The sequence below is a fragment of the Nitrosomonas sp. Nm166 genome, from assembly GCF_900112825.1.
GTDB lineage: Bacteria > Pseudomonadota > Gammaproteobacteria > Burkholderiales > Nitrosomonadaceae > Nitrosomonas.
Window position 1 is genome coordinate 1 of record NZ_FONE01000010.1, and the last position, 57,671, is coordinate 57,671.

At 47.3% G+C, this 57,671-nt stretch carries 46 protein-coding genes and 1 pseudogene (1 of these 47 running past the window's edge); 29 read left to right on the top strand and 18 right to left on the bottom strand.

What is annotated here, in order from left to right; translation table 11 throughout:
* Positions 1-458 precede the first annotated feature (458 nt).
* Positions 459-1,940 carry a DEAD/DEAH box helicase gene (locus BM021_RS04405; protein ID WP_090719277.1) on the top strand — a complete coding sequence of 494 codons (1,482 nt, stop codon included), beginning with the start codon at positions 459-461 and terminating at the stop codon, positions 1,938-1,940.
* 216 nt (positions 1,941-2,156) lie between these two features.
* Here the strand turns inward: BM021_RS04405 and BM021_RS04410 are convergent, their stop codons facing one another.
* From BM021_RS04410 to BM021_RS04430, 6 genes are all read right to left on the bottom strand, one after another.
* Entirely contained in the window at positions 2,157-3,521 is a 1,365-nt protein-coding gene (locus tag BM021_RS04410; RefSeq protein ID WP_090719278.1) for a hypothetical protein, read from the bottom strand.
* 380 nt (positions 3,522-3,901) lie between these two features.
* Positions 3,902-6,019 carry a polyphosphate kinase 1 gene (ppk1, locus tag BM021_RS04415; RefSeq protein ID WP_256207770.1) on the bottom strand — a complete coding sequence of 706 codons (2,118 nt, stop codon included), beginning with the start codon at positions 6,017-6,019 and terminating at the stop codon, positions 3,902-3,904.
* Positions 6,020-6,133: 114 nt separating this feature from the next.
* The gene (locus BM021_RS04420) at positions 6,134-7,285 is read right to left on the bottom strand and encodes a PQQ-dependent sugar dehydrogenase (protein WP_090719282.1); all 1,152 of its coding nucleotides are present in this window, start codon (positions 7,283-7,285) and stop codon (positions 6,134-6,136) included.
* Positions 7,286-7,412: 127 nt separating this feature from the next.
* The gene (locus BM021_RS15985; RefSeq protein WP_256207765.1) at positions 7,413-7,547 is read right to left on the bottom strand and encodes a hypothetical protein; all 135 of its coding nucleotides are present in this window, start codon (positions 7,545-7,547) and stop codon (positions 7,413-7,415) included.
* A 200-nt stretch (positions 7,548-7,747) separates the two neighbouring features.
* The gene (locus BM021_RS04425) at positions 7,748-8,146 is read right to left on the bottom strand and encodes a hypothetical protein (RefSeq protein WP_090719284.1); all 399 of its coding nucleotides are present in this window, start codon (positions 8,144-8,146) and stop codon (positions 7,748-7,750) included.
* A gap of 80 nt (positions 8,147-8,226) precedes the next feature.
* Positions 8,227-10,350, bottom strand: coding sequence for a TonB-dependent receptor family protein (locus BM021_RS04430; protein ID WP_090719286.1), 2,124 nt, complete (start codon positions 10,348-10,350; stop codon positions 8,227-8,229).
* A gap of 131 nt (positions 10,351-10,481) precedes the next feature.
* On the opposite strand from BM021_RS04430, the gene BM021_RS04435 reads away from it, so the two are divergent.
* The 9 genes from BM021_RS04435 to BM021_RS04475 all read left to right on the top strand — a co-directional run bounded on the left by BM021_RS04435 (position 10,482) and on the right by BM021_RS04475 (position 18,291).
* Complete coding sequence (locus tag BM021_RS04435) at positions 10,482-11,291, top strand: SGNH/GDSL hydrolase family protein (RefSeq protein WP_090719288.1); 810 nt, start codon at positions 10,482-10,484, stop codon at positions 11,289-11,291.
* On the top strand, positions 11,266-12,624 hold the full coding sequence (gene fabF, locus BM021_RS04440) for a beta-ketoacyl-ACP synthase II (RefSeq protein WP_256207766.1): 1,359 nt from the start codon (positions 11,266-11,268) through the stop codon (positions 12,622-12,624). The genes BM021_RS04435 and fabF overlap by 26 nt, the downstream gene beginning before the upstream one ends.
* Positions 12,625-12,647: 23 nt before the next feature.
* Complete coding sequence (locus tag BM021_RS04445) at positions 12,648-12,902, top strand: acyl carrier protein (protein WP_090719293.1); 255 nt, start codon at positions 12,648-12,650, stop codon at positions 12,900-12,902.
* Positions 12,903-13,072: 170 nt separating this feature from the next.
* Positions 13,073-13,681 carry a hypothetical protein gene (locus tag BM021_RS04450; RefSeq protein WP_143074291.1) on the top strand — a complete coding sequence of 203 codons (609 nt, stop codon included), beginning with the start codon at positions 13,073-13,075 and terminating at the stop codon, positions 13,679-13,681.
* Positions 13,682-13,861: 180 nt separating this feature from the next.
* Positions 13,862-14,080 (top strand): hypothetical protein, encoded by a 219-nt coding sequence (locus BM021_RS04455; protein WP_090719298.1) that lies wholly within the window; start codon positions 13,862-13,864, stop codon positions 14,078-14,080.
* A 193-nt stretch (positions 14,081-14,273) separates the two neighbouring features.
* Positions 14,274-14,936, top strand: coding sequence for a hypothetical protein (locus tag BM021_RS04460; RefSeq protein WP_090719300.1), 663 nt, complete (start codon positions 14,274-14,276; stop codon positions 14,934-14,936).
* 10 nt (positions 14,937-14,946) lie between these two features.
* Positions 14,947-15,231 carry a hypothetical protein gene (locus tag BM021_RS04465; protein ID WP_090719302.1) on the top strand — a complete coding sequence of 95 codons (285 nt, stop codon included), beginning with the start codon at positions 14,947-14,949 and terminating at the stop codon, positions 15,229-15,231.
* A gap of 301 nt (positions 15,232-15,532) precedes the next feature.
* Positions 15,533-16,252 carry a type 1 glutamine amidotransferase domain-containing protein gene (locus BM021_RS04470; RefSeq protein WP_090719304.1) on the top strand — a complete coding sequence of 240 codons (720 nt, stop codon included), beginning with the start codon at positions 15,533-15,535 and terminating at the stop codon, positions 16,250-16,252.
* A gap of 281 nt (positions 16,253-16,533) precedes the next feature.
* Positions 16,534-18,291 carry a hypothetical protein gene (locus BM021_RS04475; protein WP_090719306.1) on the top strand — a complete coding sequence of 586 codons (1,758 nt, stop codon included), beginning with the start codon at positions 16,534-16,536 and terminating at the stop codon, positions 18,289-18,291.
* Between the two features lie 83 nt (positions 18,292-18,374).
* Here BM021_RS04475 and arfB read toward each other — a convergent pair whose 3' ends face one another.
* Both arfB and BM021_RS15440 read right to left on the bottom strand, forming a co-directional pair.
* Positions 18,375-18,791, bottom strand: a complete 417-nt coding sequence (gene arfB, locus BM021_RS04480) for an alternative ribosome rescue aminoacyl-tRNA hydrolase ArfB (protein WP_090719308.1) — start codon at positions 18,789-18,791, stop codon at positions 18,375-18,377.
* A 14-nt stretch (positions 18,792-18,805) separates the two neighbouring features.
* The gene (locus BM021_RS15440; protein WP_177186297.1) at positions 18,806-18,982 is read right to left on the bottom strand and encodes a hypothetical protein; all 177 of its coding nucleotides are present in this window, start codon (positions 18,980-18,982) and stop codon (positions 18,806-18,808) included.
* A 108-nt stretch (positions 18,983-19,090) separates the two neighbouring features.
* On the opposite strand from BM021_RS15440, the gene BM021_RS04485 reads away from it, so the two are divergent.
* The 5 genes from BM021_RS04485 (at position 19,091) to BM021_RS04505 (ending at position 25,108) form a co-directional block, all read left to right on the top strand.
* Positions 19,091-20,275, top strand: coding sequence for an alpha/beta fold hydrolase (locus tag BM021_RS04485; RefSeq protein ID WP_256207767.1), 1,185 nt, complete (start codon positions 19,091-19,093; stop codon positions 20,273-20,275).
* Positions 20,276-20,441: 166 nt separating this feature from the next.
* Positions 20,442-20,780 (top strand): cupin domain-containing protein, encoded by a 339-nt coding sequence (locus tag BM021_RS04490; protein WP_090719312.1) that lies wholly within the window; start codon positions 20,442-20,444, stop codon positions 20,778-20,780.
* 37 nt (positions 20,781-20,817) lie between these two features.
* Positions 20,818-21,171 carry an arsenate reductase family protein gene (locus tag BM021_RS04495; RefSeq protein ID WP_090719314.1) on the top strand — a complete coding sequence of 118 codons (354 nt, stop codon included), beginning with the start codon at positions 20,818-20,820 and terminating at the stop codon, positions 21,169-21,171.
* 203 nt (positions 21,172-21,374) lie between these two features.
* Entirely contained in the window at positions 21,375-23,849 is a 2,475-nt protein-coding gene (locus tag BM021_RS04500) for a 3-hydroxyacyl-CoA dehydrogenase/enoyl-CoA hydratase family protein (protein WP_371116120.1), read from the top strand.
* A 59-nt stretch (positions 23,850-23,908) separates the two neighbouring features.
* Complete coding sequence (locus BM021_RS04505; RefSeq protein WP_090719317.1) at positions 23,909-25,108, top strand: acetyl-CoA C-acyltransferase; 1,200 nt, start codon at positions 23,909-23,911, stop codon at positions 25,106-25,108.
* 193 nt (positions 25,109-25,301) lie between these two features.
* Here BM021_RS04505 and BM021_RS04510 read toward each other — a convergent pair whose 3' ends face one another.
* The 4 genes from BM021_RS04510 to BM021_RS15990 form a co-directional block, all read right to left on the bottom strand.
* Positions 25,302-27,791 carry a hypothetical protein gene (locus tag BM021_RS04510; protein WP_090719320.1) on the bottom strand — a complete coding sequence of 830 codons (2,490 nt, stop codon included), beginning with the start codon at positions 27,789-27,791 and terminating at the stop codon, positions 25,302-25,304.
* A gap of 70 nt (positions 27,792-27,861) precedes the next feature.
* A complete protein-coding gene (locus BM021_RS04515; protein ID WP_143074292.1) occupies positions 27,862-29,265 on the bottom strand; it encodes a hypothetical protein in 1,404 nt (467 codons plus the stop codon).
* Between the two features lie 105 nt (positions 29,266-29,370).
* Complete coding sequence (locus BM021_RS04520) at positions 29,371-30,384, bottom strand: hypothetical protein (RefSeq protein WP_090719323.1); 1,014 nt, start codon at positions 30,382-30,384, stop codon at positions 29,371-29,373.
* Between the two features lie 142 nt (positions 30,385-30,526).
* On the bottom strand, positions 30,527-30,655 hold the full coding sequence (locus BM021_RS15990; protein ID WP_256207768.1) for a hypothetical protein: 129 nt from the start codon (positions 30,653-30,655) through the stop codon (positions 30,527-30,529).
* A 370-nt stretch (positions 30,656-31,025) separates the two neighbouring features.
* On the opposite strand from BM021_RS15990, the gene BM021_RS04525 reads away from it, so the two are divergent.
* The 8 genes from BM021_RS04525 (at position 31,026) to BM021_RS04560 (ending at position 39,061) form a co-directional block, all read left to right on the top strand.
* Positions 31,026-34,391: a galactose oxidase-like domain-containing protein gene (locus BM021_RS04525; protein ID WP_090719325.1), complete on the top strand. Its 3,366-nt coding sequence runs from the start codon at positions 31,026-31,028 to the stop codon at positions 34,389-34,391.
* A 186-nt stretch (positions 34,392-34,577) separates the two neighbouring features.
* Positions 34,578-35,453, top strand: a complete 876-nt coding sequence (locus tag BM021_RS04530) for a S8 family peptidase (RefSeq protein WP_090719327.1) — start codon at positions 34,578-34,580, stop codon at positions 35,451-35,453.
* A gap of 5 nt (positions 35,454-35,458) precedes the next feature.
* Positions 35,459-35,677 carry a hypothetical protein gene (locus BM021_RS04535; RefSeq protein ID WP_090719329.1) on the top strand — a complete coding sequence of 73 codons (219 nt, stop codon included), beginning with the start codon at positions 35,459-35,461 and terminating at the stop codon, positions 35,675-35,677.
* 67 nt (positions 35,678-35,744) lie between these two features.
* Positions 35,745-36,689 carry a cyanobactin maturation protease PatG family protein gene (locus BM021_RS04540; RefSeq protein WP_090719331.1) on the top strand — a complete coding sequence of 315 codons (945 nt, stop codon included), beginning with the start codon at positions 35,745-35,747 and terminating at the stop codon, positions 36,687-36,689.
* Between the two features lie 297 nt (positions 36,690-36,986).
* Positions 36,987-37,298 carry a hypothetical protein gene (locus tag BM021_RS04545; RefSeq protein WP_090719333.1) on the top strand — a complete coding sequence of 104 codons (312 nt, stop codon included), beginning with the start codon at positions 36,987-36,989 and terminating at the stop codon, positions 37,296-37,298.
* Between the two features lie 86 nt (positions 37,299-37,384).
* Entirely contained in the window at positions 37,385-37,648 is a 264-nt protein-coding gene (locus BM021_RS04550) for a hypothetical protein (RefSeq protein ID WP_090719335.1), read from the top strand.
* A gap of 178 nt (positions 37,649-37,826) precedes the next feature.
* A complete protein-coding gene (locus BM021_RS04555) occupies positions 37,827-38,165 on the top strand; it encodes a hypothetical protein (protein WP_090719337.1) in 339 nt (112 codons plus the stop codon).
* A gap of 422 nt (positions 38,166-38,587) precedes the next feature.
* Positions 38,588-39,061, top strand: coding sequence for a hotdog fold thioesterase (locus BM021_RS04560; RefSeq protein WP_090719339.1), 474 nt, complete (start codon positions 38,588-38,590; stop codon positions 39,059-39,061).
* Positions 39,062-39,163: 102 nt separating this feature from the next.
* Here BM021_RS04560 and BM021_RS04565 read toward each other — a convergent pair whose 3' ends face one another.
* Positions 39,164-39,574 carry a hypothetical protein gene (locus BM021_RS04565; RefSeq protein WP_090719341.1) on the bottom strand — a complete coding sequence of 137 codons (411 nt, stop codon included), beginning with the start codon at positions 39,572-39,574 and terminating at the stop codon, positions 39,164-39,166.
* Between the two features lie 318 nt (positions 39,575-39,892).
* Between BM021_RS04565 and BM021_RS04570 the strand changes: the two genes are divergently transcribed.
* Positions 39,893-41,248: a DUF3422 family protein gene (locus BM021_RS04570; protein WP_090719407.1), complete on the top strand. Its 1,356-nt coding sequence runs from the start codon at positions 39,893-39,895 to the stop codon at positions 41,246-41,248.
* A gap of 7 nt (positions 41,249-41,255) precedes the next feature.
* Here BM021_RS04570 and BM021_RS04575 read toward each other — a convergent pair whose 3' ends face one another.
* Entirely contained in the window at positions 41,256-42,632 is a 1,377-nt protein-coding gene (locus tag BM021_RS04575; RefSeq protein ID WP_090719345.1) for an L-serine ammonia-lyase, read from the bottom strand.
* 425 nt (positions 42,633-43,057) lie between these two features.
* Here BM021_RS04575 and BM021_RS04580 point away from each other — a divergent pair, with 425 nt between their 5' ends.
* The gene (locus BM021_RS04580; RefSeq protein ID WP_090719347.1) at positions 43,058-46,003 is read left to right on the top strand and encodes a sensor domain-containing protein; all 2,946 of its coding nucleotides are present in this window, start codon (positions 43,058-43,060) and stop codon (positions 46,001-46,003) included.
* A 38-nt stretch (positions 46,004-46,041) separates the two neighbouring features.
* Here the strand turns inward: BM021_RS04580 and BM021_RS04585 are convergent, their stop codons facing one another.
* On the bottom strand, positions 46,042-46,701 hold the full coding sequence (locus BM021_RS04585) for a thiopurine S-methyltransferase (protein ID WP_090719349.1): 660 nt from the start codon (positions 46,699-46,701) through the stop codon (positions 46,042-46,044).
* A 185-nt stretch (positions 46,702-46,886) separates the two neighbouring features.
* Between BM021_RS04585 and BM021_RS04590 the strand changes: the two genes are divergently transcribed.
* Entirely contained in the window at positions 46,887-49,820 is a 2,934-nt protein-coding gene (locus BM021_RS04590) for a sensor domain-containing protein (RefSeq protein ID WP_090719351.1), read from the top strand.
* A 144-nt stretch (positions 49,821-49,964) separates the two neighbouring features.
* A complete protein-coding gene (locus BM021_RS04595; protein WP_090719353.1) occupies positions 49,965-51,164 on the top strand; it encodes a hypothetical protein in 1,200 nt (399 codons plus the stop codon).
* A gap of 79 nt (positions 51,165-51,243) precedes the next feature.
* Here BM021_RS04595 and BM021_RS04600 read toward each other — a convergent pair whose 3' ends face one another.
* The 3 genes from BM021_RS04600 to BM021_RS04610 all read right to left on the bottom strand — a co-directional run bounded on the left by BM021_RS04600 (position 51,244) and on the right by BM021_RS04610 (position 55,280).
* The gene (locus tag BM021_RS04600) at positions 51,244-52,368 is read right to left on the bottom strand and encodes a HupE/UreJ family protein (protein ID WP_090719355.1); all 1,125 of its coding nucleotides are present in this window, start codon (positions 52,366-52,368) and stop codon (positions 51,244-51,246) included.
* Positions 52,365-53,561, bottom strand: a complete 1,197-nt coding sequence (locus BM021_RS04605; protein ID WP_090719357.1) for a tetratricopeptide repeat protein — start codon at positions 53,559-53,561, stop codon at positions 52,365-52,367. The genes BM021_RS04600 and BM021_RS04605 overlap by 4 nt, the downstream gene beginning before the upstream one ends.
* A gap of 204 nt (positions 53,562-53,765) precedes the next feature.
* On the bottom strand, positions 53,766-55,280 hold the full coding sequence (locus BM021_RS04610) for a DUF4331 domain-containing protein (RefSeq protein ID WP_090719359.1): 1,515 nt from the start codon (positions 55,278-55,280) through the stop codon (positions 53,766-53,768).
* A gap of 361 nt (positions 55,281-55,641) precedes the next feature.
* Between BM021_RS04610 and groL the strand changes: the two genes are divergently transcribed.
* Together groL and BM021_RS15995 are read left to right on the top strand one after the other, a co-directional pair.
* Positions 55,642-57,264, top strand: coding sequence for a chaperonin GroEL (gene groL, locus BM021_RS04615; RefSeq protein ID WP_090719361.1), 1,623 nt, complete (start codon positions 55,642-55,644; stop codon positions 57,262-57,264).
* A gap of 112 nt (positions 57,265-57,376) precedes the next feature.
* A pseudogene (locus tag BM021_RS15995) lies at positions 57,377-57,671 on the top strand (Hsp70 family protein) (it continues 1,526 nt past the right edge of the window).

Genomic DNA, 57,671 nt, shown 5'->3' on the forward strand with positions numbered 1-57,671 from the left:
GAAGAGGACGAAGAAGACGAGAGCGAAGGCGCTAGTCCAGCCGTAGAAAGTGAAGCTCAGGGTGAAGATGACGATGAGGAGGAAGATGAAGAGTAGCTTAATTACTTACTCTGAGTTATTTTTCCTGAGTTTTAGTATCATTTTGGAGATATTTAATCTCTGCGGGTTCAATTCCCCGCTCCTTAGGGCAAAAGCTGGTTGAAAACCAGCAGATTGAAAAGCGCAGTTAATACCCCGCTGCTTGCGGCGGGGTGCTTTATTTCCAAATAATGGAATTGATAACGTAATCGAAAGAACCCGTACAAGAAGAATATTTGTACGGGTTCTTTTATTTTATTCAATTCAAAGTAGTTATTAGTTAACAGAGCAAAGAGCCAGAAGATCTTCGAGATCCTTATGACTTTAGGAGGATATAGCAAATTGAGCAAATACTTAGCAGGAGTAGTGAAATAAAAGATATGTCATTTGAGCAACTCGGTTTATCAATCGATTTATTGCGCGCTGTCTCTGATCAGGGATATGCTAAACCAACACCAATTCAAGAACAAGCAATACCAGTAATTTTGCAAGGCCACGATGTCATGGGTGGCGCCCAGACAGGCACAGGTAAAACAGCAAGTTTTACTCTTCCAATGTTACGAAGACTGGAGACTTATGCCAATAATAGTATGTCACCAGCAAAGCATCCAATTCGTGCGTTAATCTTAGTTCCAACCAGAGAGCTTGCTGTTCAAATATATGAAAATGTAAGAATATATGGAAAATATTCATTTCTCAAATCCGCCGTTATATACGGTGGGGTGAATATCGATGCTCAAATCGACACTGTTCGTTCAGGTGTAGAAATTTTGGTAGCAACACCGGGTCGATTATTGGATCACCTTCAGCAAAAGACCATAACACTGACTAAAGTAGAAATGTTGATTCTAGATGAAGCTGATCGGATGTTGGATATGGGCTTTTTGCCTGATATCAAACAGATTATTCAGCAATTACCTGAGCACCGGCAGAATCTGATGTTTTCAGCTACCTTCTCTGAAGAGATCAAAAAGCTCGCAAGTAAGATATTGAGAAAACCGATATTGATCGAAGTTGCAAAGCAAAATTCAGTCAATGAATTAATAACTCATATTGTTTATCAGATTGAATCTATAAGAAAACAGGAATTCTTAGTTTTCTTAATTAAGCAGAAGGACCTGCAACAGGCATTGGTTTTTACACGAACTAAACAAGGTGCAGATCGTCTGGTGCAGCAATTGAGCCGCCATGAGATCTCAAGCGCAGCGATACATGGTGATAAAAATCAGCTACAGCGCACTCAAGCATTGAATAGCTTTAAGCAAGGCCTTATCCGGGTACTTGTGGCTACTGATGTAGCGGCACGGGGTCTTGATATCGAAGAATTAACATATGTGATTAATTTTGAGTTACCGAATAATCCTGAAGATTATGTGCATCGTATTGGCCGAACAGGTCGAGCAGGAGCGAAAGGATTTGCAATTTCTCTAGTAAGTAAGGAAGAAAATAAGTTATTACTAGGAGTAGAGAAATTGCTTAAAACCAAAATTAGAACAGAGGAAATAAAAGAATTTGAATTAAAAAGAGCATCATCGCAAATTTCAGATAAAGATTCCGCTGAGAAAAGAAAATCAAAATATAATGCTCTAACTGCTCAAAGTAAGAAAACAATCTCCTCTTCGATAAGGCAAGGGGAAATAAGAGATTCTTTCAATGATGAAATAACTTGTAAAAAAACGAAGCGTATTGAAAAAGTTGAAGACCCATTATTCACACAACCCTATGTACCTAGAATTTCTGAGGTAAAAGCTATAGAGCAGGATGAGTTAAGCCAAAAAGTGGCATACCATAAAAAATTAAGGCAACCAAATAGACCGTTACCTGCCTTATTTATTTCACCGGTAATTAACAAACAAAAATAAAATAGGGTTCCATATTGGCTTAAGTTTATAACTTAATCTGTATAGATTTTATTCAGTTTCTCAAATTCTTACATCTCTTTGCTTTGAGCGGTAGATATTGATTGTATGAGTTGTTAGTTATAGAAGCGCTATCAATCATCAGTATGGACAGGCGCTTACTCTCTAGTATTCATATGTATCAGAGTAATAAGCGCCGCCAGCCTTACCGGTTACTCATTAGTCTGCTACTCCTCGGGTATTGGTACCCCCTTTTGAAGATGTTACTGTAACTACTGCTGGTGGCACTGGAATATTTGCCAGCACCAACTCATACCGACCAGCAGCGCCAGACTGGGTCATTTGATGAGCTGCCGAACCTATTTTCAGGGTAAGCACGGGAATATCGCCTGCAACAATCTTGTCGCTGGAAACGGCTACTACTTTTAGCGTTTGTGCTGATCTGCTCCAAGTGGCTGTTGTGATATTTACTTGATCGATGACATTGACGAGCTTAGTCGTACTGTCACCGCTAGCATTGGTGGCAACAATCTCTACCTGAGCAGGCATTGGATCGCTATTGGCTGCATTTAATGTAGCGCGTTTAAAGAACGTACTTTCCCCATCAAATGTCATGAGTCCATTTTGGCTAGCTTGTGGACCATTAAACGTCACGGTTGAAGTGGGTGGTGCTTTTACCCATGAATTGATACGGGACGTCGTTACGCCAGATGCGTTAGTGGAACGCAAGTAGCTTGTGCGTACAGGCTCAATTCCCGGTGGGGCACTCGACGGATCAAAAATTTTACCTTGGACTGAAAATAGATTAGTTTCCACAACATTACTACCGTTACCATCCAAGTCCACCCCGACCGGACCTTCGATGCGGAAGGAGTTAACACCGCAACGGCCATTCTTCACTTGGTGAGGAATATTGGGATCGCCCACATAACCAGCCGGTGCAGTCGGAGCGATGGCTGGATCCCATACTAAGAAAGGGCCGACTTCACTGGTTAACGCGGCGTCAAATGGGGCGCCGCCGCCAACATCGCGCGTTACATTAATCGCGCGAGGACCGGTCGTTGTAACGTTAAAGACTTCGTCGTCGCAGCTGGCTCCTAGATAGGGGTGCCGGACTTTATAGATGCCTTCACCGCCTGCAGGCACATCGATTCGGATACGGACGCGCCCAAAGGCAATTTGTTCGTTCGGCGCTGGATCTCCCGAAGCATAGGCTGCCTCCAATGCCAGCACTAAAAGAGCACCTCCGCCGCCAGCCAAATCTATATCAGCTTCAGCCGACCACCAGAACGCCTCTTCACCAAAGCCGCTCGCTTCGGAAACAGCATTGCCTGCTATGACGGGGTCATAGAAACATGGGCCAGTAGCGCCATCGCCATCTAAACACATCTGCAAGGCAAGGCCATTAGCATCGGAAAACCAGCTAGGAAAATGATGATTAGGATCTGCTATGCCTTTGCCAACCAGCGCTGATTTTGCTGGTGGTGATATGCTCAAGCCAATCAGTAGCACCATAAATGCGACAGCAATACTAAATTTTTTGCTTATGTTAATAGCTAATATTTTATTTTCTGACGGTTTCATATGATTCACCTTATAATTTTTTCAGGAAATAACGCTCAGTTAAATATTTTTTGTAATGTATTGGGCAGAGTAACTGAATGCTGAACATCAATTCTCGGACGATACCCGTTCGATAGTAGAGTTGCTAATTTAATAAGTAAAGTAGGATATTACTCATTATTATCTAAGTATTTACTTAGATTCGATAGCTACAATTTATTCGATTATTAATTCGATGAGTTTATACGTCAGCGATGACAATCAATAGCTGAGTAACAATTTTTGCGCAATTAATCTTCACTGCAGGGTTTATTGCATGAGTTGTCAGAATTATTGAATAATGGAGGTTCGAGACAGGTAAGTAAGGGAAATCCACAAAGTGGAGCCCGTAAATTTGGCTTCTAAGGTAAATCGCAATAATGTTCCAGGAGCTGTTGTTGTGCCGAGCGCGGTTTAGAGGTGCCTGGCTTCAGGTGCTTGTACGAGCCATCACTTTGCAGTAACCAAGCTTGCGTGTTGTCGGACAAATAACTGAGCAATCCATATTCGATGACGCTATCACTGGTGCGTTTTTCTTCAATCGGAAAGCATACTTCCACCCGGTAATACAGGTTACGTGTCATCCAGTCAGCGCTGGAACAAAATACCAGCTCTTCGCCACTATTGTAGAAATAATAAACGCGGGTATGCTCCAGAAAACGCCCTACGATTGAGCGTACACTGATATTTTCAGAGACGCCTTTAATGCCAGGGCGCAGGCAGCAGATGCCGCGGATGATCAGATCAATCTTGACGCCGGCCTGCGAGGCTTTATACAGTGCAGCAATGATTTCCGGATCAGCCAAGGCATTCATTTTGGCGATGATCCAGGCTTTCTTTCCTTTACTCGCAGCATCGATTTCTTTCTCGATATGGTTGAGTATGCCTTTATGCAGCGTGAAAGGTGATTGCAAGAGTTTTTTCAGTTTTCCTGCACGGCCCAATCCGGTCAGTTGATGAAACAGCTTGTTGACATCTTCACCAATTGCCTTGTCGCACGTCAACAGACCATAATCAGTATACACGCGTGCAGTTCGCGCATGATAATTGCCGGTTCCCAAATGAACATAACGGCGCAGCGCGCGGCCTTCCCTTCTGACCACCAGGATCATTTTGGCATGCGTCTTGTAGTTGACTACGCCATATACTACATGCGCCCCGGCCTGCTGTAATTCACTGGCCAGTTCGATATTGGCCTCTTCATCAAACCGTGCCCGCAATTCAATCACCACCGTGACTTCTTTGCCGGTGCGGGCTGCACCCTTTAATATTTCGACAATTACTGAATCAACGCCCGTCCGATAAAGGGTCTGCTTGATGGATAACACATTGGGATCAGCGGCGGCTTGGCGCAGAAAATCGATGACTGGCGCAAATGATTGAAAAGGATGATGCAACAGGATATCGCCATTATGCAGTGCATCAAAAATATTGGTATTCTTGAGCAAGCGTCTGGGTATGTCGGGCGTAAATCCGACAAATTTCAGTTCCGGGCGATCAACCAACTCACATATCGCCAGTAAACGTCCTAAATTGACAGGCCCCATCACCTGATAGAGATCGCTTTGCTGCAGTTCAAACTTTTGCAACAGAAAATGACTCAGATTATCCGGGCAATTATCCGCGACCTCCAGGCGCACCGCATCGCTGAATCTTCGGGAAGGTAATTCACCTTCAAGCGCACGCAGCAAATCGTCTATTTCTTCATCGTCGATAAATAAATCACTATCGCGCGTGACCTTGAATTGATAGCATCCGGTGACATTCATGCCTGGGAACAGATCACTCACATGGGCATGGATAATGGACGAGAGCATCACAAAATCATGATTTCCGCCACTATATTTTGCAGGAATCTGGATGACTCTCGGTAATGAGCGTGGTGCCTGTACGATGGCTAATCCTGAGTCTCGCCCAAAGGCATCTTTTCCATCCAGCGAGACGATGAAATACAGATTTTTATTCAATACTCTTGGGAAAGGGTGTGCCGGATCCAGGCCGATCGGACTCAATACCGGTAATACTTCATCTTTGAAATAACGATGTATCCAGCGGCTGGGCTGGGGTTTCCATTGCGCGCGGCGTAACAGTCTTATTTTATCTTTGGACAGTGCCGGTATAATCATATCGTTCCAAACGCGGTATTGTTCCTCGACAATCTGATGCGCTGTTTCACTGACACGTGCCAGCACTTCTGCCGGAGACAGATTGTCCGCGCCTGTTTGTGTCGAGCCATATTTAACTTGCTGCTTCAAACCGGCAACACGTATTTCAAAAAACTCATCCAGATTGGTGCTGGCGATGCATAAAAAGCGCAGCCTTTCCAGTAATGGCAAGCTTTCATCTTTTGCCTGCTCGATAACGCGCCGGTTGAATTCCAGCAGACTCAGCTCGCGATTGATATAAAGCGTGGGATTTTTGAGATCGATTGCATCCATTATTGACGACTGTTGGGATGTATTTGCATAAGGTAACGACAGATTCCATCTGTGTTAGGAAAAGATTGGCAGGAAAATATCTAACGCGCTTAATTCTAGCGTAGTTTCGGGTGGTATCGTGCCTTTTAACGATACAAATTTTTGCAAGCATTCAGATTACTTACGCTTCGGTGTTAGCTTTAGCTTCGGTGTTAGCTTTAACAATTTTCCATTTTCTTCGTCTGTCAACAGATACAATGCACCATCCGGACCTTGTTCCACATCGCGAAAACGTGCGGTATGCATCAATAACTGTTCTTCACCGAGAACTCTCTTTTCATCCGTCGATAATCTGGAAATCAGCTTGCCTGCTAATGCGCCGATAAATAAATTGCCGCGCCATTCCGGAAACTGATTGCCGGTATAAAACACCATGCCGGAAGGTGCGATGGAAGGTGTCCAGTAATAGAGGGGTTCTTCGAAACCCTGTTCGGCATGTTCATCTTTTATTGGCATAAAGTTGTAATGACTGCCATAACTTGCCTTGGGCCAACCATAGTTTTTCCCGGGTTGAGGAATATTGATTTCATCGCCGCCGCGTGGACCATGCTCATGAATCCACAGTTCGCCGGTTTTAGGATGAATAGCGGCGCCTTGAACACTGCGGTGGCCATATGACCAGATTTCCGGTTTTGCTTGTGGATGATTGACAAAGGGATTATCGGTGGGCACTGAACCATCAGGACGGATGCGGATGATTTTGCCAAAGTAATTATCCACTTGCTGCGCTTTATCCATATAGTCGCCACGATCGCCCAAGGTGATGAAGAGATTTCCATCAGGCGCAAAAGCCAGGCGCGAACCAAAATGTATTCCGCCCTCCGTTTTTGGCAATTGGCGGAATATGACTTGCAGGTTTTCTAAACCGCCATTGATCAATTCAGCTCTGGCAACCGCAGTGCTGGCTTTGGATCCTTCGGGTTCCGCGTAAGACAAATAAATGAGACGATTCTTGGAAAATTCCGGATCCAGCGCAACATCCAGAAGACCACCTTGCTGCTGATTAAACACGGCTGGGACGCCCTTAACCGGTTCCGACACGCGACCGTCTGGTGTGACAATGCGCAATTGACCATTGCGTTCTGTCACCAATATCTTGCCATCCGGCATGAAAGCCATGCCCCAAGGAAACTGTAACCCGCGGGCAACGAGCTTGATCTCAAATTCTGCCTGGATGCGCTGCGCTTGTGCAATGGATGAAAGGAAAAAACTGCCGCAGAGACAAGCGACTATAAAAATCCTGGTGACTTTGAATAATTTGAGTGCCATTTTATTTTTTACGGTGTTCTCGGATCATTAACTGTAACATCCCTGCAAGCCTGCCTCAACTACTTGGCGCTTGATGCCTGATTTGTTTCTGAAAGCTAAGGAAACGCTGATTAATTGACTGCACGGGCTAATCGCTTCGTTGCGCGGTACTCGCTTCCTCGTCTATCTGATTGATATGTCTCGGTTGCTGCGTTCCGTGCGCCTCGCGCTTCATCACGTTCGCCGAATTAATCAGCGTTTCCTTAGCACTCGGGATAGGCAAGAATATCAGAATCGATAAGGAATTTTGTCAGTATCGTGCGGTAATCGCCATTCATCCGGGTCAGTATAGATATAGGGACGGTCAAAATAATTGATGAAGCTGCTCTCCGAATTTTCCATATTCTGCAAGCCATGCCAAATACCAGGGGGGATGCTAATCAATGTTGGTCGCATGCGGCTGAGATGAAATACATCTCAATCTTACCCGTGTGGTTGAATCAGGGCGGTATCAAATAACACCAATTTAATCGAGCCGCTGGTGACAAAAATGGTATCCGTCTGGTATTCATGCACGTGCCAGGCGCTGATGGTATTGGCTCGCAGGATTACGTGAATAATGTGGCGTACCTGATCAGGACCGATTGCCCATTCCGGCCGGTAAAGCTCAGTGGTAACACCATTGCGTGTAATAATATTGGATATTTTCTTATGTGTCACACCTTTAAAAAAGTACTCACCAGCTTGCCATCCGCAGATGCTGTTTGTGGGTCCTTTTTTGTATCTTTCAACATTATTCAGTTCTCCACCTTTTTTAAGAACATTCATCACCAAAATAATCAGAATTAGGGAAAGTAGAGAAAGTTCAAGCCTGCTCACCATTACCTATTCATCCCGTTATAATTTTTTATCATATCTAATTAGCCGTTTTCTTTCTGAATAAATTTTTTCCATACAGATACTTAAAACACCACAATGCGTACACGTACACCACCAAATACATTGAGCGGCGGACCAGGTTCAAAATAGCGCCCGAACGCAGCATTGATCCGGGTATTGGCGTTGTATTGCGCATCGAACAGGTTATTGATACCGACAAACACGGAACCTTCAATCCATTTGCGTTTCGTCTCCCAGCCCAGCAGCAGTTGCCCCAGGTTATAAGCATGGTTGGTCGCGGTATTGGTGTCATTGACAAAAAACTCACCGACGCGCTGCACATGAATTTGCCCATAAAAGCCGAAAGGATGCGCATAACGCACCAAGCCTTCCCAGCGATGCTCAGGAATATCGGGAAATACATTGCCTTTCAGATTCACGTCATTGATCACATATTTCTCAAATTCAAAGTTGGAATAGGTGTAGCTGACCTCGCCGCGCAGGCCTTTCCATTCCGGGGTAGCTAAACGGGTTTCTACGCCAATTCGGCGCGATTGTCCGGCATTGCGAAAAAATGCCCTGCCTGGTGATGAGGGCAATTCAAATGGCGTAATCTCATCCCAGGTGCGAATAAAAAATATCGCCGTATCATATTGAAATCCGGCCGAATTGCCGCGGAAGCCGAGTTCGTTGCTCAGTGATGTCTGCGCATTCAGATTCGGATTGAATCCGCCTCTGCCGGCCGGATTATTGATCAACTCGGTAGTGGTGGGCGCTTCAAATACCGAAGCGACATGCGTATAAATCTGCTGCTGTTCCGTGAGGTGATAGACCAACCCAGCCGAGCCGCTGGCCTGCGATACCGTTCGGGAGCCGGATTGATTGCCGTCGGTTTTAAAGGTGTCTTTCACCTGATAATGCAACCAATCCCAGCGGCCGCCGATGACCAGATCGAGTTTATCCAGAATGTTCCATTCATTGCGGAAGAACGGTCCAACGCTTTGTACGCGCTCGATTTGACTTAAATTTAGTGCACCTCTTAAACCAAAATTGTTATTGAAACGCTGCCGGTTATCATTCTGTATGCCGTAATCGACGCCGATCAGGAAACGATTAGGTCGCTGAAACAGAATATGGTCGTTGACAAACTGCACCATCAACCCGCCTACCCAGCGATCAAACTGTACTTGCCCACCATCAAAAAACTGCAAGCGATTTTGGAAATCACGGTGCAGCAAGTGTGTGGTGACGGTAAACTCTTTTCCCGCGGAAGGCCTATTGCGGAAACGCACGCCCATTTCTTCCTGCCGGATTTCTTCACCGGCGTTGTATTCCACATTGCGTGCCGAAGCCTGTCTGGGATTGTCGCGCACTTCCGCGCTGGTTAAAGCCCCTGGATCCTTGGATAACGGAGAATAAAATTCTCGGAACACCAGCATCAGGTCAGAATTGCTACTTGTCTGGAAATTCAGTTTGGCCTGGGAGAATGTATTCTGCATCGCGCTATGATCGCGCCAGCCATCTTGCTGCAAATGCGAGCCGAAAATACCGTAACCGAACTTACCATGGCGGCCGCCCACAAACAGCTCGGATTTTAAGTAATCAAACTGACCAAACACCTGGCGCGGCATGACGACGAATTTTTCCTGCGGTGCTTCGCGCGTGGTAATGTCAATCATGCCACCCGAAGCATTGCCGTATAGTGAAGCGGAAGGTCCGCGCAGAATATCCATGCGTTCAATCAACGAAGGATCAATCGTATCCAATTGTGTTTGCCCATCCGGCAAGGTCTGCGGAATGCCATCTACGCGCATTTGAATGCCACGCACGCCAAATGGAGAGCGTGCGCCAAACCCGCGGATAGCGATGCGCAAATCCTGTGTAAAGTTAAACTGGTTCTGGAAGAAAACGCCAGGAGTACTGCGCGCGAATTCATCCAGCGTGGCGCCGGGTTGAAAGCCTTGCAGCGCATCGCGCTTAATCTGCGTAATACTGTTCGGAATCTGTGATGGTGAGCGCTCACTGCGGGTTGCGGTGATGTTGATGGCATCGAGTATGACGGGTTTTGATGTATCAGATTGTTGTGCCCAAGCAGGGCATGCAATTACAACGAAACCGGCCAGAATGGTTAAGTAATTGAGCGAAATAGAAACCCAGCCGAAATAACACTGGTGAGTGATGCTCGATGGTGCTTTAACAAAAGACATGCCGACGCAATTAGTTTGCTGATTGTTTAAAATATGATCTTTTCAGAAGGCCATGATATCGGTAATCATGCCATGATTGCGATTATGCTGATCAGTATGAAGATAAAAATACAAAAATAAATTCTGCGAGAATGGCTAATCAAACAGATAAAAATATTCAGTTACATCATTTAGAAAATCGAATTATCCTGCTCGGCGCAAGCAATCTGACTTTATCGTTACGCCTCGTTATCCATTTAATGCAGCAGCGGTTGGGTAGTCCGAGCGAAGTTCTGGTGGCTTCCGGGCATGGTCGTGCGTACGGGGTATTCAGCCAAATGCTGTTGCGCGGATTGCCGGGGATTGTTGCCAGTGGATTATGGCGGCAACTGGATGTGATGCAATTACGCCCATCTTATGCTTTGCTAACAGATATCGGTAATGATATTTTGTACGGGTTGATGCCAGAGCAAATTCTGCGACAGATGGAGTGGTGTATTGAGCAATTACAGCAACAGTCTGCGCAGATTGTGGTGACTAATCTGCCGATGGCTTCGATTGAAAGTTTGTCCAAATCTCTTTACACACTCTTTCGCAATATTTTTTACCCATTTTGCCGGTTGTCCAAGGAAGAAACGCTAAGCCGCGCCCGAGCGGTGTATCAAGGGCTCATCGATATGGCAGCGCGGCGGCATTTCAAGCTGTATGAACAGAAACCTGTCTGGCTTGGGTCGGATGGCATTCATGTACATTACTGGAAACGACGAGCATTTTATGAGGATATTCTTGCGCAGTTTTCCCTAACCGATAATAGTCATATGTGCATACAGAGCAAGGAGGAATTATTGCTAACCTGGCAGCGGCGGTCACACTTTGCCTACAAAACGATCTTGGGACGAGAAATACACTGCCCGCAGCCGAGCGGCCGGTTAGCGGATGGCACAACGATCTTCAAGTACTGATCAATGGTTGATGCTAGTAGCAGGTTTGACAGCCCATTCGGCTTTCAGTATATTCATAGCGCTGTCAAGAATGCTTTTAACGATATCCTGCCTAAAATCCTCTGTTCAGACTTATATGCGTGTAGTTGTTACTGGAATGGGTATTATCTCACCGATCGGTACTGGCATTGAGCAGTTCTGGAATGCAGCGATCAATGGAACGAGTGGAATAAGCAACATTCAATGCTTCGATGCATCCGGCCAGCGTTCGCGAATCGCCGGTCAAATTACTGGATTTGATCCTACTGCTTTTCTTTCAGCCAAACAGGTGGAACAGACCGACAGATTCACACAACTGGCGTTGCGCGCTGCCAACCTGGCGCTGGAAGATGCTGGTGGACTGGAAGGCTATGAGCCACGGCGTCTGGCCGTTAGTCTGGGCTCTGGCATGGGTGGGTTTTCAACGTTTGAATCCTCTGCGGCGCGCAAATTTCAGAATAAGTCCGCACCTCCTTTTACTGTTCCCCGCATCATGGCCAATTCCGCTGCTGCCTGGATAGCGATTAAGCATGGATTGAAAGGAGCGAATTTGACATGCAGTACGGCGTGTTCTTCGGCAGGCAATGCAATTGGCATGGGGCTCGATCTTTTGCGTACAGGAAAAGCAGATGCCGTAGTTGCCGGTGGTGCGGAAGCATGTGTATTGCCACTGACTATGGCTGGTTTTGAAGCATTGCTTGCGTTATCCACTGGCTTTAATAACGATCCGATGAGTGCATCACGGCCTTTTGCCAAAGGTCGCGATGGTTTCGTGATGGGGGAAGGCGCAGGCATACTGATTCTGGAAAAAGAAGAAGAAGCGCAGCGGCGCGGCGCAAAAATCTATGCCCGGCTTGCCGGCTATGGTTGCACCTGCGACGCAACACACATCGTGGCACCGGATATGGACGGGCAGGTAGCAGCCATGCAGGCTGCCATTGAGGATGCCGGCATGACGCCAGATAGGGTGGATTACATCAACGCGCATGCGACTTCCACGCCATTGGGAGATATTGTAGAAACGAAGGCGATCAAGCAGCTTTTTGGAGAGCATGCGCCTGAAATTGCCATCAGCGCCACCAAGTCGCTGATCGGACACACTATAGGTGCATCGGCTGCCATTGGCAGCATTGCCACTGTCATGGCATTGCATACGGGTACGATACATCCCACCATCAACCTTATGGAAGCGGACCCCGAATGTGATCTCAACTACACGCCCAACCAGGCTGTTCAGAAAAAAATACAAACCGGTGTATGTAATGCATTCGGATTTGGCGGCAATAATGCCAGCCTCATTTTTACAACCCTCTAAAAACCACAAGCACAAAATCAGACATGGACACAGCAGAACTCGAAGCAAAAGTGATAGCGTTTATCGCCTCAAAAGTTGAGAATGCGGATGCTTCCAAGATAACTACCGCCTCCCAGTTTGAAGAACTCGGACTCGATTCCCTGGATACTGTTCAACTTCTATTTGATGCGGAAGAAACCTTTGGTGTCCGCTTTGACGGCGATGAAGTCAAGAATCTTCGCAGCGTGGGGGATATTGTTGACTATATCAGCCAGCATCCGCCGGCGAGTTCGTCGTAGAATTGTAAATTACATTATTTTAGAAGCTTAATTGTAGTTGGGCTGAGGGTAAGTAGCGAGCTATGCAAATGACAAGATGACGTGAGCATGATTATAGGGTAACAGCATGGGTGGTTTCGGCCCGAAGGTGAATGTATTCCTTAGAGACCAACGATAAGGGAAATATAAAAATGTCTGATCTTTTTATTTCAATTGGGGAGTTGCTGTTTAAACTCGTAACTACTGGATTTGCAGGATTTCGGGAGAATCGCAAAAGTTTCTTTGAGACGCATTTGGAGCCGATACATGTGCAAATGAGTTCGATTCATAAAGATTACACAGATGCGTTCAAGGAAATTGAGAGTCGTCTAAGAAACAACACGCGGCCAACCCAAGAGCTTTTAGAGTTTCTTAAAGAGCGTCGGCGCGACTATGAATCGGAACGTACATTAGCTCGAAACCTTGCTAATGAATTGCAAAAGATCAGAAACCGTGGCCTTAGTGACGACAATTGGAGTGTCGTTGAAGAGTACTGTAAGACTATCGTCAATTACTTCAATGTGGGCAACAATATGGACGGAGTCAGTGGCTTTTCGTGGTTCACAGACTTTCTTTACATCGTTGAGAGAAACTGCAGAAATGAGCGCAGGCAAGACATCTGGTGGACGACTAGCATTGGCGGCTGCGATCCGCACCAGGAACTTCTAGAGGCAGTTCAGGCAGTACGAACTGATGGACTTCCGAAGGCGTATGAGTCAATGGCTAAACAGTATGCGATCGTGCGGGCCCGCTTACTTTAGTTTCTGTTGGTGGTGATCCTATCAGGTTTGTATGCATCAGAAATTCGTTAGTAGGCCTTATCCTCGCTGGAGAGAAGGAAGTCATATCGATTAATCCGATGGTAATGGGTTACTGATTTTACCGCACTTTCTTCATCAGAACTCATCAAAGCGCGAGCTTGAGTGCTGCTGGTTCACGGCATGAATAAATATGTCGAGCTTTATGACAAGCGGCCCATTATTTTGCGCTGCAGTTTATTTTTCCGGGTTTCGTTTTTTATAATCATGGTCTTTCCAATCCGTATTGCAACAAACGGACCTGGCGTTGGGGCTATGGTGCAGACAGAGGTCAGCGACGCTTTCCTGGATACCGTCCAATTTCTGTTTGATGCAGAAAAAATCTTTGGTTATCAGTTCTGAGGGAAACGACGAGAGTCTCCGCAGAATGGGCGATATTATTGATGATATCAGGCAAGCATCCCCATCGGTTTTATCGTGAAATCAGTATGCTAAGCAGATCAGGAATATTTCATCCTGAAAATTCTTGATGTAATATAGAACGACATTCCGAAAGTCCAATTCTAGCTAGAATCTCTAACCAGAGGAGGTCGTTATGCGAAATAAAATTCTATCGTTCCTATTGGCGGCGATATTGACTTTAGGCGGGTGTGCATTCATTCCCCCGGAAGCACCAGAACTTTCAGCCCAGCTTGGTGCCCGCATATCGGCTCTTGAGTCGGCTCACATTCGACTGCTACAAGAATTTTTCCTGGAGAAAAGACGAAGAATCGATGACTTCATCCAGCAAACGTGGGTTCCCGTGTTTGCTCAGGAATTTTTTGGCGATGCACGGGTTGATGAAGTATGGCAGCAGGTAGTGCGATCCCGGGATCCCAAGGAGCGCTTGAAGTTCATCACGCTGGTTGGTCCAAAATTACAGGAAAAAATTAATCAAAAGCGCATCGAGCTCATTCAGCCGCTCGACGAACTAGAAACAACCCTAAAAAACAAGCTCAAGTTCGAATATGATCAAGTCCGAGCGATCAATAACACGCTTACGGCTTTCCTTCAGTCGGCTTCCAAAGTCGAAGAAAACAGAAAGCGCTACCTCGACATGATCAGAATCACCGACAAAGAGGTAGACAAATTTGTCAACGAAACAGATCAAGCAGTCTCAGAATTAGTGGACGCCTCACGAAATATTGAAGACCGGATAAAGAATGCGGAAAAATACCGCGAGAAAATCAAAGAGATTCTCGACAAACTTCGCAAATAAAGGAGTGATCATGGCAATAGACTGGGACAAATTTCAAGGTGAACTGGATAAACTGATTGATGAAGCAGGCGACAAAACCGATGAGAAGCTGGCAGGAAAAATTTCAACCATCACCCACCTGACGGACGAGGAGGTTAAGAGACTATTTCCTGACCCTGCGGATGTAAAAAAACTTGCCGAGTTGATGGAAATTGTCAAACGGGAAGGTGATCGAAACAACAAAATCAACCAAATTGTTACCAATGCGGAAGAATTTGGAGGAATCATTCTTACCCTGATGAGCAAGTTTGTGTAATGGGAACTGCAGGTTTTTTTCAATGGAATGATTAAAACAGAAGTTAACTCAAGAACTCGGATTGAGGCTTAACGTTTAGCTTTTTTATCTGATACTGAAGAACTTTCTTTGAAGTCATCCGCCGGTAGTTCGTCATGAAACCCGGTACTGATTAAGATTCGGTTGGTTAGAAGTCACACAGATTAGAGATATACCTACCTGATACAGTAAGCAGGGTTTATATTTATGAATCTAATGGATGCTAGCCCGCAAGCGAAGGCTGGATGTGGACTATACTCTACTCCAACGAAAAGGAGTTCCTATGGCTAGGACAAACAGAATTCTGATCATCGTCACTAATGCTGACGAGTACGAGAAGGTTGGCTTTAGAACGGGGTTGTGGTTAGGCGAGCTGACCCATTTTTACGATGTCGCTGAAGAGGCTGGGTATCAGATGGATATCGCAAGTCCCTCAGGTGGTAAAATTCCTCTCGACCCGGAGAGCCTGATCATTTCAGAAGTAAGCCACACAGTTGGCATGGGAGGCTCCGTATCTCAGCGGTATGAGAATAGGGCCTACATGAACCTGCTGCAAAACACGCCAAAAGTATCGGAATCGAATGTCGCCGCTTACGATGCCATTTACATGACAGGCGGTCATGGCGTCATGTTCGACTTTCCTAAGAGCGCCGCGCTAGCGAAGTTGACGGTTAAATTCTACGAATCCAACAAAATCATTGCCGCTGTGTGCCACGGCCCTGCAGGCTTACTGGAAGTGAAGCTTGGCAACGGCGATTCTTTGATTAACGGTAAAGCTATCACGGGCTTTTCGTGGAGGGAAGAAGAATTGGCAAAACGGGACCATGCGGTTCCATTCAACCTTGAGGCGGAACTGCAAAAGCGCGGCGCTAAGTACAGCAAAGCATTGTTGCCCTTTGGCTCGCATGTTGTGGAGGATGGTCTTCTGATTACCGGTCAAAATCCCCTCAGCGCTCATGATGTCGGAAAAGCGGTTGTCAAAAAACTGCAAGAGGCACCATAATTCAAAGAAAGACGCCAGGTTGCTCAGGCTGACGGACACGGTTTAATTCTCGTTTAGGATGAGGCCGGAATGCAAGGAGGGTGCTGTGAAATCACAATCTCGGTATTTGATTTTAGCTGTAAAAGTTTAATTTGATCGATGGTTAATTGAAAGGTCAAATTTTGCATAATGATGTATTGCAGTCTAACCGCTGGCTCAAGTCCAGGCTTGGAATGCTGTGTTTTCACCAACGCTGCAGTAAGTGGAGTCGAGGCTGTTTTTTGTGTTTGCCAACTCAGCCTATGAGCTATCTCCTCGCATGCTTGCTGGCATGGGCCAGTATTTCGGTGGCGTTGGCCGAGGATTATTCATGCGAAGAAACTGACGAGACGCATATCTGGATCTCACCCCTCAATCCCAAAGCCGATGAGCAGGTCAAGATTATGGCTGTGTCCACAGACGGTCCTGTATCGGGATTGTCCCTGATCGACAGCCAAGATCAGCGCATACCCCTGCAATCCCGCCGCCGGGGTGGCCCGCCTTGGAGTCTTGTCGCCGCATTGGAAAAGCTCAACAAGGGGCATTATCGCGTGGTGGCAGATCGGAATGGCAAGCTTGCCGCATGCCAGCTACTCACCATCGGCGGATCAGATGCACAAGAAACACCCAAAGTATGGGGCCTTGCCACAGAAGCCTTTTATTCCGCCTGGATCGAAGCGTTGTTTGGTGCGCCGCCTGAGGAGAGTCTAAGCTTCTCCTCCTTGGAGCCGATATTGCGCAATGCCGAGCGTAACTTCCTGCACAACCATCTCGGTCTCAACGAAGACAAAAATCTGCCGCTAACCCCCGATTGTGCTGACCTACCTTACACCTTGCGGGCTTATTTTGCCTGGAAGGTTGGTCTACCATTCGCCTTCCGCGCCTGCGGGCGTGGCTCGACCAAGGCACCGCCGCATTGTGGTGTAGCCACCATCGTTACCGAATTTACCCAAGGCATCAGCTCGCAGGCCAGCTTCAGGAAATTCAGCAGACAGTTGGTAAATACCGTCCATTCAGGCTCAGCGCGAACCGGGCTTGAGGACGAGTCCACGGATTTGTATCCCATTTCGTTCAGTCGGGAGACGCTGTGGCCGGGAACGGTCTATGCTGATCCCTACGGCCATATTCTGGTACTGGTCGAATGGGTGCCGCAGACGGCGGATCATCCTGGCGTATTGCTGGCTGTCGATGCCCAGCCGGACAACTCGGTCGCCCGTAAGCGGGTGTGGGAAGGCACGATGCTGTTCGCCAATACTGAAAACGCCGGGCCAGGCTTTAAGGCTTTCCGGCCGGTGATGCGCATGGTCTCGGGCAAATGGCGGATACTCACCAATGACGAGCTAATTGACCAACCTGACTTCGCTGCCTTTTCCTTGGAACAAGACCAACTCTCTCCTGACAATTTCTATGCCAAACTGGTCAAGCTTATCAATCCTCAAGGACTTGATCCCAGGCAAGCTTATGAAGCTACCTTGAATGCCTTGGTGGAACAAATCGAGACCCGTGTGACCTCGGTGGACAATGGTGAAGCGTATTTCCGCAAGAGCCCTCGCAGTGTCATTCCGATGCCTGGCGGTGCGGCAATTTTTGAGACCGTCGGTCCTTGGGAGGATTACTCCACGCCTTCCCGGGACATGCGTCTCATCATCGCCATCAATGTTCTAAATAGCTTACCCGAGAAGATCATGCGCTACCCCGAATTGTTCCTGATGAACGGCAAGCACCCTGAAGAGGCCAAGGCCGAGATCGAACAGCATCACGCCAAGCGCATTCATGAACGCAGTATTCACTATGTGCGCACGGATGGTAGTCCTTGGGAGCTTTCTGTGGCCGAGGTGCTGGCACGTAGACCGGCCTATGAAATGGCTTATAATCCCAACGATTGCGTCGAAATACGCTGGGGCGCAAAGCCGGATACGGAGGAGTATTCCACCTGCCGACGCCGCGCGCCCGCGGAACAGCGCGCGAAAATGGAGCAATACCGGATTTGGTTTCGTGAAGCGCGAAGACCGGCACGATGAAGGCTCTCCGCCTCTCTATAAAACCTGCTGGAATTTACCACTTGCAGCTCCAGGATTATTATCACCCCAGCTTCAAGCCATTATTATTCCTCTTCAATCTTGCCGCGTAACGACTTTCTCCGACTTTGAATCGCTTTACTTTCCAAACGCTTTGCCTCAGAAGCTTTTGTTGGCGCGGTAGGCTTCCGCTGTTTCCTCTGGACAGTAACGCTTTTGATCATCTCTTGTAGCCGACTGAGCGCATCTTCTTTGTTCTTACTCTGACTACGATACCGCTGAGCCTTGATGATAATAACGCCCTCACTAGAGATTCGGCTATCCTTTAAATTCAAGAGTCTTTCCTTATAGATTTCTGGTAGTGAGGAAGCTTTGATATCGAATCGCAAATGAACTGCAGTCGACACTTTGTTTACATTCTGGCCACCTGAACCCTGTGAGCGTACAGCTTGTATTTCGATCTCAGTCAAGGGTATTGCTATACTGTTGGATATTCTCAACATGATTGGTCGCTCAATTATCGCTTGATTATATTTATTAAGAACAGATTATTTAAGGAAACGCTGATTAATTGATTGCACGGGCGAATCGCTTCGTTGCGCGGTACTCGCTCCTCGTCTATCTGATTGATATGTCTCGGTTGCTGCGTTCCGTGCGCCTCGCGCTTCATCACGTTCGCCGAATTAATCAGCATTTCCTTAATTCATGTTCAGAAAGATACTGTGTTGATTCCTGCTTTATTTGGACCAATGGTGCTATTGGGCTAATGACTTAAATGATAATACACCACAAGCAGAATCTTATGGCTTTAACAGGCCTGCTCCTGATGCTGACAATGCTGTCCGGCTGTGTGCATCAGCAATTTACTAGTGAACCTTATCCACGTTGGGGAGAAGAAAGCGGTATCACGCAATCTGGCGACAATAGGTCACTGATTCTGCGGGTACTTTTTCCGCCGGAGTCTGCCAAAGCGCGAGCCTGTGTGCTGCTGGTTCACGGCATGAATGAACATATCGGACGTTATGGTGAGGTGGCTCGTTATTTTGCCCGGCGGTTTATCGTTGCGGGTTTCGATTTATACGCGCATGGTCTTTCCAATCCAGTTCTGCAACAAGCAGATCAGGCAATGGTCAGCGGTGCGGGTAAGCAGGATGTCAGTGATGCTTATTTGGCGCAAGCATTATTGCGTGATCTGGAGCTGCTGCGCTGGGATCTGGATCAAGCACTCAAAAAGACTATAACACTCTGTGATGCACAAGGCGGTATAGAGCGGCCTGTGTTTATTATTTCGCACAGCCTGGGCGCTTTGGTCGCCGCTTCTTATCTGGTGCAGCGCCGGAATGAGGATGACCCGACCCGACGAGTGCAGGGTGTCGTTTTTCTGGCCCCGGCTTTTGCGGTCAGCGAACCACCCGGCTGGCGCGGCTGGCTGGCAAATCCGTTAATTAAGCTGTCTTTCCATGCCGAAACACATTTTCTGTATCCCCAAAATGAGCCTTTGCCGCTGTTAATATCTAATCAGTTGCTATCGTTGGTGACCGTGCCTCTGCTGGATGGCCTATTCGAAGTGTTTTCCTGGCCGGGTTTGCGAAATTTTCTGACACCTACCGTGCCGGATTGGGTGATGGATTATCTGACCAATAGTGAAGAGGAAAAGGCGCGGCTGCGTGCCGATGGCTGGATTGTCCGCCGCAGCCTGTTGCGCTACGTAAAAGGCATTGAACAAGAAATTGTTCACTTTCGTCGCCAGATGGATGAATTCACAATACCGTACTATCTGGTTTATTCGGAATATGACCCGATTACACCATCCTGGGGTGGCAAGGACTTTGCTCGTGCCACTTTGATGCATGCTGCTGATAACGAAGTTCTGGTGCTGCCAAATCTGCCTTATCATCAGCATCTGTTTCTAAAAGAACCTGCGCGTACCGAGTTGCTGAAAAATGTTGAACAATGGATGAATCGGCGGCTTCGCTCATTGGAATAATGCTTATAAAGTATATAAATCAGAAAAATCGTGCTTTTGCAAGAGCCTGTCCTCTTATCATGGTATGTTTAGAATATGCCGTGACTGTTGGTATCGGTTACCGGGTTCACTTATACTTGAATTTTAATCAACAAGCGTAGCTTAAACAGGACATAAGGAAATAGCGATGATGAAAGCAACGATAGCTGATCTGATGAGACAAATACCGGGCAAGGCTAGTGCGGAATGGCCAATGGGTGAGCCCTTTGTGCAGGCTTTTACGCATGGCTCCATGTCGGTGGAAGTATATGCGCCCAAAGAAACCGATATACAAACACCGCATGATCAAGATGAGCTGTATTTCATCCATTCCGGTCACGGCGAGTTAGTCATAGCTGGTGAACGCCATCCATTCGAGCCAGGCATGGTATTTTTTGTTGCAGCTAATATTGAGCATCGTTTTGAAAATTTTTCAGCAGATTTTTCTACCTGGGTAGTGTTCTGGGGACCTAAGGGCGGGGAATAAAGATATGAGATGTTTCTCGAATACAAAGATATGAGATATGCTTAAGTTTTATGGCTATAAACAGTGCAGCACCTGCCGCAAGGCAGAACAATTTTTACAGCGAGCCGGAATTGGCTACGAATTTGTTGATATCACCGAAAATCCGCCAGCCGCGGAAGAACTCGCTGCCATTATTGAGCGTGCTGATGTGCCACTGAACAAACTCTTCAATACCACCGGTATACAATACCGCGAATTAAGAATCAAGGAACGATTGCCTGCGCTCTCGCAGCGGGAAGTGCTTGCTTTGCTGGCGAGCAACGGCCGGTTGATAAAAAGGCCATTGATTACCGATGGGAAGCGAGCGACAGTGGGTTTTAATGCAGAACAGTTTGCTGCTGTCTGGCGTTGATACTGCTGCTAGCTGTTGTAGGGGTGTGAAACGCTTTAGCGATATTCATAGTCCCTGTAACGAACAAGCTTGCGCTTTCGCGCTCATGCTTGTACTCTTTTCGACCATGAACAGGTCTATTCGATAATCGAATCAAGCAGGAGGCGAAATTGGGTGATAAAAGATTTTTAGTGCGCAAGGTGGCGGTACTGGGAGCTGGTGTGATGGGGGCGCAGATTGCGGCGCACCTGGTGAATGCCAATATCGAAACATTACTGTTTGAATTGCCAGCTGATGCGGACAATCCCAATGCCAATGTAATCAAAGCCGTCGAGAAACTCAAAAAACAGGAGCCTGCGCCGCTGTCGGTCAAAGCCAAAGCCACCTGCATCCAAGCGGGGAATTACGATCAGAATCTTGAATTACTGAAAGATTGCGATCTGGTCATTGAAGCGATCGCCGAACGTATGGACTGGAAGCGCGATCTGTACGTAAAAGTCGCACCCTATCTGGGCGAGCATACCATTTTCGCCAGCAATACTTCCGGATTATCGATCAATCAATTAGCCGAGGCTTTTCCGGAAGCATTGCGCCACCGCTTTTGCGGTATCCATTTTTTCAATCCGCCACGCTATATGCATCTGGTCGAGCTGATTCCCTGCCAGGTCAGCGATGCAGCCATGCTTGATCATTTGGAAGAATTCTTGGTGACCTATCTGGGCAAGGGCGTGATTCGTGCCAAAGATACGCCGAATTTCATTGCCAATCGCATTGGCGTGTTCTCTTTGCTGGCCACCATGCATCACGGCAAAGAATTCAATTTTGGTTTTGATCTGGTCGATGCGCTCACCGGTACTCTGATAGGTCGCCCAAAAAGCGCCACATTTCGCACTGCCGATGTGGTGGGCCTGGATACCCTGGCGCATGTCATCAATACCATGCGCGATACCTTGCCAGATGATCCCTGGCATCCTTATTTTGCTGTGCCGGATTGGCTGCAAGGCCTGATTCAGGCAGGCGCGCTGGGGGAGAAAGTCAAACGCGGGGTGTATCAGAAAATCAAGAATGAAATCCATGTATTTGACCTGGCAAAACAGGCGTACCGGCCGTCTGCCGCGGAAGCGGACGAGGATCTGAAGCGTTTGCTGAAATACAGCAGCCCGGCTGAGAAGTTTGCCGCGTTACGCAATAGCCAGCAGCCGCAGATGCAGTTTTTATGGGCAATTTTCCGCGATCTGTTTCATTATTGTGCCGTGCAGCTGCCAGCGATCGCAGATAGTGCGCGTGATCTGGATCTGGCTGTGCGTTGGGGGTTTGGCTGGAATCAGGGACCTTTTGAGATCTGGCAGGCAGCTGGCTGGAAACAGATTGCAACATGGATTCAGGAGGATATCGCAGCCGGTAAAAGTATGAGTCAGACACCGTTGCCACAATGGGTGATGACCATTGTCGCAAGTGGTACGCAAGGTGTGCATGCACCACAAGGTTCCTTTGCGCCGGCATCAGGAAAAATACAGTTACGCTCAAAACTTCCGGTGTATCAGCGCCAGCTGTTTCCTGATCGGTTAATCAGCGAAGAAGCGATCTACGGCGAAACCGTTTTTGAGACAGACGCTGTAAGGATGTGGCATACCGGTGATCGAATCGCCATTCTCAGCTTCAAAAGCAAAATGCACACCGTCGATATCGAAGTGTTGGCGGGTGTGCAGCGAGCGATCAAGGAAGCCGAACAGAACTGGCGTGCCTTGGTGATCTGGCAAACCGAGCCACCGTTCTCAGCCGGAGCTAATTTGCAGAAAGCCACTGAACGCCCTAAATCGGATGCAAAGCCAAGCAGCGCACCGCCTCCTCCACCGGCACCGCCATCGGCATTTCAGTCATTGATAAAGAAATTCAAGAAGTCGGCGCAGGCCACAGTGCTCCAAGTGGCACGCGAGCTTGATCTGGCTGATGTATTGATGGCCAAGAAGCTGGCGGAAGTTAACAACATGATCAAACAGTTCCAACAGACTTCGCAGGCACTGCGCTATTCGATGATTCCAACCGTTGCCGCTGTGGATGGGCTGGCATTGGGCGGTGGATGTGAATTTGTCATGCACTGTGATCGTGCCGTGGCGACATTGGAAAGCTATATTGGCCTGGTGGAAACAGGTGTTGGATTGTTGCCAGCAGGTGGCGGATGCAAGGAATTTGCGCTAAGAGCTGCGCAGAATGCCAAAGATGGCGATCCTTTTCCACAATTGAAATATTATTTCCAGACGGTGGCGATGGCGGAACTGGCAAAAAGCGCTGATCAGGCAAAAGAACTCGGTTATCTGCGTCTCGCCGATACTGTGGTAATGCATCGCTTTGAACTGCTATATGTCGCCAAAGCGCAGGCACTGGCGCTGGCGGAAACCGGTTACCGTCCGCCCTTAAGACCTCGGGAGATCCCGGTGGCCGGCAATACCGGCATTGCAACGATCCAGAGCCAGCTTGTTAACTTGCGTGAGGGAAACTTTATTTCCGAGCATGATCATCTGATTGGCGGCAAGGTGGCGCATGTGATGTGCGGTGGCGATTTAACGCCTGGGAGCCTGGTGGATGAAGACTGGTTCCTGGAACTGGAACGCGCCGCCTTTATGGAATTGCTGGCGACTGAAAAGACACAGGCGCGTATTGAACATACGCTAAAAACCGGCAAACCATTGAGAAACTGATGTGCGAACTGTGATTCACTTTTAAAGTATTCCAAGATAGACGATTCACGGAGAAACCAATGACTAAGCAAACTCAAGAAGCCTATATCGTAGCGGCTGCCCGCACACCAGTTGGTAAAGCCCCACGCGGCATGTTCAGAAACGTGCGTCCCGATGACATGCTGGTGCATGTGTTGCAGACGGTAATGAAACAGTGTGAAGGACTCGACCCGGCAGCCGTCGAGGATGTGATCGTAGGTTGCGCGATGCCTGAGGCGGAGCAGGGTATTAATGTCGCACGTGTGGCGCTGCTATTGGCAGGGTTGCCCGATCATGTCGCTGGCATGACGATTAACCGTTTCTGCTCATCTGGTCTGCAATCGGTTGCGCTTGCAGCCGACCGTATCCGGTTGGGAGAGGCGGATGTAATGATTGCAGGTGGCACTGAAAGCATGAGCATGATACCGATGATGGGTAATAAGGTTGCCATCAATCCGGCCATGTTCGAGCATGAGGAAAATGTCGCCATTGCTTATGGCATGGGTATAACCGCTGAAAAGGTGGCGGAACAATGGAAAGTATCCCGTGAAGATCAGGATGAATTTGCCTTGACCAGTCACCTGCGTGCCTTAAAAGCTATTGAAACCGGAGAGTTCAAGGATGAAATTGCTCCCTATCAAGTAGATGAGAAACGCCCGGATCTCGCTACCCATCAAGTGCATGAAGAGATTGTTATCAAAGGTACTGACGAAGGGCCGCGCGCGGATACGAATCTCGAGGCGCTGGCTAAATTGAAGCCGGTTTTTGCCGCCCAAGGTTCGGTAACCGCAGGCAATAGCTCGCAGATGTCCGATGGTGCGGGCGCGGTGGTACTGATGAGTGAAGCGGCAATGCGAAGTTTTAATTTATCTCCAATCGGTCGCTTTATTGGATTTTCAGTTGTCGGCGTGCCTCCTGAGATCATGGGCGTAGGACCTATTAAAGCCATTCCCAAAGTGCTGGCGCAAACCGGCATCAAGCAGGATGACCTGGACTGGATTGAACTGAACGAAGCGTTTGCTGCGCAGAGTCTCGCCGTGATTCGTGAGCTGGGATTGGATCGCAATAAAGTGAATCCCTTGGGAGGTGCGATTGCACTGGGCCATCCGTTGGGAGCAACCGGTTCCATTCGTGTGGCAACCCTACTGCACGGATTGCGGCGCCATCAGCAGAAATATGGCATGGTGACCATGTGCATTGGGACCGGCATGGGCGCAGCTGGTATATTTGAAGCGCTTTAGACAGAGATAGACTGGCATAATCTGCTTATGCCAGTGGCTACTAAGCACTAAATCTAGGAGAAGAATTACACAAGAGAATGGACAGAATCAGTAATACCGGTATTCATATTTCCAATTTTCAGCGTTGAATATTTGCCCATGCAATAAACGGGATAGCTTGATTTCACTATGGCTCTACTTGGCTTTGCGCATTTTAAGAACGAGGCGTGCGCTTCGGTCTCGGGGAAGTGAATAAACCCTCACTAATGTTTATTTTGGCTGCAGTATGCTCAGTGGGCTGAGACAGGATCGTAGCGGTATTTACGGACACGAACTTGGCAGCAAGTGCCTCTGCACTGACCGCGATATCTTCCAACCCCATGACGAAGACTGGTTTTTCTCGCTCCTCGATTTTGACTTCTTCTCTTCCTGTTTCTTCTGATATGTTGCCAGCGAGTGCCGGAGGATACGGAGGGTTAACGGTTTCTTCCAGGTTTTCGAAACCTGCAAAGAAAAATTCTTTCTCCTCCTCCTTGCCGTCTTCTTTTTTACCTTCACCTTCTGGGATAGTACTGGGAGGGATAGGTACAGGAGGGATGGGCATAGCGCCAGGAATTATTGGACAACACGGAGAGTAGCGGGTAACGGTTTGTTTGTACAGTTTTTCCGTGTACTCGATTCCCAGTCCGCTGATGGTGACATCCCATTTAATAATGAAGTCCTGTTGAATCTGTCTGCCGGGTTGGGATCGCTCTTTCGGAGGCTCAGGAGCTTTAGGCCGGATTGGTGGTTCGCCTTGTGCTTTCTTATTCCAATTATTCCAATCCTCTAAAAACTTCTCCGCGGCTTTTTTGTATTCTTTTAACTTGCGCTGATAATCCAATTCTTCTTCGGCGACACAGGAGTTATTTGCTTTTGCTGGCGCTGTTATGACATCCACCTCTAATGTCAGGGAAACCGTGCCGAGAGTGGGAATGGGAATGCCTGCGCTTTTCGGCCCGTAGAGCTTGGGTGCCTGCTGCTCGATTTGGATCGAATCGAAATTCTCACAGTTACCGATACAGGTGAAGTTTGTCACTAATTCAGGGTTGATTGCGTCAACAATATCTTTTATCTGCTGTTTTGTTATTCGTATTTTTCCAACTAATGGAACTTCTGGAATTATTGGGTTGATGTTCTCGTCTATAAATTTAAAAGCCATATCGACAAGCCCCTGCTTGGTGAAGCCAAACGTGGCATCTTCTTCCAACTCACCAAACATCATGATCTTCTCGTCTGGGCTAACCTTTGTCTCTTCGTCAGAACCATTCATTCTCAATAACAAGGTTTGCGCCATTTGCCCCAATGCGGGAAGATTAAAGGCGAGCAAGGATAGGTTGGAAAAATTGATGTCGCGAAGTCCCGGTGTCATGTGCGCTAAGCCAGTCATATCAAACGCCAGGTCGGGCAGATAAAACGCATTAACATCCCTGTCCGGAGTCGGCATTTCCGGCCAGGACACTGAACCTACCGGCACCAGCATCTCAATCGGCGGAGCGGAAACCTGCGGCTGCTCGAGCGAGGTTTCATTGATTCCGAAAGGGCTTGGAGATTCTTCCAGAGTGGGAAGGCTCATTATTTCCACGTCCGGCATTTCTTCTTGCACGACTGCTGTGAATTCGGCAGGAAGTAGCGTACCCCTCAGGAGTGGGTAGCGAAGTCCCTGTGTCGAATGGGCAACCCCGCCCAGCTCAAACAGTACATCGCTCAAATAAAAGGGTGTCCGGGTCTCCTGCTCCACATCACAACCCTCAGTGCAGCTCACGTAGCCAGCTGCCACAATAGTCAGATATTCGAGTACCGTGAAGACGTGATTTTGGGTGTACGGCCAGGGTTGGCGGAAGTCGGTTCGAGCTATGAAAAGGATGGCGTTTCCATCACTTTTTCCGGAAGGGTAATGATCGTGCCACGGCCGAGGTATTAAGTTCTTATCTTTGACCTGGTTGGTTTTCCTGAATTTGTTGACGCACTTCGTGCTGTATGGAATGACGAGATCCGGAGGCACTCCCGGTTCTCCGATTCTCTCGAAAACCGTATCGAGAACCTTTACCCCCTTTTTTCGGGGACCGACGACCCGCCTCAAGCCGTGGGCCAGTTCGTGCGCCAGCATCAAGGGACTTGCTCGATCGTATCGATTCAACCCGATGAGCGGTTCTGTTTGGTGATTGGCGCTGGCATGCACTCTGGTGCCCGCAGGGTGGAGGGGGACCCACCACTCGTCCAGAAATAGCACAATGAGTTTCTTTGGCTGCGCAGTGGCAATGACACTATAGATGTCCATTACTGTTTCTTGGACTTTGACGTATGTCTCCTGGAGTGCTCCCTTTCCCTTTGGGATCTGGATGGTCCGAGACTCATAGAGCTTAAGGAGGGTCTCGAGCTCCTTCTTTTTCTTTTCGAACTCCCTCGTTCTCTCCTCAAACTTCTTCTCTTTCTCGCCGGGCTTGCGCAGCGGGGGATCGAGCGCAAATTCCTTGAATGTCAGTTCGATGCAATACTTCCTGAACCATGTCTTTGCGTCTGTGATTTGCTGACTCGCTTCGGCCTCAGTCCATTCTATCGGTAGACGAAACCAGATCACCTCTGCAGAGCATTTGCACTCCACCTCGAAGTTTTTGATATCCCGGTCGTTCTCGATGGTGTCGTCTATGAAGGGTGGTCTCATGTTGTGCGTTTCCCGCCTTATTTATCCGCTGCTGTGCTTTGATCCGGATCGAAGATGGCTATTTCTTCCCCTATTTCCCCCGACAAGGTTCAAGAAACTTGTGAGCAAAGTCTTGGATGATCTTGCACTGAGAGGGCAGAATGCGGTCGCCTGTATAGGTTTTCTGCATGATATTGTTATCCTGATCCGAGCTTGTATCTTTCTTGTATTCATCATCGACCTTTTTCATGTTATCGATGAGTTTCATACGATCAGGGCTGTCTTTGTTTTTGGGGCCTGTGGGGTCCTTCTCGTCTATGGGGTCATCGGGGGCTGGGATTTTGTCTTTGACGTGAAATTCGTGCCCCGTGGAGTGGATTACTTCGTGGGCGATATTTCTTCCCAAATCTCCTTCGACGACCCCCATGGGCGTATAAGGTTCTCCTATTGCGCCAGAGTTTTTCTGCTTGCTGTACCCCTTTGTCTCTATGCCAGGTAAGTCCGGGTTTGCTTTTGATTGTTGGACGTCATTCGCGTAGAAGAGATGGATGCATTGGCGGTTGAACTCAGCGCGAAAATGGACTTCCAGCGTCACAAACAGCCAATCGATCGGATCCGGATCACTTTCACCATAAACAATGCCGTTCGTAAACACCAGCTCAGCCAGCTTCTTGGTGCCACCCCCGGGCTGGTCAGGAGCAACGACCTTGCTGGTGTCGAGAACATACACTTTGCAAAGATCGAGTTGCATGGCGGTACAGGGACTGGCTTTGAAAATCTTGTTTGCCTCCCGGATGTCTTTGGCTATGCTATCTACTGCTTGCTGCGTGGGGGTTCCAAGGGCCTTATTGAATCCTCCCCAGTCGGTCGCGCCCTGTGCATGCTTGTGGCCTCCTTTGGCACCGGTCAAGATCCACGCAATCACACACCAGCCCGGGATTGCAGGGTCGCCCGCAATCTTAGGCGGGATTGTCCCTTGAGACGTTTCCGGAATCGTGACAACCTTGCCGTTACCTTTGGCTTTGCCGTTGCCTTTGTCCTCATCTTCATTTCCGCCATCACCGGCAAAGCGAAGCATGAGTTGATCTATCGGCAAGCCAGTAAGTTGCAGCAGCCCCGGCGTCATATGCTTAACCCCGCTCAAATTGAGCGTCAGGTCGGTGAGATAAATCGCCCCGGCTTCTTCCTTTCTCCCAACCTCTGTCAGCGGTTTTGGGAGCACTTCCGGTGTCATCCAGGAAACGTCCTTCCACTTCGGTTCAATCGGCACCGCAAGCTGTGGCTCGGGAAATTCCTCCGGCCATACTTCAGTGGGCATCTCCGGCATCGGCCTCTCCACAGGCGGTCTCTCCATTTCGGCAGGCCCTGGGAAATCTTCCGGGGCGGCCGGCGGTAGCACCTCCGTAGAGGGAGCGAATTCCCGTGCGGCCTTCAGGAATTCTGCCGGTATTGCTGCACTGCGCAATAGTTCAAGCGCCTGCGGCGAGATTTTCATTGTTCGTCTGCCACGGGTTCGGGTTTCGGGCTGGCAATCAGGACACGGCCGTTCGTCTTCCTTTCTGGGCATTCTGTCTCTCCTCTCGTTTGATCAGCGAGATCATCATCCCTTACGCTTCGAGCTATAGCCGTCGCCTTTCGGAATCGTTGCGTTCTTGATCACTGCAAGGGCACAGGCACTGCCCAGCGCAATTCCCACCGGCATCGTCAGGTGGTACACCAGCGTGGAAGCGTCTGCCTGGATGGTGGAGCGGGTAATAATGCTGCGTGCCTTCTCCGGCATGATGCCATGCAGATTTCCCTGCCCTAAGACAAAAAACCAGATGTTGGTTGCGACCGATGGATCAAACCCGTCCAGATTGAGGGCTTTTTCCGGCGGAATCAGTTTGTCCGGCTTACTGCCGTCACATGCATAGATCTGGTTGAGGTCGTTGATATAAACAGGTGCGCCGTCGAACTTGAGCACTTGCTGCATTCTGCTGCTGCCATCGGGGCCGGGAAAGGTCATTTCTTCATACTCTGGCGCCACTGCCCGGTTCCAGTAGGCGGCATGGATTGCGCGTTTACCGATGCTGCTGGTGAAGATCACTGTGTGTCGGCCATCGTTCGTGCGCACCATCTCCTTGGCACTGTCCATATCTTCCAGCGTCAGCTCGCGTCCTCCCAGATCGACTACTTTCGAAGGATCCACCAGCTTCAGCAGGCCATCGAATTCATCCGGGTTGACCGATGAGTCACCGCTTTCGAACAATGTCCAGAACTTGTACAGCAGCTCCCGCACCGCCAGCGCCATCTGCACCGCGACCTGGTCGTTCACATTTGAGGAGAAGATGTCCTGCGCTTTGTAGCAGACGCGGAACTGCGTAGCAATCTCGGCAAAACGGTAAATCCGGTTGGTGTCATTGGGCTGTTTGGTATCCTCGGCGATGGTGCCACATTGACCAATAGCTATCCCCGGTATCAGCGGCCCGGTCGTTGCATACCGCAGTGCATCACCTGCGACGGGAAGAAAGGGGAAAGCCGTTGAAAGTTGTATGCGAAACGGAAAATCTTCCAGTAGCCACTTTGCCAGAACGTCATTAGAAAGCAATCGAGCGTTATTACCTATGGGTTGCATTATTTTCCCCTCTGGATTTTCAAGATAGTTTATAACCAAAGAACGTAAGGTTCTGTATCACCTCTCTTACTTTTGTTTTTCAATCAGCCAGCACTCTATATATTACCTTTGCACTCAGCTTAGCCGAGTACGTTGATAAAAATCAAGAGTTCTTTAAGGAAACGCTGATTAATTGATTGCACGGGCGAATCGCTTCGTTGCGCGGAACTCGCTCCTCGTCTATCTGATTGATATGTCTCGGTTGCTGCGTTCCGTGCGCCTCGCGCTTCATCACGTTCGCCGAATTGATCTGCGATTTCTTAAGTTAAATTACGCATAGACAATTCATGGGTAATTCGAGAAACTGACATAATTGGAAGTTTTGGGATGCTTATTTTTTATATTTAAAAGCTGGGTTTATTTTGACCCATAAATGGATTTGATTGATGCATGTGCTTATGAGCAAGTGCCTCTAACCAATGAGTTAATTTAAATGCTGGTAATGGGGGTATGAAATATCCGCGGTTCTAATGGTTAATCTGGAAAATTATTATCTATCAGTATATTGATATCTTATCCTGGCATACTATTTGTGACTTTGATGGGATTGAGTGGATATGCACTGCATACCGTCATAAAAAACAAAAGAGGAGGGAAGGCTTATGCGTTATGACATCAGAGGACGAGTCATCGATTCATTTACCGGTGACGGTATAGGCGGTGTGCGTGTCGAAGTGTGGGACAAGGATTTCATTCTGGACGATTATCTAGGTTCTGCCAGTACAGTGACAGATGGCTCTTTTTCGATCAGTTTTGAAGATAGTGCATTCCATGACTTATTCTTTGACAGGTGGCCGGATCTCTATTTTAGAGTTTACTGTTACAACGAGCTGCTTGCTTCAACCGAGAGCTCGGTGCTATGGAACATCAGAAATCCACAAACTGGCGTCACCATACATGCGGCCCATCCAAAGCCGCTGGCTTGCGATGAGCGTCATATTTATCTGAAAATCGAGCGGATCGAGCATTACAGTCCGGTCAGACCACAGGAAAAGGTAGTACCTCCAGTGCAATACGGCCGGGATTGCATGCGCGGGGATGGGCATGAGAATGGCTTGATTCCGCAAACAGAAATCGATGCACGTGCGCTGACTGCAGTCGTATACCGCGCGTATCTTGACTCAGGTTACCTGATTCCCAAACCCGACAAGCTGATTGCTGCGGATATCAATGAGCCTGTTTATACTCATCGTGTTCCCGGTACGGTTATTTACACCCGGCCATGTCAGCGGCTGAAAATTCATGTGTGGAATACCGACGATGTGCCGCACTCGCTGCATATGCATGGATTGCGTTATGGCATCGATTCCGATGGCTCATGGCCGTTTGGCACGCAAGCCGCTCACCATGGCAGCAGATCGGATGCCATCTGCCCGGGACAAACATGGATTTATACGTTTGATGTTCCTGATAATACGCTGGGTGCCTGGCCATTTCATGATCATACTTACCATCACGATACTAAGATCGATCAGGGTTTATTCGCTGGTGTGGTGGTGCTTGGTGCATGCGATCGGCCGCCCCGCCACTTCAGGTTTCCATGGGAAGTATTGCGGCCGATTTATCTTGATATCGAGCGGTTTGAACGATCCCCGGTATTTTTGGATAAGGAAATACCAGAATTATTCGAGTTTGATGAAGAAACCGTTATTCAACTTGCGCCGTATATCCATGCCCAACGATTGAAAGATGAGACGCGCTTGATCCTCAAGCAGCGGCTTGATTTTCTGGAAGAATTCACCCTCAAGGAATTGGCACTGCCACGGCGTGTCATCAATACCGATCATGTACCGGTATTTCTTCATGTGATGTCGAATCCTGAGGCAAAACCGGTATTTGATACGGATGATATCGAAGAACTCGGGGGTGAAGCCGAAATCGTGTTCAATACGGCAGGCGATTATGATTATTTCTGCCGCCACCATCCTGAAATGACCGGTATTGTTCATGTTGTGCCCGGAGGGCCTGACCCGGTGACGGTCACCATTGCGGCTGGTCCGCCGATGGTGTTTTCGCCTGATGAGGTAACGGTGGGTGTGGGAGGAACGGTCAAATGGATCAACAACAGCAATGCCCATCATACCGTTACCTCAGCACAGGGTGCATCGATGCCAACGCACTGCATCAATGGCCGCGGCTTTACCGGCAATACACCCACCATTGTCGGCCGCAGCGGCCAGCGTATCCGCTGGTATGTATTTAATCTCGATACCAGTCCGACCTGGCACAATTTTCATCCCCATGCCATGCGCTGGAAATTCGGTGGCGAGTATCTCGACGTTCGTAGTTTAGGACCGGCGGAATCATTCATCGTCGAAAGTGAAATTCCACCGGTGCTGTTGCTGACCGCCGAGGAGGAAAAAGCGCAATTGCCTGAACACCGTCCGCCGGGAGCAACACTGCATCAGCTCAAAGGCGATTTCCTGTTCCATTGTCACGTTCATCACCATATGATGAACGGTATGGTGGGGTTAGTGCGCGCACGTCAGAGCTTATGGCTGACAGAGGATATGGCGCATGAAATCAGCCACCGCACCGGTTTGCCGCTGGATGATGGCAGCAATGCTTGCCCGGATGTTAATCCGCACCCTTGCCGCGGCCATGGCGGTGGCCGCTGGGAAGAGGTTCCTGGTGCACCCGAAGTTGCCTTCATGCATTCTGTGCTGTTGCCCAATACACAGCGTGTGCTGTATTGGGGTTACACACGTGCCGATCAGTCGCGCGTATGGGATTACTCAACACTGGCGGGCAGTTATCTGCTGCCAGCTAACCAGCCAGCCGATTCTCCAGGGTTGGATATCAATACATCCAACCTATGGTCAGCGGAGCATACCATCCTCGATACCGCAGCAGGCACGTTATTGATTCACGGGGGATTTTCACCTAACAAAGCATTTACGTTCGATCCGGCATCGTTGACCTGGACCCGGGTTGCCGATACCGTTGGTGACCGTTTCTATGCAACTACCCTGATATTGGCTGATGGTCGTGCCGTTACACTGTATGGCAACGTCAAAACTATCGAGATCTATACACATGGTGCTGGATGGGCAGCGCCCATTGCGATGCCAGCCAGTATGAATCATCATCAGTATTACCCATGGACCTATTTATTGCCTGATGGACGCTTGTTCATTGCCGGACCGCATGATCCAACGCACCGCATCGATCTGGCTGTGCCAGGCGCGCCAGAAGCGTTCAGCACAATCAACGGAGACCGCAGTACCGGCGGTGAGAAGGGTTCTTCTGTGTTGTTCATATTGCGTCCGCCTGCATACCAGCCGATTGCCTGCATTATGGGCGGCAATCCTGCAGCTGCGCAAAAGACGGTTGAAATGATCGACTTATCCGCACCCGTACCTGCATGGACTGCGCTGCCAGACTTTAATATTCCACGCGCTGAGCAATTTACGGCGACCCTGCTGCCCGACGGACGCATATTTGTTGCGGGTGGCGTGAGCGGTGGCCCTGATGGCGGCGTCTGCGAGATCTTCGATCCGCGTGATCCCGGCGCTGGATGGGTGATGGGTCCGGCGATGAAGTATGTTCGTACTTATCACTCGTCATTCATTCTGCTTGCCGATGGCAGTGTGCTTGCAGGCGGCGATCCACAATCCAATGGTGCGCCTACTCCGCATGAGCGCTTCTTCCCCGACTACTTCGATATGCTGCGCCCGGTAATTTCCAATGCACCCGCTACGGTCAATTACGGTGCCAGTTTCAACATTGCTACGCCGAATGCCGCCGATATCACGGAAGTGGTGCTGCTACGTGCTGGTGCGGTAACGCACGGCTTCAACATGTCGCAACGCGGACTTGAATGCGTAGTGAGCGGTATCGGGGCAGGTGTGTTGACGGTTGACATGCCGGCAAATACCAATCTTGCCCCGCCAGGCTGGTATTTGTTGTTCATTCTCAACGCCAGTCGTGTTCCTTCCATGGGGCAGTGGGTGCGGGTTACAACATGATTGTTACAGCTAAGGTCTGTTTATAAGTAAGAAGAAAGATGCGGCGATAGTGAACTCTTTATTGCTGAAGAGAATCTAATTAAAGGATACGTAATCAGTTGATTTAACAGTAAAAAGGAGCAAAAATTATGGTAATGACAAAAGACTGCTCTTTTCGCTTGACAATAAAAGGATTAAGAAAAATCCATGACGCCGCTGGAGTTGGTCAAGCTTACTGCATTACTTAACCAGACGCGCGGCAGGCGTGATGTGCGGATCGGTCTCATTGATGGTCCGGTGGCGATGAATCATCCTGAGCTTGCCAGTCAGCATATTCGCGAGATCGCCGGAAGCGGTAGCGGTGCCTGCGCGCAGGCGGGCAGCATAGCCTGTTCGCACGGTACTTTTGTAGCCGGAATCTTAAGCGCAGAGCGGGGTTCTTTCGCTCCGGCTATCTGCCCCGATTGCACATTACTGATTCGTCCCATTTTTTCCGAGACGATATCCGGGCGTGAATACCTGCCCAGCGCGAAACCCGAGGAACTGGCTGCGGCGATTATTGAATGTATTGCAGAAGGGGCGCATTGCATCAATTTGAGCCTTGCGCTGGCACAGCTTTCGTCAAAAGGAGAGCATGAGTTAGAGCTGGCGCTGGATCATGCCACCAAACGCGGCGTCATTATCGTCGCTGCGGCAGGCAACCAAGGCACACTCGGCAGCACCGCCATCACCCGCCATCCATGGATTATCCCGGTAGTCGCTTGCAATCTTCAAGGCAGACCGATGAATGAGTCGAATCTGGGCAATTCAATCGGAAAACGCGGTTTATGCGCACCTGGCGACGCTGTTACCAGTTTAAATGCGGCAGGACAGTTACTCACCCTGGGCGGAACGAGTGTTGCTGTACCTTTTGTGACCGGTGCGATTGCGCTGCTGTGGTCAGAGTTTCCTGCGGCAACGGCGGCACAAATCAAACTGGCCATCACCCAGGCTGTCTTACCACGACGAGCCTCGGTGGTTCCACCGTTATTGGATGCCGCGGCAGCCTACCAAGTTTTGTTAACAATGAACGCGAGGAGGTAACTTTCATGACAAAAGAAAGCAAACGGAATGACTCTTTGCACCAGAGCGAGCACTTGCCTCATCGGATGCGCTTGCCTGGATTTATTAGCGATGAGGAGATCGGGCTGGGCGATGCAATTCAACGGACAACTGCCTATTTTGGCATTAAGCCCTGTGGCGGCTGCAAACAGCGGGCGGCGATGCTCAACCGCTGGCTGGTTTTCACCCGTCAACAGCCGAGGTAGCGAAATCATTTGCATGGGGATTCACAAGCTAGTTAAGTAACACAAGACTTATTACGAAGGAGAAAGTATGAACGAACAGACTGAAACGATAGAGCAGCCAGTAGCGCAAGCGGAGCATGATATAATGGCAAGCCCATCTTCTCCAGATGTCCGCCAAAATGCCGCAATTCTTCCGCAGGTGGAAGGCGGTGCCTGTGGCTGTAGCGGGGCTGCCGGTTCGATGCTCCCCAATGGTACTGGCACGGTTTCTTATGTCTATGCTATCGGCCGGGTGGAAGCACGCTTCCCGAATCTGGCAGCGGAAAAGGAATTTGCCCAGGCGACGGGACGGGCAGATACCGCCGGGAAGACCGATCAACAAACCTTCCACGCCGTCTTGTCCAAGCGCGAGAACCGCTACCTGGTGCGCCAGCTTTGCTGGGTGCTGACTATCCAAGGACTCGAAACCTATCTGTTGCAGCCGCGCGACCCGGCGGACATCGATCTGCTGGTGGAAGCGATCCGTCCTGCCCCTACACCCAATGACATCGATGTCGTCATTGGCCTGCGTGGCCCCATTGCTCCGCCGCAGATGTGCAATGGATTGATGGTGCCCATCGTCCTGTTCGACCAGATCTATTCCTTTGATCGCGATACGCTCATCAAGGCTATCCCCAAGCCAGAAAAGACCACCGATGCGCAGTTCGGCCCGGCGGCTGAAGAGCTGTTCAATCGGATCATGCAGATGACAGACAATGCTGGCGCAACTGATGAGCATCGTGTCTTGAATTACCTCGTCATGCGCTATCCCGCCATTTATGCAAAGACAGTCGAGCAATTTGCCAAGGATTTTTCATTGACTGGCGTGGAAGTGCGTCCCTCGCCCTTGAGCAGCACGCGCAACATCGTCGATGTGATCTTTTCCTATACCAATCGTAATACCGATTTCACGGAGAAATTTTTTGTGCGTGTCGACGTGACCGAGGAGTTTCCGTTCCTCGTTGCCAAGATGTCGCCGTACTATGACCGTTAAACCTAATCAACCGAAAAAGGAGATGTGAAATGAATACTGGGAACATACCAAGATTTACCGCTGAAGCTTCGTTCTATAGGAGTAGAAGATACTCCCAAGTAGGTGCGATGTTGACTGATCTTCAGCAAGGAGGGAGAGTTTTACTTCACCCCGCTGCCCGGCCAATCGCTTATTGTTCAATGAAGGGATGTTGCGTCGACCTAAGAGACCTGGGATTTCCGCGTATTTGCTGTAATGGGGACGAGTGTGGACCCGATGTGCTAATTTAGGTTCGTGCAAAAAGGAAGGAGATATGAGATGAAAATAATGAATATGCCTGGGTTTACTGCAGAAAACTCATTCTATCACACGAGCAGGCGCTATCAGATGACGAGCTCTATTCACAGAATCGAATTCAACGCAAGCTTGGTTCAACCATCGGCCGCGATTTACAGCGGAGGAAGATTTGTGTGCTATGGTGAAGTAACAGAAGAAGGATTCATCAACTGTTATCCGCCCGATGGCGGGCTCTCCGAACCAGCCGAGCTCGTTTGTGGCCCGTGTATAAGCGGGCGACAGCGCTGCGGTATACCGGGTGTTGGTTTTAGCTGGGGGCCATGCATCGACTGAGCCCTTATAAGGCTGATTAGGGATAGAACTTGAGGCTGGGTTAGGAAAGCTGTAACCCAACGAACTGATTTGAAAGGAGATATAAAATGATGAACACCATGAACATACCAGGATTTAATGCGGAATCATCGCTTGGCCCACCAGCTATGGGCATATATCAGAGAAAGGCTGTTTCCGGCAGATTTCCTTCGGAAGGGGGCGGAGACATTATGCCGCAACTTCGTTTCCAGTCGGATCCGGATTTAGGTGCGTACTTGAGATGCAGGGCAAATGGTGGAAGTGATCTTATATGCCGTTTCTTTGGCGGGCTTCCTCCTTTCACAATCGGTGGCCTCCTGATCGTTGGATGAGCGCAGGATGCGTTGAAGTATAAAGGACCGTAGCTTTAGGTTGGTGAAATGAAGTCGTAACTCAACAAACTGGCACAGCCTTCGCGATCATTCGCTAGGATTCAGAAGTCACTTTTATGCAAGAAGCCCGTAGGCTGGGTTAGGAAAGCTGTAACCCAACGAGCTAATAAGATATGAAATGAACACCATGAATTTACCTGGTTTTACCGGAGAGTTGGTACTCTATCCAACTGCTCGACACTATCAATCGACAATTTCAGTCAATCATGAACCGAGCGGAATATCCGTTGTTCCATCTGTCCTCCAAAGCTGGTTGGGCGATTCGTCGAGTATAGGATTGAGCTGGGGCCGCTGTTTGGTCACGCACCTGTTTGGAAAGGTGGTTCGGCAGGAGGTGGTTTGCCAATTGGAGGTTTTGACGCATCAGGCGGAGGAGGAACCACCATGGCACAAGACTGTATGTCTGGCTGCCTACAAGATTGCCATGATAAGTGTATTAATAGCAATCAGCCTTTGAAGTGCTATTTCACGTGTAAAAGTAGTACTTGTTTGCGAATTTGCTACGGGATAGGTTGATTCACACGTAGTGTGACCTCCTTGGCATGGTTTTAGTTATAAGTAGACAAAACGACAAAACACTGATGAGACGTGATCATCTTATTTTTTAGAAACAAACACTTGGATGTCATTTGCAAAGCAATCTAATGTAGCTGATTCATTGGAAGGAATTACGCATTGGTGGTGGAAAAGTAACGCTATTGAATGGTACGGTGCTGTATAAGAGAAATGGATAAGAAGCTCAGGGTGAATGATTGAACGATGGGGTGGTGCCGGATGAATACCCAAGCCAAAAGAAAAAGGGGATAATTTCTTCGATCAGCCAAGGCTGTTCCATCACAGGCAATGCGAAGTATTATGACAATAAAAAAGGAATGTTTCATGAGTGCTATTTGGTTTAAAGATTATACCGTTGAGTATCTGGAAGGTCTGCGTAATGCCAATATGGGGGAGCATATCGGTATTCGATTTACTGAACTGGGGCCGGACTTTCTGAAGGCGCGTATGCCTGTCGATAAACGTACCACGCAACCATTCGGTATCCTGCATGGCGGTGCCAGTTGCGTTTTATCCGAAACGTTGGGCAGTGTGTCGGGTTGGATGACAATCGATCCGGAAAAGTATCGCGCAGTAGGGTTGGAACTTAATATTAATCACATCCGTGCAGTTACCAAAGGTCATGTCATCGGTATTTGCACACCGCTGCATACTGGCCGCCGTACCCAAGTCTGGCAAACGGATATTATTGAAGAGGTTACTGGCAAACGCGTGGCGATTTCGCGATTGACGCTGGCAATCATTGAACAAGGTACGCTCAGCGCCCAAAAGGAACATGTGATTGTCGACAGAACGTGATACAGCGGAGAATCAGCCAGCTGGTTCTGTAAAAGAGCCCTCCGCTAGGTATGAGCGGGTTGCTGGAGAGCAACAACTCGTTGAACTCTTATATGAGCCATTCTAGGCATCCTTGCTCTTGTCAGTATAGGTTCCTTTATTCACTAATTTCTCATCGGGTGATTCATTATCACTGGCTTCAGCATCAGCTGCATCGACAGATTTTTTGTCATCGCTTGCTGGAGTATCGTGTCTACCTTTGCTGTTCCACATGAAATAAGCCGCACCCAACGTGACTACCACGACCGGCAGAGCAATAAAGACTAAAAGCGCGTATTCCACCGTAATGTCCGTTCCCTGCGGGGGCGGACTGCTGACAATCACGTAAGCATGCGTCAAAGCAACGCCATACACAGGTAGCAATGCAGCCAGGTAACGGTTAGTGATTAACGGACGTACCGTTAGCATATTCAGAATATTGGAACCATAGTATCCAACGAAATAAATAAAAATATAAAAGAAAATGGCACCCATAGGGTTTTCCTGTATTGATCAAGTTTATCGGTTACAAAAATCAGATTTCCTAGCATGTTGAAAATCTTCAAACTTATGATACACAGATTGCCATGAAAAATGTACTGATAAAACTGCACGAGAAAACCGTACGGATTTATTTTTCAGAAAACTAGACATATTGGCCCACATGCTGAGAATCGGGATACTGGGTGTTACTGTAACGTAATATTCAATTTTGCGTTTCACTACACAGCGCATAGCTTGTCATCAAAGATTCATCTATTGATAATGAAAATGAGGTATGTTAAAACCCTTCAATCGAACCAGGTCTTTTTTATGAATTCTTCTACCTCGCTATCTTCATTAATTACCGAAGCCAGAGATCTTTCTAAAGAAAGCTTATTAAATATTCCAGAATATTCAGAAAGGCTGGAGTTACATTCTGAGTTAAATGCGGTGGCGTATGAATTACTGGCACCACCTGTGCAGCTTTCCCATTTGGTATTAATGTCTGAACGCCTGTGGATCGATCAGGAACGCAAGCTGATCGGTGAATTATGCGAGCGTTATGGCATGAGCCCGCCCAATCTGCATGAAAATGATTTCGGCGCGAATTTTGGCGAGTTTCGTCTCCGCTGGGAGCGCCATACCGAATATTCGACATATACTGTTTATCGCGCGAAGCCATTTGAGATCCCTTTCGAGCATCCTGCAATTGAGTATGTGCCGCAGGAGTGGCTGGCTCGTTTGCCCGGTGAATTGCTGGTGGCCACCCATATCGCTTTAGAGGATCGGTCGCGGCCCAAACGCAGCCTGCATGAACTAGCCACTTTATTTGCTTCCGGAACGGTGATCGGTTCCAAAGTGGCCGGGGGAGCTGCCAGTGTATGGAGCGACAATCAGATCCACCAGGATAATTTTGGCCGCATCTTGATTCATGATGAAAACTTGCGCAGTCGTCAGGTTGGGCGACTGATACAACGCTTGCTTGAAATCGAGACTTACCGCATGCTGGCAATGCTGCCGCTGCCGATCACCCGCAGGATCATTCCGCAATTGGCGCGGGCCGATCAGCGGCTAGCTGCATTGATTGCCGACAATGTGGAACTGACCAGCATTGAGGACGAGCAGCGCTTGCTGGACGAGCTAACTCGGTTAGCGGCAGAAACCGAGCGTTTGTCCGCCCAGACCGGTCATCGCTTTAATGCATCCAGAGCTTATTACAATATCGTGAAACTGCGTATTACTGAATTACGGGAAGAGCGTATTGAGGGATTGCAGATGCTGCAGGAATTCATGATTCAGCGATTGTCATCGGCGATGGGAACCTGCGAGCTGGTGCACACCAAGCTTGAGACGCTCTCAATGCGTCTGGGACGTGCATCAGCATTACTGCGCACACGGGTTGATCTATCCATGGAAGCACAAATCCGTGACTTGCTGAAGTCGATGGACCATCGTGCGCATGTGCAGTTACGCATGCAGGAAACGGTCGAGGGATTGTCCGTTGTCGTGCTGAGTTATTACCTGCTGGGTATCGTGGGCTATGGATTAAAAGCACTCAAGGCGGCAGGGCAGGATATGAATGTCGAATTACTAACCGGTATCGCTATTCCAATCGTGGTACTCAGCGTTTTCTTTATCGTCAGAGGATTTAGACGTGGTATCAGTAAATTACATAAAGATAAATAATTGCTGATTAACATTCAGTGATACTGACTGCCAGGCCACCCAACGAGGTTTCCTTGTATTTGACCGACATCTCCAACCCGGTCTGTTTCATTGCGGCGATGCAATTATCCAGGGACATAAAATGCTGGCCATCACCCCGGATTGCCAGTGAGGCAGCGGTATATGCCTTGATGGCGCCAAAGCCGTTGCGTTCAATACAGGGCACCTGCACCAAGCTGCCTACGGGGTCACACGTCATACCCAAGTGATGCTCCAATGCGATTTCTGCGGCATTCTCAATTTGTTCGGTAGTCCCACCTTTGATTGCACATAATCCTGCCGCTGCCATGGCTGAAGCAGAACCCACTTCCCCTTGGCAACCTACTTCAGCACCGGAAATCGAACTGTTATGCTTGATCAATCCGCCAATCGCGCTCGCTACCAGCAGGAAATCGCGCACTTGCTCCAGCGTTGCGCCTTCATGTTTTACTGCATAATAGATCACTGCCGGTATGACACCTGCTGCGCCATTGGTGGGTGCTGTGACGACCATATGACCGGCGGCATTTTCCTCATTCACCGCCATGGCGTATGCACACAGCCAGTCATTCAGATTGGCTTTCTGCGGATTGTTCTGTAACTGCTGATATAAGGAATGGGCGCGTCGTTTAATGTTAAGTCCGCCCGGTAATCGGCCTTCTGCCACCAGACCATTTTCAAGGCAGGTACGCATCGCATCCCAGATAGCATCCAATCGAACATTCAGCTCTGTTTCGCTTATGCGCTCTTGTTCATTGCTGCGCTTCATGGCAGCAATTGATAAGCCGCTGTCAGCGGACATTTTCATCATCTGATTGGCGGAATTAAAGGGAAAACCACAGGAACTGGCTTCCATTTTGATGGGTGCAACCAGCTTGCCAATTTCAGACAAAGTAGTAATAAAACCGCCACCAATCGAAAAATAAGTCTCTGCTAACAAAGTCTTTCCAGTTCCATCCAGTAATTGAAAAATCATGCCATTCGGATGTTCCGGCAATGGTTCTCCGCGATCGAAAATGATATCTTCAGGCGGATTGAAGTGAATCAATGTGGATTCATTAATCTGAATCGTATTTTGCTGCCAAAGTTTTTCGAACAATGCATTCACATCCAGTTTCGCCAATCCTTGCGGTGTATATTGATGCATACCCAATGTCACCGCACGGTCGGTGGCATGGCCCTTTCCCGTGAATGCCAGGGATCCGCGTAAAGTGCAGCGAACTTGCAAAAATGGTGGAATGGGATGACAAGAAACAAATACTTGAATGCGGTCACGAAAATCCTTGGCTGCAACCATGGGTCCCATGGTATGCGAACTGGATGGACCAATGCCGATTTTAAAAAGATCAAGAACACTGATGAACATTAAATTGCCTGTGAAAAATTGAAATTCTATAGAGGATCAGGACGATACCTTAAGGAATATAGGTACTAAAAATTAAAGCGCAGCTAGTATGCTATATGTCTTGCACCGACTCAACAAATTTTTATGAATCATCCTAAAGATGAACTTCGATTACTTTTATAGTCAGTAAGATCAAATGAATCATTCAAGTTCGCCTCGGGAAGGTACAATACCGTGTCAACAGAAAGTGAGCTATTTATCGTCATTTTGCTTAAATATTTTTGTGCGCAATATAATTTTATAGGCTCTAGACTAACAGATTGTATCTGCTGGTCTAGACCCTTATATATTTATCTACTTTAGATTGACATTCCCTTTTAATGTTGCATTGCTAGAATTGAAGCATGTCATTATTCCGGCTCACGTGATATTTATAAATCCACTTCATGAGTAACGATCATATAGTTTCAGAAGAATTTCCCAAAATAAATGCACCGATTCATGTCTCAACTATTTTAAGTGAAGGGCAACTAAGTGAACTGTTCGATGAGATAAAAGATTTGATTCAGAGTGTCGCGCTGAATGGACATTTTCTCTTTGCCAATCGTGCCTGGCGTGAAACACTTGGATACTCAGTGGAAGAAGTGGCAACGCTAAATATCTTTAACATCATTCATCCAGATCATCATCTGCATTATCAAAAATTCCTGCAACGTATGATTACCGGTGACGGTGAGAGCGTTGGACTTATTGAGATACCATTCTTATCAAAGGATCGGCAGATTATCGTGTTGGAGGGTAATGTAAATCTTTATTCTATAGATAATTTGCCGATCGCCATACGCGGCATATTTCGCAATATTTCTAAGCGTAAAGCGGTAGAAGCGGAGATTTCGGCACTCAAAGAGAAGCCAGTTGACATCACTTCGCAAAATCGGATGGAAATGGCGCCATGTAATAACGAACAGCTTTTTCGCGGTCTGACTGAAGTGGCGCCAGTCGGCATCTTTCGTACTGATGCAACGGGTAAATGTCTCTATGTGAATGAACGTTGGTGCAATATTGCGGGTATGGATGCCAAGACAGCTTCAGGTTATGGATGGATTGCTGCGATTCACCCCGATGACTGTGCGAGAGTGATGAATGAATGGGACAAGGCGGTGCAATACCACCGGCAATTCTTGTCTGAATATCGCTTTCAAACCAAGGAACAAATCATTACCTGGATTCTGGGACATGCGCAGGCGGAGCGTGATCAGAATGGCGAATTAGCGGGTTATGTAGGTACTATTACCGATATCACCGACCAAAAAATGAAAGAAGCTGCACTGGCCGAATCACGTAATTTACTCGAAACCATTATCGATACCGCACCTGTGCGTATTTTCTGGAAAGACAGAAGCTTACGCTTTCTGGGCTGTAACTCCATGTTTGCCAGGGATGCCGGGGCTAAATCTGTACAGGATGTAATTGGCAGCGACGATTATCAGTGGAGCTGGAGAGCGCAGGCAGAAAGTTATCGTAACGATGATCAAGTGGTAATCAATTCAGGCATTCCAAAACTTGCTTATGAAGAACCGCAGACGACGCCTGATGGGAGGATGATCTGGCTGAGAACTTCCAAAGTGCCTTTGCGTAACGGCCATCAGGAAATCATTGGCGTACTCGGCATCTATCAAGATATTACTAAACAAAAAAGGATTTATGAGTCGATGCGCTTGGCGGCGACGATTTATCAATCCAGTAATGAAGCCATCATGGTGACGGATGAGAATGATCTGATCATTCATATTAATCCGGCTTTTACGCGTATGACTGGTTATGAGAAAGCGGATGTCGTGGGCAAAAGTCCTGAGATATTCCGGTCAGGGCGGCATGATGCAGTTTTTTATCAGGACATCCGACGCAGGCTTCTGAATGAAGATTACTGGCAAGGTGAAATCTGGGATTTGCGCAAGGATGGCACTGCTCACGCCAAGTGGCTCAATATGAGTGTTATCCGACATCCGGATGGCCGGATTCATTACCATGTTTCGCAGTTTACGGATATCACCGAGAAAAAGAAAAAAGATGAACTCATTTTGTCTCAAGCGAATTATGATCAGTTAACCGGCTTGCCCAATCGTAATTTGTTCAAGGATCGATTGGAGAGGAAAATCAAGCAATCGCGCCGTATTGGGCAGCCCCTGTCATTGCTGTTTCTAGATTTGGATCATTTTAAGGATATCAATGATACATTAGGACATGACAAAGGTGACGATCTGCTGAGGGAAGTTGCAGCGCGTATCAAATCTTGTATAACCGGGACAGACACCGTTGCCCGCTTGGGTGGGGATGAATTTGCAGTGATCTTATCAGATTCCGTGAGCAATCAACGGGTCGAGCCAATTGCCTCTCATATTATTCAGAACTTGAATAAGCCATTTAATTTTAATCAGAACCGAACAAATTATCATATTTCCACCAGCATTGGTATCGCCTTCTATCCACAAGATGGAGCCGATATGAAAAGCTTGATGAAGCATGCAGACCAGGCGATGTATGCAGCGAAATTGGAAGGGCGTAACCGGTTTTGTTACTTTACACCTTCGATGCAGCGAGAAGCCTATGAAAAAATGGCGTTGATTCATGATCTAAGGGAGGCGAGAGGCAGAAATGAATTGCAGGTTTATTATCAGCCGATTCTAGAGCTATCTAGCGGACGCCTTATTAAAGCCGAAGCACTGGTGCGCTGGAAGCATTCACGGCGGGGTATGATTAGTCCAACTGTTTTTATTCCGCTGGCTGAGGAAAGCGGCTTGATCCTGGAAATTGGCGAGATGGTTTTCAAGCAGTCGATCGCCCTCATCGATCAATGGCAAAAACGGCTGGGTTATATGATTCAAATCAGTGTCAATATGTCGCCAGTTCAATTCAAGTTTATGAACAAATTCAGCTGGCTGGATGAACTAACCCAACTTGGATTGCCCGGCAGTTGCATCAATGTGGAAATTACTGAAGGCTTGCTGCTAAAAGATTCTGCTATTGTTCAGGAGTATTTGCTGGAGTTTCGTAACAGTGGCATTGAGGTATCTATCGATGATTTTGGTACCGGTTTTTCCTCACTTTCTTATCTTAAGAAATTCGATATTGATTATCTTAAAATAGACCATTCTTTTATCAGTCAGTTAATCGATAGTGAAACGGATCGCACGCTGGTAGAAGCGATTATTGTGATGGCGCATAAATTAGGTATCAAAACTATTGCTGAAGGTGTGGAAACAAAGGAACAACTGGATTTGCTGACTCAGTTTGACTGTGATTATGTGCAAGGCTTTTTTTATTCAGAGCCTATCAAGGGGAAGGCATTTGAGAAACTGCTTTTCGAACAATTGAATCGGACTAAGCAATAAAACCCATCAGAGTCGCCCATCATTTATCTGCCTTCATATCATAGGGCAGTCTTTAGTAAAAAAATATTCTCTTGCAGTCGACTCAAGCCGCGCTCTATAAAGCGTGGATTCTGTGCAAGCACATCCTGTTGTGTTAACAGCTTGATTTCAGCGTGTAACTGGTACAGCGTAACGACCTCATCTACAGAAACCGAAAAGGGCGGACCTGACATTTCAGAAGCGGGATAATCCAGCGTAATGAGTAAGATCTGCACTGCCGGTGGCAGTATGTGCAACAGATGATGTACATATTGTTTGCGCATTTCTGACGGTAACGCAATGAATGCTGCGCGATCGTATACCGCACCGATTTCTGCCAGATGATTGTTATCCAGAGCAAAAAAGTCACCACATAGGATGTGTATATTATTTGCTTCGAGATGAATGAATTTTTTATTGATAGTGCATTGTGGCGTATGACCGCTTTCTCTAAAAAATGCTTGTGCTGCAAGATGGCTTAATTCAACACCCAGCACCTTATGACCTTGTTCATGAAGCCAAAGCATATCGCGGCTTTTCCCACATAGCGGCACAAATACTCTACTGTTTTGAACAGGATGTAATCGCTGCCAATATTCACGCAAATAGGGATTAATCGCGCTTTGATGAAAGCCAATATCTCCCCATTTCCATCGATCCAGCCAATATTCTTTTTTCATCTAAAGTATCGTGAGCTTATCAAAAAATATATTCATAGCCCTTTATGTTACCTGAGCATGGCAATTACAAATGTAGCTTTTTTGTAACAAGTCACTTAAAGACTGCAAATAGTGAGGCGCAGCTATTGCCATGCATAAGCATTTGTGTGTAAAAGTACTGATGAGAGAGATGGTGAACAAAAATCATGTCATCAAAAGATCAAATTAAAACAGATCGGCTGGAAATATCAATTTCATCCTCGACTGAGTATCCGCTCAACTCAGCGGCAAATGCTATGGTAAGTTCTCTAGAAAAAAAAATTAGCCAGCTAGAAGAAATTTTTAATCATGTGGATGCGTACATTTGTACGAAGGGTGGGGTAGAGCGCTATCGTTATGATGACCAGAATGTTCTAAACCTGCTTGGTGCATTCATTGAATACATGATCGACCATAAAAATAAGCAGTTTCTTAACTCAGCATTATCAAATAACTTGATACTCAATGACAACCCCGTTATTGAGTTAGAACAAACAATCAAATGTGAAAAAAGAAGTGCCCCCAAGCCATCGGATGAAAGGCGGATCTTCTGTACTGTCAATAGGCCGACACACCATGATCAAGATCAGATCATGGGCGAGTTTGGGGGTTCTATTGGTCTCGCCGAGCACAAACTGGCGGAGAATATGTGGCATTTTCATAGAGAGATGTTATGGGATCTGCCCATCGGGATATGCCTTATTCGTGCCAATGATAAACAAATTGTTTATTTGAATTCGCGTTTTGAAACCAGCGTTGGTTATGAGGCTGAAGAACTGCTAGGTCAGCATATCAGTGTAGTAAAGGTATCCACCTTCGACGGCCCACTGATAACCGCCAGCTCAGTCATGGCTGAACTTGAGCGAGCCGGAAAATGGACTGGGAAAGTACATAGCATTCAAAAGAATGGGACGGCCTTTGGATGTTATGCAATGGTCTTTACTTTTAATCATCCGCTACTTGGAAAAACCTGGGTTTTGGCGCTCATTGATAACACTGAGCACAAACGGGCAGAAGACATGTTGCACTTCAGCTGGCAACGCTTATCTCTGGCAACGCGTACTGCAGGCATTGGTATCTGGGAATGGGATATCGTGCTGGATAAACTGATTTGGGATGAGCAGATGTTTGCGTTATATGGTATTTCTCAGGATAACTTCCTTGCCAGATACATGACTTGGCGTACCAGCATTCATCCGGAAGACCGGCAGCAAGTAGAGAAAAGAATCCAACTGGCATTGCGCGGAAAAAAGGATTTCAATATTGAATTCCGTGTTTGCAGACCGGATGGGACTATCCGCTGTATTCATGCGATTGCCACGATACTCTATGATGCTTCCGGACAGCCGATACGCATGATAGGTACTAACTGGGATATTACCAGTCTCAGGCAGACTTATGATTCCATGCTACTGGCTGATGCGATTTATCAGGCCAGTGGTGAAGCCATCATGGTAACCGATGAGCATAACCTGATAAAACACGTGAACCCTGCTTTTACCCGATTGACCGGCTATAAGTTGTCAGAAGTAATTGGTAAAAATCCGCGGATTTTTAGTTCGGGGCGTCATGATAAAGCCTTTTATCATGAAATGTGGAGGGATATCAAAAGAAAAAAGCATTGGCAAGGCGAAATCTGGGGACTGCACCGAGATGGTACGGTTCGTGCCAGATGGCTAAATATCAGTGTTATTCATCGTCCATCCGGTCATATCTATGGTTATGTCGCCCAATTTTCTGATATTACCGAAAAAAAGCAGAAAGAGGAGCTCATCTTATTTCAGGCCAATTTCGATCAACTGACCATGCTGCCCAACCGTCTTTTATTCAAAGACCGGCTGGACCAGGAAACCCGAAAATCTCACCGCAGTGGTCAGTTGCTGTCAGTGATATTTCTCGACTTGGATCATTTCAAGGATATTAATGACACACTGGGCCATGCTGCAGGAGACCAATTACTCAAGGAAGTCGGACAGCGTATCAAGTCATGTGTGCGCGATACTGATACCGTCGCTCGTCTTGGTGGAGATGAGTTTGCAATCATCTTATCCAACATTGACGTCAGGCGCCACGTCGAAAAAATTGCCAAGCATATTATTCATGAGCTGAATAAACCATTCAATCTTCTGACTGACCAGGTCGACTATCACATTTCTACCAGTATCGGTATTGTTTTTTATCCAGAAGATGGCAGTGATATAGAAAGCTTAATGAAGCATGCAGACCAGGCCATGTATGCAGCGAAACAGGGAGGACGTGATCGTTTTTGTTACTTCACACCTTCTCTACAGCAAAAAGCCAATGAAAAAATGATTCTTACCAATGATCTCAGAAAAGCGTTGGAACGTAAGGAATTGCATGTTTATTATCAACCTATTCTGGATTTAACTCGCGAGCGCATTATTAAAGCTGAAGCTTTATTACGCTGGAAGCACCCTCACCGTGGCATGGTCAGTCCGCATATTTTTATTCCCTTGGCAGAAGAAAGTGGCTTAATTGTGGAAATAGGCGAATGGGTGCTTGATCAATCGATTGCACATATTCAGCAATGGTTTAGCCGCTTTGGCTATATTATTCAGGTGAGTATCAACAAATCACCGATTCAGTTTCAAGAGATAGATATAAAATCAAACTGGCATGAGAGGCTCATTCAGCACGGTTTGCCGGGTAATTGCATTAATGTGGAAATTACTGAAGGATTATTATTAAGGAGCTCTTCCACAGTACAGAACTCCTTGCTGGAATTCCGCAATAAAGGCATTGAAGTTTCTATCGATGACTTTGGTACTGGTTTCTCATCGCTATCTTATCTGAAGGAATTCGATATCGATTATATTAAAATAGACCGCTCCTTTATCAGCAATCTGAGCAACAACGCAACTGATCGCGCATTGGTTGAGGCCATTATTGTGATGGCGCATAAACTGGATATCAAGACTATTGCCGAGGGCGTGGAAACCAATGCACAACAGGATTTATTGATTCATTTCGACTGTGACTACGTGCAAGGTTTTCTTCACTCTCCTCCTGTTCCTGTAGAAGAATTCGAAAGATTGATTGTTCAGCAACAGGATCAGGGATATCAGGGATATTTGATCTGATAGAACGACAGTTAAACATGCCCGGGCTGTATCATTCCATTAAGCCCAATCTCAAGCCTATCTTTTTTCATCAGAACTCGATTCAAAACTGCAGTGGGATAGAATACGGGCATCTTTATACTTAATAATTTACCAAGTTAGCCTATGAATTTTATTGGTTGTTGCCTGCTGCGACTGTTGTCATGCATCATTCCGATAGTTCTCGCAGGCTGTGTATCGCCGATAGCGCTGAATCGTGCTGTTATTGCTTACGATGAAGCGGTTACCAATGCCGCATCTCAGCAGTTATTGATCAATATTGTGCGTGCGCATCATCGTCAACCTGTTCATTTCACTGGCGTTTCAAATATTGCTGCAACCTTCAATTTTCAGGCAAACGCGGGAGCAGCGCCTGCAGCGGGTGGGCTTGCCGGAGCATCGATGGTGCCAGTTTTTGGCGGAAGTGTTGCTGAAAGTCCAACCATCAGTATTGTTCCGATCGAAGGAGAAGAATTCACCAGGCGGCTTTTGACGCCATTTTCACAAAACAAACTGATATTGCTGCTGCGTCAGCGTTTCGATGTCGACCTCTTGTTAAGAATGATAGCGCAGGAAGTACGGTTAACGAATTCTGAACAATATAGCGTCTATCACAACAGTCCAATGGATAAAACCGGTTATGAGATGTTCCGCCGTGTGGTCCTGCACCTTTCGGCGATTCAGGATCACAACAAACTGTATGCGGAACCGCTGCCACTCATATACACCTGGATCATCCCGGCTGGTTCTATTGCGCCGGATGGCTTTCAGGCGCTGCAAAAAGAATTTATCGTGCATTACAATCCCAACGATAATACCTATACACTACGTAAACAAGTCGCTGGGCCGATTCTGATTACTAACTATGATCCCAATACCTTATCCCATGAAGAGCAAGAAAGCTTGCGGAGACAGTTGGAAAACCGGAGTGACAGCGATATCGCTTTTGATATCCGATCCGGTCATTACGGCGGAGAATGGCCGATAAGCGGTGTTTTTCGGCTCAGGAGTTTTCACTCGATTCTCAGTTTTCTTGGAAAAGCGCTTGGTGATGAACTGGAATATTATGTTGAGAAAGATTCACGAACACCGCCCATACTCAGAGACGAGAATCCTGACCTGACCATAGAATTTGTGGTTTCCAGCATTCCCCCTGCGGATGTTGATTTTTCAACCCGCTGGAGTGGCCGGTTTTACGCTGTTAATACAGCGGGAGCACATGCGCGCTGGAACCGGGATGCCTTTCAGTTATTGTTTCTCCTGTTTCAAATGACCGTCACCGACATTCCGCGTGTCGGCGTGCCAAGTATTACAATTGCCAAATAGATTTCTTGAATCAAGTCAAAATGCAGATTTTTATGATCTTCAAGATGATGGGGATTAAAACCACTTGTACAGATTAGGATTAAGTCCAAGTCATGCTTCGTTCTATTAACCAAATGAATGCAACGAATGCAATCATCAGAGAACCAAAGTTAAGAATAAACCGCTGGTAAAACCAGGAGCGGCGAACCCAAAATGCCAGTGGAGTAAATATGCCCACAATCACGACTTGTCCTATTTCTACACCAAGATTAAATCCAGCCAACGCCAGCGCCAATGATTTTTGTGGAAGGTCAAAATCAATAAGAACAGACGCAAATCCAAGCCCGTGAATTAAGCCAAAAATAAATGTGATGACCCATAAACGGGTTTGAATAATCGGATAGAGGTTATGGAGAGCAACAATGAGAACAGATGCGGCAATGGCCGATTCTACCCAGCGTGAAGGAAGACTCACGAATCCAAGAACAGCCAAGCTTAAAGTGATGGAATGAGCAAGTGTAAAGGCCGTGACGATTTTGAATACTTCCCAAAATGCTAGGCGAAAAGATTGTTGAGGATACCAGCGCCCTGCTTTCCACTGTAAAACAGCAGGTAAAAGAAGGCTAATCAAAAAAAGAATATGATCGTAGCCAATCCAGATATGCCATACACCTTCTCGCCCAAATTGGATAAATTCATGCCAAGAAGAGCTTTTGTTTAAATTGAGACGAATTGTTTGGTGTTCAGGGCTGAAAATTCCGGTTTGCACCTGCTCATCGTAAGCAACTTGAAGCAATCCCCGATGAAGCAAGTCTAAATCGAATAGTAAACTGTATTCTATTTCAAATATACTCACGGTTTCAGGACAAGTCACCGTGAAGTGGAGAACTGCATAAGCTCCGTCAGTGTGATGATCGACAAGATGGTCAGGAAGATTGCTCCAGCATTTAGCACCATCTCCTCTTATTTGAAGATGAGTAAATGCATAATTAGTGATGGCTTGATGCCTAACGCGAAGTTCACCCCAAGTAATACGTCTATCAGCGTCTTCATCTAATCCGATGGCATAATCGAGATCACGTAGCGCGATGTCCCATCGCCCTTGAATAATTCCATCATTAATCTCGAACCGTAAATAACTATCGCTTGCCTTGTGTGCAACTGTAATTTCTGAAAATATAGCCAGTAAAATACCGATGAGAATGAAAATAATCGGTTGTTTCATAACAACTCTTTCGCGAGTTTCGCAAGTTGCACATCTTCTAAATTTACGGACATTAGCCAATCTAATACGGGTTGTGCCGCAGATCGATCATTGTTTTTAAGCGCAGCTTCCAGAAGTATTCGCGCATCCCAGGGTTCTCGCTGGATATGCCAGTTTTTCTGAGCCAATTCCAAAGCTTGTTTAGGTTGATGCAAGAGATGCAGTGTAAAACGAGACTCATCTCGAAGGTGCTGAGCTTCCTCTCGCATTCTATTGGCTGCAAAGCGGGTTTTAAGTTCTTCAATATACTTTTCATACGTAGGGGCTTGGATTTGTTGTTCTGCAAGCGCTAAACGCAACAGTAGCCCATCATGCTGGGTCATATGTTTAAGTAGAGTTTGCACTTCCTTCGTTCTACCTTGATCCAACAAAAAATCGCAGTAAGCGCCTAATAAATAAACATCTCTTCGATCAACAGCAAAGGCAGCCTTGAAATATTGCTCAGCTTCTGAATTTTTCCCGAGACGTGTAGCCGTCTCAGCAAGGATTGTTAACGCCCACAGTTTTTCCTGGGGTGCCGAAACAGCGTCATTCTCGACAATTTTCTGTAAGGCAAGATAACTCTTCTGTGCATTGCCATTCAAACTTGCGACATTCGCTATACATGATATTGCTATCAAAGCGCCACTCAGCCGGAGTAAGGGAAGACAACTTTGATGAGCATCCTGATAATGCCCACGTACTTGGTGGATGACCGATTGTGTAAGCCATGCTTGGGAGTTATTGGGTTGAATCTGAAGAACTTGATGAAGGTCATTGAGAGCGAGATTAAAATCATGTCGACGTTGACGAAGGATCGCGCGCAAAAGAAGCACTTCTGGAGGGGGTTGAGCCATATTCCACCAAGGCTGGAGTGCAGCCTGGGCATAACCATCATAACGGGGATCTGCCATTGTGTGGCCTATTTGAAGATACTTTTGTGCAAGCTCCACAGCAAGTGCTAAATCAGTTGGAGTGTTCGACAGCTTGTTTCGCAGTTGACGCAATTCTTGAATATCGGAATTTCCTGATGCAGGAAGTGTTTCCAAAACAATGGAATCATTATTAGGAATATAGGGTTCTGCATAAATAATAGAAGCAGATAAAATCTGATATGTGATAGCCCAACTTATTAAAAAAAGGAATTTCTGAAAATGATTATCAAAAACTACCATCTATCATCTGCCCAAAAAGAGAAAAAGGTTAGCGAATAGGCTCTCGAGGACTTCGATGAATAAATGGTTTTTTTGAATAAATGGTAGAGAATCGTTATGCAACCAATTGATAAGTTTTTAATTATATTTGACATTATTGTCAATTCGATACTCTATTTGCTCACCTCTCAGGAGGTGAGCTCTCGATGTACTTATCGCGGATCATTAATTGCAGGGGCTGGCTTCAGTCCCATTGCAATCAATATCGCGCCCCGGCGTTGGTGTTGGAAGAAATGGAAAAATCTTATAAATACCATTTGATGTTAGATTAGACCCTGGTGCATTCTCAAGAAAGTTGACACCATCACCAACACGAGCATCTAAGAATGCTTGACCACCAACAACCCGAATTGCGATGTCTGTGACATCATCATTGGGGCGGCGGCCGTTAGGAAATCCAGCAGGATCCGGTGGCGATGCCAGACCGCCTAAACGTTTTTGATTTTCGGGAGGTGTGGGAGGTATACTCAGATTCAATCTAAGCAATTCGGCGCAAGGTGAACCACAATGGCTTTCCTGCAATGGTTGACCTGGGTATTTCAAGAATACCTGCATTAAATCTGTACGTGGAGTAGTCGGAACTGGAAGGCCAAAAATTAAATTGAGCGCTGTAGCGAGTGAAGGGGCTTTGTAAAACTCTTGAAATTGACTTTCTTCCTCAGGCTCAGAAGTATTCCACAGATCTTTGGTTGGCGTATCAATAATCAATTCATTTATTAGCGGATTTGCCATTCTTGAAACCTGAACAAACTTTCTCACACTCTTCGTTTGTTCGTTATCATTATTGCTGAGAATTCTGGTCTTCTGCCTGCTCGTTGAAGCATACATGCCAATGATTGGCGTTGTGCTCGTATCTGCTGGAAGATAATCGTGGGTGATTCTATTAATCGGCACTTCTATGGCAATGCTATTGATATTAAAACCCTTGAATCGATTGATCCCAAAGGGATTGATGTGATCATTGGTATCTTCTTCCGGCGTAAGCGCTGGAACTGGTCGGCGTAGATTAACTGTATCAAAGACGGCGCCAAGATCAATATAGAAAGTTTCATATCGTTGACCCGCAAAAACGCGAACCCCTGTTTCGCTATCATTATAGATGCCTTGTGCGGCCAAGGTTTCATAGTTCGGCATCGTGTTGGGTCCTACATTGGATGGCACCGCTACCAGCGTTTGGCCTTCAAAGAGCTGCTGGCTTTTATTACCACGAACTTCCGTAACTGTATAAGTTTGACGTCGCGTCAATCCCTCTGAACCAGGACCGTCCAATGCTGTTATTCCTTGAAGTTCGGGGATAGGAATATTAGGATTGCCAACGAAAGGAAGCGGGAAATTCAACGAACCTAATGCTGGTCGGGTTTCTGTTTTAAATCGGATTTGGTAAACAATGTCTTCAGCTTTGCCATCCTGATTGTTGTCAATATGGATTTCGTAAAGAATTCTGTCATCAAAAGCAAAATAATTCGGGCCATCTGCTGGTTGCTGGCCTGGTATTGTGTTAAGAATAAAGACTACCTTGTCAGGATTTTCCCAGCTTCTGAAGGCATACACGTCTGTATTATCTGCGGCTGGATCAAACGCGATCAACGGCGCCTCACGGTGACTGGCCCCAAAAGCCAGAGCTATAAAACATTGCGTTAATATGAAAGCTAAAAAGCTCTTTAATTTTATACTTTTCATCTGAACCTCCGCTAAAGTAAGAGTTAGGTAATGCCAATTTCCTGCCAGAAGTGATGAAGCGAAAATTAAACTACACCTTTTTTGAAAATATTTGAAGAAAGAAGATTTGTCTGTACGATAATCAACTTAAATCGAAAAAAAATAATTCACCTCCAAGGTCATTGACAATTATAGATAAGTACCTCATAAATAGAAATAAACTCGTAATATTGAAGTTCTCGTATTATGAATAAAAATACTACGAAGCACATTTATAATTCAATGATGGGGTATGTAGAGTTAGGAGATCCGGAGAAAAGATGTTCAGGTAGTAGTAATAAATGTTGATCAAGGTTTATAAATATTCGTTTAGGAGATTCTGATGTCGGCAAAACAAATCTTGTTTCATGACGGTGTCCGTACCAAGATAGCAGAAGGTGTGAATATCCTGGCAAATGCAGTAAAGGTTACGCTCGGTCCAAGAGGGCGCAATGTCATTATCGAGCGGGCATATGGTCCACCTCTCGTCGCCAATTCTGGTGTTGTCGTAGCAAAGGAAATCGAGCTTGAAGATAAGTTCGAGAACATGGGAGCACAGATGGTGAGAGAGGTCGCCAGTAAAACATCTGATGTAGCGGGGGATGGTACAACTACCGCCACGGTATTGGCGCAAGCAATTGTTCGGGAAGGAATGAAATTTGTCGCAGCAGGCATGAATCCGATGGATTTGAAGCGAGGTATTGATTTGGCGGTTGCTGCCACTGTAGAAGCGCTAAGGAAAGCATCCAAACCCTGTGCAACCAGTAAAGAAATTGCACAGGTTGGGGCTATTTCCGCCAATGCTGATGTGGTGGTGGGTGAACTCATTGCGGAAGCCATGGAAAAAGTTGGAAAGGAAGGTGCGATCACCATCGAAGACGGCAAAGGCCTGCAAAATGAGCTCGAAATCGTGGAAGGAATGCAGTTTGATCGCGGCTACTTGTCTCCTTATTTTATTAACAATCCTGACAAGCAGATCGTGGCGCAGGATGATCCCTATATTCTTCTGTATGAAAAGAAGATTGGCAGTGTTCGTGATCTGCTTCCATTGCTGGAAAATATTGTCAAGACCAGCCGTCCCTTGCTGATTATTGCCGAAGATATCGAAGGTGAAGCACTGGCGACTTTGGTAATCAATACGATTCGCGGGACGTTAAAAATTGCGGCAGTCAAGGCCCCGGGTTTTGGCGATCGCCGCAAGGCCATGCTGGAGGATATCGCCATTCTGACGGGTGGTAAGCTTGTTGCTGAAGAAATCGGTCTTACGCTGGAGAAGATTACCCTGGAGCATCTCGGGCAGGCCAAGCGTATTGAAATTGATAAAGAAAACACAACGATCATCGGGGGCGCCGGCGATACGCCGCAAATTCAGAATCGTGTCAAACAAATTCGTCAATTGATTGAAGAATCCACCAGTGATTATGACAAGGAGAAATTACAAGAACGTGCAGCCAAGCTGGCAGGCGGCGTTGCGGTCATCAAAGTCGGTGCAGCTACGGAAACAGGGATGAAAGAGAAAAAGACCCGTATCGAAGATGCCTTGCATGCAACTCGTGCTGCCGTGGAGGAAGGTATTGTGCCTGGCGGCGGTGTGGCGTTGCTGCGAGCACGTGCTGAAATCGGCGGTTTGAAGGGTAGCAATAATGAGCAGGATGCGGGTATCCAGATTGTGCTACGCGCCTTAGAAGAACCTTTACGGCAAATCATAGCCAACGCTGGCGGTGAACCGTCAGTGGTATTGGCAAAGGTTATTGAGGATAAAGGCGACTTCGGATACAACGCAGCTACTGAGGAATATGGTGATCTGATAAAAATGGGCGTTGTCGACCCTACCAAAGTGACGCGCTCCGCTTTACAGAATGCTGCTTCGATAGCCAGCCTGATTCTTACTGCCGATGTCATGATAGCTAATCTCCCTGAGAAGAAAGAGGCGGCGGTTAGTCAAATTAATGAAATGGGCATGTAAATTCTGAGAAATTTTATTAGTAATCAGCAGCGATACTGGCTGATGCACTATATAGATAATCGCGATATATAGGTTGCATCATAATCATCATTAAAAATTTAAGAGAGAATGTATGGCTATTATCGGTATTGATTTAGGTACTTCAAATTCAGCCGCCGCCGTTCTGCGGGGCGGTCGGCCAGTCATTATTCCTAGCGCCGAGGGCGTCAGTATAGGAGGAAAAGCATTTCCCAGTTATGTTGCCCTGACTGCCGATGGTCAGATCCTGGTGGGTGAGCCTGCGCGGCGTCAGATGATAGCAAATCCCGAGGGTACCGCGACTGCTTTCAAGCGCAGAATGGGCAGGCGCGAAGTTGTTCGCCTCAGGGATAAAGAATATTCGCCCGAGCAACTTTCCGCATTTCTGC

What these genes read in the sequence shown, in the direction of transcription:
- BM021_RS04495 (WP_090719314.1), top strand. Translation starts at nt 20,818, where the DNA reads ATGCTTAAGTTTTATGGCTATAAACAGTGCAGCACCTGCCGCAAGGCA.
- BM021_RS04455 (WP_090719298.1), top strand. Translation starts at nt 13,862, where the DNA reads ATGAATAAATATGTCGAGCTTTATGACAAGCGGCCCATTATTTTGCGC.
- BM021_RS04550 (WP_090719335.1), top strand. Translation starts at nt 37,385, where the DNA reads ATGATGAACACCATGAACATACCAGGATTTAATGCGGAATCATCGCTT.
- BM021_RS04470 (WP_090719304.1), top strand. Translation starts at nt 15,533, where the DNA reads ATGGCTAGGACAAACAGAATTCTGATCATCGTCACTAATGCTGACGAG.
- fabF (WP_256207766.1), top strand. Translation starts at nt 11,266, where the DNA reads ATGGCACAACGATCTTCAAGTACTGATCAATGGTTGATGCTAGTAGCA.
- BM021_RS04525 (WP_090719325.1), top strand. Translation starts at nt 31,026, where the DNA reads ATGCGTTATGACATCAGAGGACGAGTCATCGATTCATTTACCGGTGAC.
- BM021_RS04560 (WP_090719339.1), top strand. Translation starts at nt 38,588, where the DNA reads ATGAGTGCTATTTGGTTTAAAGATTATACCGTTGAGTATCTGGAAGGT.
- BM021_RS04460 (WP_090719300.1), top strand. Translation starts at nt 14,274, where the DNA reads ATGCGAAATAAAATTCTATCGTTCCTATTGGCGGCGATATTGACTTTA.
- BM021_RS04570 (WP_090719407.1), top strand. Translation starts at nt 39,893, where the DNA reads ATGAATTCTTCTACCTCGCTATCTTCATTAATTACCGAAGCCAGAGAT.
- BM021_RS04405 (WP_090719277.1), top strand. Translation starts at nt 459, where the DNA reads ATGTCATTTGAGCAACTCGGTTTATCAATCGATTTATTGCGCGCTGTC.
- BM021_RS04410 (WP_090719278.1), bottom strand. Translation starts at nt 3,521, where the DNA reads ATGAAACCGTCAGAAAATAAAATATTAGCTATTAACATAAGCAAAAAA.
- BM021_RS04600 (WP_090719355.1), bottom strand. Translation starts at nt 52,368, where the DNA reads ATGAAACAACCGATTATTTTCATTCTCATCGGTATTTTACTGGCTATA.
- BM021_RS04555 (WP_090719337.1), top strand. Translation starts at nt 37,827, where the DNA reads ATGAACACCATGAATTTACCTGGTTTTACCGGAGAGTTGGTACTCTAT.
- BM021_RS04580 (WP_090719347.1), top strand. Translation starts at nt 43,058, where the DNA reads ATGAGTAACGATCATATAGTTTCAGAAGAATTTCCCAAAATAAATGCA.
- BM021_RS04505 (WP_090719317.1), top strand. Translation starts at nt 23,909, where the DNA reads ATGACTAAGCAAACTCAAGAAGCCTATATCGTAGCGGCTGCCCGCACA.
- BM021_RS04565 (WP_090719341.1), bottom strand. Translation starts at nt 39,574, where the DNA reads ATGGGTGCCATTTTCTTTTATATTTTTATTTATTTCGTTGGATACTAT.
- BM021_RS04535 (WP_090719329.1), top strand. Translation starts at nt 35,459, where the DNA reads ATGACAAAAGAAAGCAAACGGAATGACTCTTTGCACCAGAGCGAGCAC.
- BM021_RS04540 (WP_090719331.1), top strand. Translation starts at nt 35,745, where the DNA reads ATGAACGAACAGACTGAAACGATAGAGCAGCCAGTAGCGCAAGCGGAG.
- BM021_RS15440 (WP_177186297.1), bottom strand. Translation starts at nt 18,982, where the DNA reads ATGCTGATTAATTCGGCGAACGTGATGAAGCGCGAGGCGCACGGAACG.
- BM021_RS04545 (WP_090719333.1), top strand. Translation starts at nt 36,987, where the DNA reads ATGAAAATAATGAATATGCCTGGGTTTACTGCAGAAAACTCATTCTAT.
- BM021_RS04520 (WP_090719323.1), bottom strand. Translation starts at nt 30,384, where the DNA reads ATGCAACCCATAGGTAATAACGCTCGATTGCTTTCTAATGACGTTCTG.
- BM021_RS04420 (WP_090719282.1), bottom strand. Translation starts at nt 7,285, where the DNA reads ATGGCACTCAAATTATTCAAAGTCACCAGGATTTTTATAGTCGCTTGT.
- BM021_RS04590 (WP_090719351.1), top strand. Translation starts at nt 46,887, where the DNA reads ATGTCATCAAAAGATCAAATTAAAACAGATCGGCTGGAAATATCAATT.
- BM021_RS04435 (WP_090719288.1), top strand. Translation starts at nt 10,482, where the DNA reads ATGGCTAATCAAACAGATAAAAATATTCAGTTACATCATTTAGAAAAT.
- BM021_RS04425 (WP_090719284.1), bottom strand. Translation starts at nt 8,146, where the DNA reads ATGGTGAGCAGGCTTGAACTTTCTCTACTTTCCCTAATTCTGATTATT.
- BM021_RS04465 (WP_090719302.1), top strand. Translation starts at nt 14,947, where the DNA reads ATGGCAATAGACTGGGACAAATTTCAAGGTGAACTGGATAAACTGATT.
- BM021_RS15990 (WP_256207768.1), bottom strand. Translation starts at nt 30,655, where the DNA reads ATGAAGCGCGAGGCGCACGGAACGCAGCAACCGAGACATATCAATCAG.
- groL (WP_090719361.1), top strand. Translation starts at nt 55,642, where the DNA reads ATGTCGGCAAAACAAATCTTGTTTCATGACGGTGTCCGTACCAAGATA.
- BM021_RS04500 (WP_371116120.1), top strand. Translation starts at nt 21,375, where the DNA reads ATGGGGGCGCAGATTGCGGCGCACCTGGTGAATGCCAATATCGAAACA.
- BM021_RS04510 (WP_090719320.1), bottom strand. Translation starts at nt 27,791, where the DNA reads ATGAGACCACCCTTCATAGACGACACCATCGAGAACGACCGGGATATC.
- BM021_RS04490 (WP_090719312.1), top strand. Translation starts at nt 20,442, where the DNA reads ATGATGAAAGCAACGATAGCTGATCTGATGAGACAAATACCGGGCAAG.
- arfB (WP_090719308.1), bottom strand. Translation starts at nt 18,791, where the DNA reads ATGTTGAGAATATCCAACAGTATAGCAATACCCTTGACTGAGATCGAA.
- BM021_RS04575 (WP_090719345.1), bottom strand. Translation starts at nt 42,632, where the DNA reads ATGTTCATCAGTGTTCTTGATCTTTTTAAAATCGGCATTGGTCCATCC.
- BM021_RS04610 (WP_090719359.1), bottom strand. Translation starts at nt 55,280, where the DNA reads ATGAAAAGTATAAAATTAAAGAGCTTTTTAGCTTTCATATTAACGCAA.
- BM021_RS04475 (WP_090719306.1), top strand. Translation starts at nt 16,534, where the DNA reads ATGAGCTATCTCCTCGCATGCTTGCTGGCATGGGCCAGTATTTCGGTG.
- BM021_RS04605 (WP_090719357.1), bottom strand. Translation starts at nt 53,561, where the DNA reads ATGGTAGTTTTTGATAATCATTTTCAGAAATTCCTTTTTTTAATAAGT.
- BM021_RS04485 (WP_256207767.1), top strand. Translation starts at nt 19,091, where the DNA reads ATGGCTTTAACAGGCCTGCTCCTGATGCTGACAATGCTGTCCGGCTGT.
- BM021_RS04595 (WP_090719353.1), top strand. Translation starts at nt 49,965, where the DNA reads ATGAATTTTATTGGTTGTTGCCTGCTGCGACTGTTGTCATGCATCATT.
- BM021_RS04450 (WP_143074291.1), top strand. Translation starts at nt 13,073, where the DNA reads ATGTCTGATCTTTTTATTTCAATTGGGGAGTTGCTGTTTAAACTCGTA.
- BM021_RS04515 (WP_143074292.1), bottom strand. Translation starts at nt 29,265, where the DNA reads ATGAAAATCTCGCCGCAGGCGCTTGAACTATTGCGCAGTGCAGCAATA.
- BM021_RS04585 (WP_090719349.1), bottom strand. Translation starts at nt 46,701, where the DNA reads ATGAAAAAAGAATATTGGCTGGATCGATGGAAATGGGGAGATATTGGC.
- BM021_RS04430 (WP_090719286.1), bottom strand. Translation starts at nt 10,350, where the DNA reads ATGTCTTTTGTTAAAGCACCATCGAGCATCACTCACCAGTGTTATTTC.
- BM021_RS04530 (WP_090719327.1), top strand. Translation starts at nt 34,578, where the DNA reads ATGACGCCGCTGGAGTTGGTCAAGCTTACTGCATTACTTAACCAGACG.
- BM021_RS04445 (WP_090719293.1), top strand. Translation starts at nt 12,648, where the DNA reads ATGGACACAGCAGAACTCGAAGCAAAAGTGATAGCGTTTATCGCCTCA.